This is a genomic window from Collinsella ihumii (assembly GCF_030385545.1).
GTDB lineage: Bacteria > Actinomycetota > Coriobacteriia > Coriobacteriales > Coriobacteriaceae > Collinsella > Collinsella ihumii.
On sequence record NZ_JAUEIQ010000004.1, the window covers coordinates 170,582 to 211,898 of the forward strand.

The window sequence follows — 41,317 nt, forward strand, 5'->3', positions numbered from 1 at the left end:
AGCGCGTGGGCGGCTACGTGTCCGAGCAGTTCGCCCCAGTGACGCACATGGCGCGCATGTACTCCATGGACGATGCCATGAACCTCGAGGAGCTCGACGAGTGGCTGAGGCGCACCGAGGAGGCGCTGGGCGCGGGGCATGTCGTCTACACCTGCGAGCTCAAGATCGACGGTCTGGGCGTGGCCCTCACGTATCAGAACGGCGCCTTCGCGCGCGCGGCGACGCGCGGCGACGGCACGACGGGCGAGGACGTGAGCCTGAACGTCCGCACGATCCGCGATGTGCCCATGCACCTGTCGGAGACGGCCCTCGCCCATATGGGGGCCGACCGCGGAACGCCCATCGAGGTTCGCGGCGAGGTGTACATGCCCAAGGGCAGCTTTGTGCGCCTGAACGAGGAGGCCGATGCCGAGGGCCGCGATCCCTTCGCCAACCCGCGCAACGCCGCCGCCGGCAGCCTGCGCCAGAAGGATCCGAAGGTGACCGCGCGCCGCGACCTGTCCACGTTTCTGTATGCCGTCGCCGACACCGCGCCGCTGCACGTGGGGTCCCAGCACGAGTTTCTCGCCTGGCTGCGCGATGCGGGCTTCTCGGTCAACCCCAATGTGGCGCGCTGCAATACGCCCGCCGAGGTGCACGAGTTTTGCGCCGAGGCGCTTGCGCACCGAAGCGACCTCGATTACGACATCGACGGCGTGGTCGTGAAGGTCGATTCGTTCGACCAGCAAAACGACCTCGGCTTCACGGCGCGCGCGCCGCGCTGGGCCATCGCGTTCAAGTTCCCGCCCGAGGAGAAGACGACCGTGCTGCGCGAGATCCGCATCCAGGTGGGGCGCACCGGCGTGCTCACGCCGGTTGCCGAGTTCGACCCGGTGACCGTGGCGGGCTCCACCATCGCGCGCGCGACGCTGCACAACGAGGACGAGGTGCACCGCAAAGACGTCCGCGAGGGCGACACCATCATCGTGCACAAGGCGGGCGACGTGATCCCCGAGGTCGTGGGACCGGTCCTCGACAAGCGCCCGGACGGCGCCGAGCCCTGGCACATGCCGGCAACCTGCCCCGCCTGCGGAGCCCCCGTGGTGCATGAGGACGGCGAGGTCGCCTACCGTTGCGTTTCCATCGATTGCCCCGCCCAGCTCAAGGAGCGCCTGCTCCACTGGGTGAGCCGCGGCTGCATGGATGTCGACGGCGTGGGCGAGGAGCTCGTGGACAAGATGATCGAGGCGGGCCTTCTGCACGACGTGGCGGATTTCTACACGCTGACGACCGACCAGGTCGCGGGGCTCGACACGGGCCGTACCTACCTCAAGGACGATGCGCGCCGCGGCGTGCGCGCCGGCGATCCGATTCCCGTGGGCGCCACGATCGCCGCCAAGGTGATCGACGAGCTCAACAAATCGAAGGCCCAGCCGCTCGGCCGCGTGCTGTTCGCCCTGGGTATCCGCCATGTGGGCAAGTCCGTGGGCGAGCTCATCGCGCAGCGCTTCCTGACCATCGACGCGCTGGTGGCCGCAAGCGAGGAGGATATCGCCGCGATCGACGGCATCGGACCCAAGATCGCCGAGAGCGTGAAGCAGTTCCTCGCGGTGCCGGACAACCTGGCCGTGCTCGACCGCCTGCGCGTGGCGGGGCTTTCGTTGGAAGAGGACCTGTCGGGTGCCGCCGAGCGCGCGGCCGCAGAGACCGGCGTGGATGCCGACCTGGCCGCCGGCCAGCCGCTGGCGGGTCTCATCTTCGTGCTGACCGGCACGCTAGTCAACCGCACGCGCGACGAGGCGGGCGCGGCGCTCAAGGCGCTCGGTGCCAAGGTGACCGGATCGGTGTCCAAGAAGACGAGCTTTCTCGTAGCAGGACCCAAGGCAGGCTCCAAGCTCACGAAAGCGGAGTCGCTCGGTGTACCGGTGCTCGATGAGGACGCTCTCGAGCAGATCCTGGCGACCGGGGAGGTTCCGGCGGTATAGTGCCTTTCCGCAGAAACCGTCACTTCGTCGCGGGGCACAAAGCACCGCCTCAATGTCCGCAGCCGTAATGTACCGCGACGCGTGAACGGGCTATACTTGATATATCAACTATTGGTATGTCAAAAGGTGCATGCTCATGGAAGAACAGATATCGGAATCGTTTCCACTCGGGTTTTCCCTCACTGATTTTCACATGCAGGTCAGCATGATGTTCCATCTCATGCGGTCGTGCAACCATCCGTACCTGCCGGAACTCGGACTCGGTCCGGGGCAGCCCCGTATCCTGTCGTATCTCGCCGTGCACGGCACGAGCCCTCAGCGCGACATCGCGAGCTATTTCTCCATCGACCCTGCCGCCGTCTCGCGCATGCTCGATACGCTCGGCCGCGCGGGGTTCGTGCGCCTGGTCCCCGGGGAGGACCGTCGGCGCCGTGCCGTCGAGCTCACCGAGAAGGGCGTCGAGGCGGTGTCGCGCTGGGACAAGGTGTGCGCGATGACCGACGAGGTCATGCTTGCGGGCTTTTCGCCCGATGAGCGCGCGGCGCTCGCACGGCTGCTCGATCGCGTTCAGGTCAACATGCGGGCGCATCTGTCTCGCGCCGACGCGGGTCGTGCGCCCGATGGCGCCGAGCCCGCAGGCACGCAGTCGCAGTCCGAAGAGTCAACCGAGTCCGAAAGCGCGGAGGTTCGCCATGTCTGAGATTCGCCTGCTGCTTTCCTACGTGGGGCCGTATCGCCGCGACGCGGCGCTCGGAGCGCTGTTCGTCGCGCTCGAGACCTCGCTCGAGCTTCTGATCCCCATGCTCATGGCCAGCATCATCGACGAGGGCATCGCGTCGGGCGACGTGGCGGTCATCATGCGCCAGGGCGCGATCATGCTCGCGCTCGCGCTACTCTCGCTGGTCTTGGGCCTGGGCTATGCGCGGTTCGCCTCCCGTCTCGCCACGGGGCTCGGCGCCCGCCTGCGTCAGGCGGAGTACGAAAAGATCCAAGCGTTCGCGTTCGGCAATCTCGACCGCTACCAGACTTCCAGCCTGGTGACGCGCATGACGACGGACATCACCGTGATCCAAAACGCGATCTCGAGCGGCTTTCGACCCATGGTGCGCGGCCCGGTGCTGCTGATCATGGGGCTTGCGTACGCGAGCATCATGAGCGCCGAGCTCGCCGTCGTGTTCTTCTGCACGATGCCGCTGCTCGGCGTCCTGCTCGGCCTCATCACGTGGCGCGCGGCGCCGCTCTACCGCGACCTGCAGGTGTCGATGGACCATCTCAACAACGTGGTGCAGGAGGACGTGACCGCGGTGCGCGCCGTCAAGGCGTACGTGCGCGGCCCGCACGAGTGCGACGTGTTCGCGGGCGTCAACGGCGAGCTGGCGCGCACCTCGACCAAGACGTTCTCGACGGCCGTGCTCAACCTTCCGGCATTCCAGCTGGTCATGTACACGACGACCGTGCTGGTGCTCGCGGTCGGCGGGCACATGGTGGCGACCGGGGCGCTCGGCGTGGGCACCCTCACGGGCTTCATGAGCTATGTGCTGCAGATCATGAACTCGCTCATGATGATCTCCAACGTGTTCTTGCTGCTCACGCGCGCGCTGACGAGCATCCGCCGCGTGCGCGACGTGCTCGGCGAGGTGCCTGAGCTCGCGAGCCCCGCCGACGGGGAGGCGCTCACCGACGTGCCCGACGGATCCGTCGAGTTCCGCGACGTGAGCTTCAAGTACAGCGCGGCTGCGGAAGAGGACGTGCTGGAGCACGTGTCCCTGCGCGTGCCGAGCGGCGCGACCGTGGGCGTGCTCGGCTCGACGGGTTCGGGCAAAAGCTCGCTCGTGCAGCTGATCGCGCGCCTGTATGACGCGACGGACGGTGCGGTGCTGGTGGGCGGCCACGACGTGCGCGCCTACGACCTTGCGTCCCTGCGCGATGCGGTAGGCGTCGTGCTGCAGAAAAACGTGCTGTTCACCGGCACGGTGGCCGAGAACCTGCGCTGGGGCGACGCCGACGCGACCGACGAGGAGCTGCTCGAGGCGTGTCGCCTGGCCTGTGCCGACGAGTTTTTGGACCGCATCGGCGGCCTGGCGGGTGACTTGGGCCAGGGCGGCGCCGGCGTGTCGGGCGGCCAGAAGCAGCGCCTGTGCATCGCCCGCACGCTGCTCAAGCGCCCGCGCGTCCTGATCTTCGATGACTCGACGAGCGCGGTGGACATGGCCACCGAGGCGAAGATCCGCGCCAATCTGGCGAGCATCCCGGGCGTGACGACGATCATCATCGCTCAGCGCATCACGTCGGTCATGGATGCCGACGAGATCTTCGTGCTGGACGACGGACGCGTGCATGCGCACGGCACGCACGCCGAGCTTCTTGCAAACGATAGCATCTACCAGGAGATCTACGCCTCTCAGATGGAGCATGCGGAGGATGGCGCGCACGCGGGCGCAGCTGCGTCGGCCGATGAGCGCGCCGCGTCGTCCGTCGATGTGGAGGAAGGGGGTGAGCGCCGTGGCTAGGACGACTGCGCAGGCGCGACCGAACGATCTGCGCCACACGGTGGGCCGTCTGCTCGCCTACATGGGTCATGCGAAGCTCTCGCTGCTGGTGGTGGCGGTGCTCGTATCCGTGGCGGCGCTGGCCAACCTGTTCGGCACCTACATGGTGCGCCCCGTGGTGAACGCCCTGTCCGAGGGGCGCGCCGACGAGCTGCCGGGTCTGGTGATGCTGACGGCGGGCGTGTACGCGATCGGCGTTGTGTCCGCCTTCGGCTACACGCAGACGATGGTGCGCGCGGCTCAGAAGGTCGTGTTCGACATCCGCCGCGACCTGTTCGCGCATATCCAGACGCTGCCGCTGTCGTATTTCGACCGCACGCGCACCGGCGACGTGATGAGCTACTTCACCAATGACGTCGACACGGTGGCCGAGGCCCTGAACAACAGCTTCGCCAACGTGATTCAGGCGTTCATCCAGATGGTCGGAACGCTCGCCGTGCTGTTCGTGCTCAACTGGCAGCTCACGCTCATCACGGTCGCGTGCAACGTGGTCATCGCCCTGTACGTGCGCTTTTCCGGCGGCCGCAGCAAGGCGTTCTTCGCGCGCCAGCAGGACGCGCTGGGTTCGCTCGACGGCTATATCGAGGAGATGGTCGCAGGCCAGAAGGTCGTCAAGGTGTTCAACCACGAGGCGGCGAACGTCGCGGAGTTCGCCGAGCGCAACGACGACCTGCGCCGCGCGGGCGCCTCGGCGCAGAACTACGCCTTCACGATGGTGCCCACCACGGTGTGCGTGGGCTACATCAACTACACGATCGTGGCCGTCGTGGGCGCGATCCTGGCCGTCAACGGCATGGCCGACGTGGGCGCGCTCGCGAGCTACCTGGTGTTCGTGCGCCAGGCGACGCAGCCCATCAACCAGTTCACGCAGCTGGGCAACTTCCTGCTGAACGCGCTTGCCGGTGCCGAGCGCCTGTTCGCCGCGATGGAGCTTGAGCCCGAGGTCGACGAGGGTGAGGTCAGGCTCGTGCGCACGGGCGGGGACAGCTGGGCATGGCAGCTTCCCGACGGCGTGGGCGTGGGCGCGTACGGCGCGCTCGTCCCGCTGGCCGACGGCGCCTCCGCCAACGCGGCGAGGACCGATGGCGCGAGCGAGAAGGGGGAGCTTGCGGCCGAGCAGTCGGGAGCGGTCGCGCAGCGGACCGCGCTCGGCGCGGACGGCACGGTGCTCGCGTGCGGGCGCATCCCGCTGCGCGGTGACGTGCGCTTCCACGACGTGGACTTCGGCTATGTGCCGGGTCGCCTGGTCCTGACGAAGCTCAACCTGTTCGCCAAGCCGGGGCAGAAGATCGCCTTCGTGGGCTCGACCGGCGCGGGCAAGACCACGATCACGAACCTCATCAACCGGTTCTACGAGATCAACGGGGGCGAGATCACCTTCGACGGCATCAACGTGCAGCATATCGCCAAGGACGACCTGCGGCGCTCTCTGGGCATCGTCTTGCAGGACACGCACCTGTTCACGGGGACGATCGCGGACAACATCCGCTTCGGCAAGCTCGATGCGACCGACGAGGAGGTGCGCGAGGCCGCCCGGGCCGCCTGCGCGGACTCGTTCATCCGCCGTCTGCCGCAGGGCTATGACACCATGGTGACCTCGGACGGCGCGAACCTGTCGCAAGGGCAGCGGCAGCTGCTCGCCATCGCGCGCGTCGCGGTGGCCGATCCGCCGGTGCTCATCTTGGACGAGGCGACGTCGAGCATCGACACGCGCACCGAGAAGCTGATCGAGCGCGGCATGGACCGCATCATGGAGGGTCGCACGACGTTTATGATCGCGCACCGCCTGTCGACTGTGCGCAACGCCGATGCGATCATGGTCCTCGAGCACGGCAAGATCATCGAGCGCGGCACCCATGAGCAGCTGCTCGCGCAGCACGGCGAATACTGGGAGCTGTACCAGGGCTTGAAGGAGCTCGACTAGCTGATTTTTTAGGGACAGGTGATTTTTTCTCAAAAAGCGGGGCGCCCCACGGATCAGGAAATGATTCCTCTTCCGCGAGGCGCCCCGCCCTTCGTGTTCGGAAGCCTTGTGGGCGTCCTGCCTACTCCTCGGCCGGCTCGTCCTCGCCCTCGTCGAGGCAGGCGGCCTCGATACGGCGCTTGAGCTCGTCGATGCCCTGGCCGGTTGCCGAAGAGGTCACGAAGATGTCCTCGGCGGGCACGTTGAGCTGCTTGCGGATGGTGGCAAGCTGGCGACCCTGCTGGCTGCGCGAGAGCTTGTCGGCCTTGGTCAGCGCCACGACGAACGGATAGCCGCCCTCCTGCAAAAACTCGATCATCTGGTGGTCGAGCTTGCTGGGATCGTGCCGGATGTCGACCAGCGAGACGACCAGGTTGAAGCTGCGCTCCATATCCAGGAAGTCGAAGATGAGGTCGGCCCAGCGCTCGCGCTCGGATTTGGAGCGCTGCGCAAAGCCGTAGCCGGGCAGGTCGACGAAGTGCACGCCGTCGGCGACGAAGAAGTTGACGTTGCTCGTCTTGCCCGGCGTGCTCGACACCTTCACGAGGTTCTTGCGGTTGAACAGCTTGTTCATGATGGAGGACTTGCCCACGTTCGAGCGGCCGACGAAGCACACCTCCGGGCAGGTCGAGGGCGGGATCTTGGAGGCGTTGCCGTAGCTCGCGACGAACTTGGCGGTCTGGTAGCGGATGGCGTCGGTCATAAGGGAACTCCTTGGTCGGTGGTCGCTCTCAGTCGGCGGGGTGCCTTATTCGGCGTCGTGGTCGCGCAGGCCGAGCTTGCCCGCCAGGCGGCGGATGATGGCGAGCGTCAGGCCGCTCGCGCTACGCGCGTACTCGTCCAGATCGAAGGTGCGCTCGCAGAAGGCATCGTACGCCTCGTCGCAGTTGTCCGAGATGGCGCGCAGCACCAGGCAGTCGATGCCGCATTTGGCGGCGACGTGGGCGACGGCGGCGCCTTCCATTTCGGCGCAATCGGCGCCCGTCGCCTCGATGACGGCACGGCGCAGCTCGTCTCCGGTGATGAAGCGGTTGCCGGTCGCGATGGTCCCGCGCAGGTAGCGCTGCGGCTCGGCGTCGGTGTTGTTGCGGCGGTACGGGGAGGCGTCCGCGATCTCGCGCGCGGTGCTTCCGGGCGCGGTGAGCCGCTCGTCGAGCGCGGCGTCGATGTAGCCGTGGGCGACCAGGACCTCCTCTGCCACGTCGACGAGGTAGTCGCTGGAGGTGAACTCCTCTAGCCCGGGTGCCGACTCGGCGATCAGAGAGGTGTCGGTGTCGATGTAGCGCAGGCGCTCGCCGATGACGACGTCGCCGATGTGCAGCGCGGGGTTGAGGCCGCCGGCGATGCCGGAGAAGATGAGGGCGTTGGCGCCGTAGCGGGTCACAAGGTGCTGGGATGCCGCCGCCGCGTTGACGGTGCCCATGCCCGCGGTGGTGGCGACAAGGTTGAACCCGTGGTACTCGCCGCCCACGATGGTGAGGCCTGCCTCCTCGGCGACGGTGCCGTGCTCGATCTCCTGATAGATCTGACGGACTTCCTTCTCCAGTGCGCCGATGATGGCAATCGTCGGGGTCATGCGCATCTCCTGTCCTCGCTTGCTTGCTGGCTCCCTATGGTATCAGCTGGCCGCGGACATCGCGCATTCTCCACTGCGGGGTCATTTGGGGACGGGTTCATTTCAACCCATGGCTGCGTGCTGCGCAGCCATGGGTTGAAATGAACCCGTCCCCAAATGACCCATGCCCCGGCTTTTACAGCCAGCGCTTGAGCAGCACGAAGACGAAGACCATGGCGACGGCTGCGATCGCGGCCTGGCCGACCTGGATCATGGTGCCGCTGAGCACGAGCGCGGAGAGCACGGCCATGACGGCGCCGGCGACAACCATGATGGCGCCGGCGATGCGTTGCGCATGGTACTGCTCTTCCAGCAGCATCTCTGCGTCCTCGGGCATGTTGAGGGCTCGCAGCGCAAGCAGGATGCCCGCCACCAGGAAGATCGCGGGCACGCCGAACACCTGCCAGGAAAGCGTCGCCGTCTCGATGGCGCCGCCGGCGGCTTCGGGTGCCAGGGCGCCCGTGATCCAGCAGATAAGCGAGACGAGCCCGACGAGCGAGACGCAGATGCTCGACACGACCATGACGGCGCGCTCGCCAAGCGACCCGTTCAGAAACGAGACGCGCTCGTCGCCCGTGGTGCGCCGTGCGCCAAAGAGAAGGCCGCCGCTTGCAAGGAACGTGACCGCCGGCACCGCGACCATCTCGACCTTGGACCCCCAGCGGTCGATCCCCTCGGCGTCCCAGTGCGCGGGGATGACATCGGGCAGCATGCCCCATGAGACCGCCAGCGCGATGGCGGGGGAGAAGGCGAGCAGGAGGCACACGGCGGTGACGACGGGTGAAAGCGGCTTAGCGGTGGGTTCGTCCATGATGGGCTCCTCGTGAACAGGGTCTGAATCCATCAATCATAGCCGTTCGATGCGGTCACGGCCTGTATCGAATGTGCATCCCGCCGCGCCGCCCGCTTATCACAGGTACTCGATCTGGGCGCCTTCCGTGTCGCACGTCAGGATATGCGTCGCGCAGCCAGGGAAGCTCTCCTGCAGCCTCACCTGCAGGAACTTGGCGACGATGGTGTCGTCGGTCACGGCCATGAGCGTGGAGCCCGAGCCGGAGATCCACAACGTCTTGGCGCCGCCGGCAAGGCACGTGCGGCGAATCGCGTCGTAGTCGGGAATGAGCGGCCGGCGATAGGGCTCCTGCAGGCGATCGTCGTTGGCGGCGGCGATCAGGTCGGTGTCGCCGGTCTCCAGGCCGCGCGTCATGCCGGCGATGCGGCCCATCTGCCATACGGCGCTCGACAGCGGGATCTGCTGGGGCACGACCTTGCGCGCCTCGCTCGTATGGACCTCGTAGGGCGGGATGATGGTGATGAAGCGCAGGCGGTCGGATACCTCGTAGCGCAGGCAGCGGGGAAGGTCCCCTTCGGGGGTGAACGAGCAGACGGCGCCACCGAGGATGGCGGGCGCGACGTTGTCGGGATGGCCCTCGACGGCGGTGGCGATGCGGACGAGCTCGGCGCGGTCGACCGTGTGGCCGGTGAGCGCTGCCGCGGCCATGATGCCGGCGACGACGCAGGTCGAGCTCGAGCCCAGGCCGCGGGCGACGGGCACCTCGGTCTGGATGTCGATGGATACGGGGAACGGCTCCTCGTCCCACTCACGCAGCGCGTCGACGAACGAGACGTAGACGAGGTTGTCCTCGTTTCGGAACTCCTCGGGGCACCCGGTGATGGTGAGGCGCTCGGCGCGGTCGAAGGTGAAGTGCGAGTAGAGCGACACCGCCATGCCGAGCGTGTCGTAGCCGATGCCCAGGTTCGCGCTGGTGGCCGGAACGGTGATCTTGATCATGCAAACTCCAATCAGACCGGGTCCGTCGCGTCTGCGCGGCGCCGCAGGCCGCCTTCGCGCGCGGCGCGCGGACGCGACGCGGATGCCCGGCGGTTACAGGTTCAGGGCCGCGTGCTCCACGAAGGCGCCCATGGCGTCCACGTCGACCACGTCGGTGTGGAGAGTCGGCTTCTGCTGCAGCGTCGCGAGCTGGGCGGGCGGCGTGGTGCCCGTCGCCTTGGCGAGAACGTCCATGCAGGCGAAGTCGCTCGGAGGGCAGAACAGGCCGAGCGCGCCGGCGACGGCGCGCGGGAACTTGTAGGGGCTTGCCGTGGACAGCAGCACGCGCGCGGCGGTGCCGGGGGAGGCGGGGAGCTCTTCGAGCACGTGGTAGCCGCAGGCGGTGTGCGGGTCGATGACGTAGGCGTTGGCGTCCCAGCAGTCGCGGATGGCAGCGGCGACCTGGTCCTCGTCGGCCCAGCCGCACCCGAAGACGTCCTGGATGCGGGCGAGCACCTCGGCGGGGACGGTGTAGGACCCGCCGTCGGCGAGGCCGGCCATGAGGTTCGCCACGAGCTCGCAGTCGCCGTCGGCCGCGTAGTAGAGCATGCGCTCCAGGTTGGACGAGATCAGGATGTCCATGGAGGGCGAGGTGGTGGTGAAAAACGGCCGCTTGCGGTCGTAGGTGCCGGTGGTGAGGAAGTCGAACAGGACGTTGTTCTTGTCGCTCGCCACGATGAGTCGGCTGACGGGCAGGCCCATGCGGCGCGCATAGTAGCCGGCGAGGATGTCGCCGAAATTGCCCGTGGGCACGCAGAACTCGACGGCGTCGCCCGCCTTGATCGCGCCGGCGCGCAGCAGCTGCGCGTAGGCGGCGAAGTAGTACACGACCTGGGGCACGAGGCGGCCGACGTTGATGGAGTTGGCGCTCGAGAGGACGACGCCCGCGTCGGCCAGGCGCACGGCCAGCTCCGTGTCGGCGAAGATGCGCTTCACGGCGCTCTGGGCGTCGTCGAAGTTGCCGCGGACGCCGCAGACGGAGACGTTCGCGCCCTCCTGCGTGGTCATCTGGAGCTCCTGCACGCGGCTGACCTTGCCCTCGGGGTAGAACACGGTGATGCCGCAGCCCGGCGCGTCGGCGAATCCGGCGAGCGCCGCCTTGCCGGTATCGCCGGAGGTGGCGGTCACGATCATGATCTTCTCGCCCGCGTTGTCGCCCGTGCCGGTGCGCGCCATGAGGCGGGGCAGCATCTGCAGGGCCACGTCCTTGAAGGCGCTCGTGGGGCCGCCGAACAGCTCGAGCACGTAGGTGGAGACGCCGTCGGCGTTGGGCGCCTGCTTGAGCGGGACGAGCGGGGTGACCTCCTCGCTCGCGAACGTGCCGCCGTACGCCTCCTCCACGCACGCCGCGATCTCGTCAGCGGTGTAGTCGGGAAGCAGGATGCCCAGCACCTCGCGGGCGAGCTCGAAATAGCTCTTGGATGCGAGCGTCGCGACGTCGATGGTGGTCTCGCCGAGCGCGTCCGAGACGTACAGGCCGCCATCGGGCGCGATGCCGCGGCGAATGGCTTGCTTGGCGGTGCACGTGGCTTCACGGGAGCGCGTGCTGTGGAACAGACCCATCGGGAACCACCCCTTTATCTAACAAAAGTGAATCGTGGAGATATCGTAGCAGAGCGGTCGCGGTCTGCGCGGTTCTCGCGGTGCATCCGGGTTGCGATACCAGCGGCTGAACACAGGACGTTTTCCGTTTGGAAACAAATGGACGACGTTTCGCACCGGTTTTGACCCTCGACGAAACGGCTAGTACACTTGCACCTACTAAAGTGGCTCCTGCTATCTGTCGCGTCCGCGCTGCATCGCCGCAGCGGGTCTTCGGGCGGCCGGTGGTGGCTTTTCGGGGAAGGTTAGTTGGTTCATGATCAAGGTTGCCAAGTTCGGCGGCTCCTCCGTCGCGGACGCCGAGCATTTCAGGAAGATCAAGGGGATCATCGATGCGGATCCCGCGCGCCGTTTCGTCGTCGTGTCCGCGTGCGGGCGCCGGCGCAGCGGGGACGCCAAGGTCACCGACCTGCTGTATCTCGTGAACGCGCACGTCAAGTACAGCGTGTCGTGCGACGACCTGCTCGACGACATCGTGCAGCGCTACGTCGATATCGCCGACGAGCTGGGTCTTTCCTATCCCATCCGCGAGGAGATGGCCGCGTTTTGCGACAAGGCCCGCACCGGCGGGTTCAGCACCGAGGAGCTCGTCAGCCGCGGCGAGTACTTCACGGCGCGCCTGATGGCCGAGTATCTCGACCTGCCGTTTTTGGACGCCGCCGACGTCGTGGCGTTCCATCATGACGGCACGCTCTCGATGGAGCGCACGGCCAAGCTGCTCGACGAGCGCGCCCCGCGCGGCGGCTTCGTGATGCCGGGCTTCTACGGCGCCACGCGCGAGGGCCGCATCTGCCTGCTCGACCGCGGCGGCGGGGACATCTCCGGCTCGATTCTCGCCAAGTGCCTGGGCGCCGACCTGTATGAGAACTGGACCGACGTGTCCGGCTTCTATTCGGCGGATCCGCGCATCGTGCCCGAGGCGCAGCCCATCGGCCGCATCACCTACGAGGAGCTGCGCGAGCTCTCCTACATGGGCGCGTCGGTGCTGCACGAGGAGGCCATCTTCCCGGTGCGCGAGGCGGGCATCCCGCTCGTGATCAAGAACACGAACGCGCCGTCCGACCCCGGGACGATCATCTCCGAGCACGCCAAGGAGGGCGAGAGCGAGCCCATCATCACGGGCGTGTCGGGCAAGCGCGGCTTTTTGGCCATCAACGTCGCGCGCGACCGCACGACGAGCCGCATCGGTTTCATGCGCCGCGCCCTGTCGGTGTTCGAGCGCTACAACGTGAGCGTCGAGCACATGCCCACGGGCGTGGACCAGTTTGCAGCCGTCGTTCAGGCCGATGACGTGCACGATTCGCTCTACTCGATCATCGCCGACATCCAGGAGGAGGTCCAGCCGCTTCAGATCGAGGTCGTGGAGGACTTGGCGCTGATCGCCACGGTCGGCCGCAACCTGCATGGCCGCGCCGGCGTGGCGGGCCACCTGTTCGGCATGCTCGGCCAGGCGGGCGTGAGCGTGCGCATGATCACGCAGGGCTGCGACGAGATCAACATCATCGTCGGCGTCGAGGAGAAGGACTTCGAGACGGCGATCCGCACGATCTACAAGGCGTTCTCCGATGAGAACGGCATCGTCGAGACGTCGGATCTGGAGCCGACCCCGCAGCCGTTTTAGGGAATCAATCGGCCGCTGATTCCCCAGCAAACCACCGGTCCGGTATATGGGAGGGACATCATGAAGCAGTACACCGTAGCGATTCTCGGTGCGACGGGCGCCGTGGGCACGCAGATGGTCCAGTGCCTGGAGGAGCAGAACTTCCCGGTGGGCAAGCTCAAGCTGCTCGCCAGCGCGCGCTCCGCGGGCAAGAAGGTCGCTTTCGCCGGCGGCGAGGTCGAGATCGAGGAGGCCCGCCCCGAGGCGTTCGAGGGCTGCGATATCGTGCTGGGCGCCGTCGATGACGATATCGCGCGCGATATGCTGCCGAAGGCCGTCGAGGCGGGTGCGGTCGTGGTCGACAACAGCCACGCGTTCCGCCTGGATCCGGATGTGCCCCTGGTCGTTCCCGAGATCAACGCCGAGGACATCTCCTGGCATCATGGCATCATCGCCAACCCCAACTGCGCGACGATCATCGGCCTGGTGCCCACCTGGCCGCTGCACAAGGTCGCGGGCGTGACGCGCATGATCGTGTCGACCTATCAGGCCGCCAGCGGCGCCGGTGCGCCGGGCATGGCCGAGCTCGAGGCGCAGATTGCCGCCATGGGCCGCGGCGAGGCCATCCCCGAGCCTCGTGCGTTCGCGGCCCAGCTCGTGAGCAACCTCATCCCGCAGATCGGCGGCTTCAAGGAGGAGGGCTACACCTCCGAGGAGATGAAGCTGCAAAACGAGGGCCGCAAGATCATGCACCTGCCCGAGCTGCGCGTGAACTGCACCTGCGTGCGCGTTCCGGTGCTGCGTTCGCACTCCGAGAGCGTCACGCTCGAGTTCGAGCGCGACATCACGCTCGAGGAGGCGCGCGAGGCCTTGGCTGCCGCCCCGGGCGTGAAGCTCGTCGACGACCGCGAGGCGGCGAGCGCGCACGACCGCTATCCCATGCCGATCGACACGTCCGACCAGGATCTGATCTGGGTCGGCCGCCTGCGTCGCGACATCTCCAATCCGAACACGGCGCGCGGCATCACGTTCTGGTGCTGCGGCGACCAGATCCGCAAGGGCGCTGCCACCAACGCCGTCCAGATCGCCAAGCTGCTGACCGAGTAGCCGCATCCAATAACGGGGCGAACCTTTGGGGACAGTCCCTTTTTGCTCACGACGGCGCACATGCGCCGTCGTGAGCAAAAAGGGACTGTCCCCAAAGGTTCGCCCCGTTTAGGTTCGGTTAAAGTACGGGCGCTATCATTATCGGTTACTGAGTTTTCATACTGCGTTGGGATGGGTTCGGCGTATGGCTACGAGGTTGTTGCTCGCGGAGGATGAACGCGGTCTGTCCCGCGCCCTTACAGCGATTCTCGAGCACGATGGCTATGAGGTGCAGCCGGTATTCGACGGCTAGGAGGTGCTGCAGGCGCTGGTCCAAGAATCGTTCGATGCGGCGATTCTCGACATCATGATGCCCCAGATGGACGGCATCGACGTGCTGAGTCGCGTCCGTGCGCAAGGCGTTCGAACGCCCATCATCATGCTGACGGCGAAAAGCGAGATCTCCGACAAGGTGCTCGGGCTGGACTCCGGTGCTAACGACTACCTCACCAAGCCGTTTGCCGCAAAGGAGCTGCTCGCCCGCATCCGCGTGCTCACGCGCACGTCGACGGCGCTCGACGCGCAGATGCTCGCGGTGGGCAACATCAGGCTCGACCTCGCCTCCTGCATGCTCGCGGGTCCTGCCGGCCAAGAGCATCTTCCCAACCGGGGGTTCCAGCTCATGCGCGTGCTCATGGCGCACCCCTCCCGCAGGTTTCCCACCGAGCGCCTGTGGGCGGACGTGTGGGGCGACGATGCGCCCCAGGAGCTGAGCGTGGTGTGGGTGCACATCTCCCACCTGCGGAAGCGCTTGGCTGCCGTCGGCGCCGACCAGTGCATACGCGCCGCGCGCAACCAGGGCTATTCGCTAGAGCCGGAAGACGGCACGTGCTCGTGATCGGCCGGGGGAAGCGCAGCGGATTCACCCAGCGCCTGAGGCGCCGATTCATCATGGGCGCGATGGCGGCCGTCACGCTGGTGCTTGCCGCCATCATCGCCGCCATCAACGTCGCGAGTTACCTGTCGGTGTGCCAGCAGGCTGACGGGCGCCTCGCCTACATCGCCAGCTGCGAGGGGCTCGTGCCCTATGCGTCGGGAGAAAAGCCCGGCAAGGACCGGGAGCGCGAGCTGAAAAGCGATCTCGCTAAGTACGGGCTGAGCGTCGAGATGATGTTCGAGCTCCGCTATTTCACGGTCGTCGTCAACGCGGACGGCTCGATGAGCGAGACCTATACCGACCGCATCGCCACGGTGGACGATGACGAGGCCCGTCAGCTGGTGCAGGCGCTCTCGCAGCAGGGGCGCACCAGCGGCTTTTCCGATGCGTACCGGTTCCGTGTGGTCGATGCGCCGTCGACATCCGGCGACGGCGGCGGACGCATGTACATCCTGCTGGATTGCGGGCGCGACCTGTCGAAGTTCTGGGGAACCTTCGCGATGAGCCTGGTGGTCGGCGCGGCGGGCCTGCTGCTGGTCTTGCTGCTGGTCATCATGTTCTCCCATATTGTGCTCAAGCCGGTGGTGGAAAGCTATGAGAAGCAGCGGCGGTTCGTGATCGATGCGAGCCACGAGATCAAGACACCGCTTGCGGTGGTCGATGCGGCGAATGAGGTTCTCAAGATCGAGCATGGCGAGGACGAATGGACGGAAAGCATCCACGAGCAGGTCGAGCGCCTCTCCGGTCTGTGCGAGCAGCTCGTGATGCTGAGCCGTATGGACGAGGGAGGAAGTCGTCTGAACGTGCGCCAGGTCGATATCGCAAAGGTCGTGCGCGAGGCGGCAGTGCCGTTCGAGACGCTGGCGGGCGCGCGCGGCAAGCGTCTGGAGGTGCGCGCGCCGGGGCATCTCGACTATCGCGCGGATCCTGAGGCCGTCGCGCGCGCGTTGGGCCTTCTGCTCGACAACGCGACCCGTTACGCGAGCGAGGGGTCGACCATCGAGCCCGTTGCGGAGGGCGGCGTGCGCGGCATCGTGCTGAGCGTCTCCAATCCGGTCGACGAGGCGCCCGAGGGCGACCTCAACCGCCTGCTCGAGCGCTTCTACCGCCCCGATTCGTCGCGCAGCTCGTCGACGGGCGGTTCGGGCATCGGCCTGTCCACCGTGCGGGCTATCGCCGAGGCGCACGGCGGCAGGGCGAGCGTGTCATACAGCAAGGGCGTCTTGACGTTCAGTATGCGTCTGTAGCGCAGGGGTTGATTGGGGACGGGTTCGTTCCAACCCATGGGCGGCCGCGCAGGCCGCCCATGGGTTGGAACGAACCCGTCCCCAATCAACCCCTGCGCTACCTTTTCTCAACTTAAAGTTGCGCGTTCGCGTGCATGTAGTACCGGACATTCAGAAACAATAGGACCAGAGGCTCGCGCACGCTGCATTGCAGGCTCACGCGTGACGGTCCACGACCCGCCGTGTCGATGTCATCCCAACACTCAACGCCGCATCGACCGCGAGCCCTCTTCCCCCTGATACAGAAAGAAGCTCTATGGATTTCTGGATGAATGAGAATAAGCCCGTGGAGATCGAGGTCGCGGGCAGGCGATACGCGCGCCGCGCCATCAAGACGCATTTCGTGCAGATCGGTGAGAGCTATATCGACTTGGTCAAGCGCTACGTGCTGCCCCTGTGGCAGCCGGGCGACCTGCTGAGCTCAAGCGAGAAGATCATCGCGTTGTGCCAGAAGCGCGTCGTGTACAAAAAGGACATGCCGGTCGGGAGCCTGGCGCGCTTCCTCTCCCGCTTCGCCTCGTCCTCGACGGCCGGTATCGGTGTGAACAGCCCCTACAAGATGCAGTTCGCCATCAACGAGGTCGGCGCGGCGCGCGTGATCTGGGCGGCGGTCTGCGCGGGCGTGGGCAAGCTGCTCGGGCACCGGGGCGTGTTCTACGAGATGGTCGGCCAGGAGGTGTCCGGTCTCGACGGGTTCTACGACCATGAGTTCGAGGAGTGCGGCGAATACGGCATCCGCATCCCCGCGGAGCCCGACTGCGTGTGCGACGAGGTCGAGGCCGAAACCGGCGTGCAGATGATGATCGTCGACGCCAACGACCTCAACGTCGAGATCTTGGGGCACGCATCGTCCGTCGACCTCGACGAGGATATGCTCAAGGCCCTCATTGCCGACAACCCCGCAGGCCAGTCGCGCGAGCTCACGCCGTTCATCTTGATCCGCCCGCTGCCCGAACGCTGATCGCCAGCCGCTCCGGCCCGTTCCGTCCCGTGCGCCATCTGGGGTGCGCGCGTGCGTCGGGAAGCGGGCCGCCGTGATGTCACATCGCTGGTATCACCCGGCCGGAATGCACGGAATCGCAGGCAATTCCGTGCATTCCGGCCGGGTGATACGTTGATGGTTGCATCAAGAGCCCGCACATGGCGAGGGAATCGAATCGCGGGTCGAACGCGCCTCGGTGATGACCGTGCTCCCTGCGGCGGAAGGCCTGCAAATTGTCCGCCGCCCTTCTCGGGGCACTGTGCCACAATAATCGCGTTTGTGTAGATGCGCGGGGGAGCGAAGACGATGTCGGTTGCAGCGACGATGCCTATCATGATCACGCAGGTGGTCGCCATGTTCATCATGATGCTGATCGGGGCGATTCTGTATCGCGCCAAGCTTGTCGACAACACGGGCTCGGCGCAGCTGGCGAGCATCGCCCTTTACGTCGCCACGCCCGCCGTGATCCTGCAGTCGCTCGCCACGAGCTTCGACCCCGACAAGCTTGCGGCGGGCGCCGCCTGCTTCGTACTGTCGTTCCTGTTCACGGCGCTCTCCGCTTTCGTGGCGTGGCTGTTCTTCCGCGATCGCATGCGCGCCGCGCAGATCGGCATCATGATTTCCAACATGGGCTTCATGGGCATCCCGCTCGTGCAGAACGTCCTGGGCGAGCAGTACGTGTTCTACATCTCCGCGTGCATCGCCGCTCAGGTGCCGCTCATGTGGACCTATGGCGTCTGGCTCGCCTCGCAGGATAGGGCGACCATCTCGCCCAAAAAGATCATCACGAACCCCTCGGTGATCGCGGTGGCGATCGGCGTCGTCCTGTTTTTGAGCTCGGTCGACCTCGGGGGCGTCATCAAGGTCGCCGTGGCCGACATGGGCAACCTCAACACGGGCCTCGCGATGCTCGTGATGGGCACCTACCTCGCGCAGACCGACCTGCGCAGCCTGGCGAGGAACCGAAACCTCTATGCCGCGTGCATCCTGCGCCTGCTGGTGGTGCCGGCCCTCGTCATCGCGCTTCTGCTGTTCGTGCCGCTGGATATCACGGTGAAGCTCGTGGTGGTCATCGCGCTGTCTGCGCCGTGCGGCACGGTGTCGGCGATGTTCCCGCAGATGTTCGGCGGCGACTACCGCTTCGGCGCCGGCTTGGTCTCGGTGTCCACGCTCATGTCGCTCGTCGTCATGCCCGCACTGCTCGCCGTGAGCCTTGTCGTGCTGTAGGTGCCCGCACGATGGCTGCGGGCAGCGAGGCGTACCGTAAAGGCGATGCTTCGTTGGTCTTGCATACGCACAGCCTTGATCGAGGGCCCTTTGCTTTCAGTGGGTCGACTGCTCAGGCGGCCTCAAATTGTATATTCCCATCAAGAAACTGCATAAAAATCCGTTTTGGGCAAAACCCATAGAGGAAGTAGGTTGAGTTTGGTGCGATTTTTGAGGCAGCTTTCCCCACATGCGCCACACCCCTCAGCATTTCCGCAGGAAACAACTGGGCAAATGTCGAGGGGTGCGGCGCATGTGGGCAGAAGGCACCGAAAAATCGCACCAAACTCGATATACACGTTTTTCGGGGGCGCCCCGAATCCTCATCCCGCAAACAGCCCCGCGACATCAAGGGGTGCCGCGGGGCTGTCACCCGAACGCCCTCGTCGCGCTACTCGACGCTCTTCAGCGCCTCGATCATGTCGATGCGGTTGAGGGTGCGGTTGGTGATGAGGTTCACCACGAGCGCGAACACGAGCGGCAGCACGGCGGCTATCACGTAGCTCACGGGCGTCACGACGGTCAGGAAGCTGATCGAGGGCATGCGCAGCACGTGGAGCAGCGCATCGCCCAGGACATAGCCGAGCGGCAGGCCGCATACGATGCCGATGCACGTGAGGATGATGGTCTCCTTGTTCACGTAGTGGTGCACCTCGCGCGGACGGAACCCGAGGACCTTGATGGTCGCCAGCTCGCGCTCGCGCTCGGAGATGTTCGTGGTGGACAGCGTGAACAGCACGGCGAAGGCGAGGGCTGCGGCCATGCCGAGGACGATGGCGACCACGGCGTTGATGAGCATGAACGACTGGCTGAAGTCGTCGGCGAGCTCGTCGGTGCTCGTGACCGAGAGGTAGCAGGAATCGTCGCTCATTTCGTCATAGAGGCTTGCCGCGTCATTGGCGCTGCTGCAGATCACGAGCATGCCGTTGGGGGCGAAGCTCCCGTCCGAGGCAAGGGCGGGGGCGTCGTCGCCGAACGCCGCGCGATAGGCGGTCGCGCTCATGTAGACGTAGTTGCCCAGGTAGTTGCGGGCGATGGCCGCGGTCTCGATGTCGGCTTGGTTGAGCTGGGAATCCTGCAGCAACAGCGTGTCGCCGACGGCGAACCCGAGCACCTCGGAGGCGTTTTGCGTGATGACGGCGCCCTCGTCGGGAAGGTCGATGCTCGCCGAGGTGTCGCGCGAGGTCACGCCCATGAATTCGGAGAGCTTGTCGGAGGTGGCGTAGTCGTCGGGCACGACGATGAGTTGCACGGTCTCCTCGTCCTCGCCGTATTTGAGCGTCGTCGAGTCGAGATAGATGCGGACCATGCTGTCCACGCGGGAGTCGTCGGCCACCTCGGCGGCGACGGCGTCGTGATTGCCGGATTCGGTGACCGCCATGAGGTCGTAGTGCGCGATGCGCTCGTACTGCTCGGGAACGAGCTCGGCGACCGAATCCTTGATGGCGAAGCCGCAGACGATCAGCGCCGTGCAGCCCATGATGCCGGCAACGGTCATGAGGAAGCGGCGCTTATAGCGGAAGAGGTTGCGCGCCGTGACCTTGTTCAAAAACGACAGGCGGCTCCAGATGAAGGGGATGCGCTCGAGAAGGATGCGCGAGCCGGAGCGCGGCGCCTTGGGGCGCATGAGCGCGGCGGGGGTGCGGCGCACCTCGGAGCGGCAGGCGAGGTAAGCGGTGCCGGCGATGGCGACGATGAAGATGAGCGAGCCGCCGAACCCGTAGAGCGGATCGAACAGGAACGGGTAGCTCGGCAGCAGGTACATGATGTCGAATACCCAGAAGATGAAGGCGGGCAGCGCGATGAAGCCCAAGAACAGGCCGACGATGCAGCCGGCGGCGCACGCGGCGAGCGCGTAGGTCAGGTACTTGGCGAAGATCTCGCCGTTGCGGTAGCCCAGCGCCTTGTAGGTGCCGATAAGACCGCGCTCCTCCTCGACGAGGCGCGTGATGGTGGTCAGCGACACGAGCACCGCGACGATCAGGAACACGATGGGGAACAGGGTGCCGATGGCCTCGATGGAATCGGCGTCGCTCGAGATGGAGGAATAGCTCGACAGCGATGAGCGCGGCTGGACGTACCAGGTCGCCGCGTCGATGGCGTCGATATCCGCCTGCGCGTCGGCAAGCTCGGCTTCGGCGTCGGCAAACTGCTCGTCCGCCTCGGCGCGGCCGTCCTGCCATTCGGCGAGGCCGTCTTGATACTCGGCGAGGCCGTCCTCGTAGTCCGCCCGGCCCTGATCGAGCTCGGCCTGGGCGTCGACGAGCTCGGCGCGGGCGTCAGCGAGCTGCGCGGCACCCTCCTCGAGCTCGGCACGCGCCGACGCGAGCCTCGCCTCGAGCTGCGCATATGCTGTGGCGCGCCCTTCCGCGAGCTGCTGCTCCAAGGTCTGTTGCGCAGCTGCCCGCTGGTCGGCGATGGTCTGGTCGAGCGTGGCGAGAGCGGAGGCGTACTCGGCCTCCATGCGGGCATCGAGCTCCGCCTGCGCGGCCGCGCGCTGCTCCTCGATCTGCTGCTTCAAGGTCTCGAGGGCGGAGGCGTACTCTGCATCGAGCTTGGAATCCAGCTCGGCCTGCGCGGCTTCGCGCTGCTCCTCGATCGTCTGCTTGAGCGTGTCGAGCGCGCTTCCGTACTCTTCCTCCATGCGTGCGTCGAGTTCGGCCTGCGCGGCCTCGCGCTGCGCTTCGATCGTCTGGTTCAGCTGGTCCAAGGCCGCTTGGTATTCTGGAGCGATGCGCTCTTCGATCTCCTTGATGCCCTGTTCGCGGGCGGCCTCGATGGGGGCGTATGCCTTCTGCTTGGCGGATTCGATTTCGGCGTTGACGCCATCGATGCTCGCCTGGATCGTGGCGGCCTGCTTCTGCTCGCTCGCCAGCATGCTGTTGAGGGCGTCGAGCCCTCCGACCTGCGAATCGAGGATGTTGAGCGTAAGCTGGTGCGCGGCGCGCTGCTCTTCGAGTTCCGCCTTCGTCGCCTCGTAGCCCTCATCGTTGGGGTCGAGGGCCGCAAGCTGGGCGTCGATGCTCTCGATGCCGGCGAGCGCCTCCTGGTAGGAGGCGATGTTCCCGCTGGTCTGCTCGATGGCCGCCTGGATTTGCTCGAGCTGCGTGGTAAAGGACTGCAGGATGTTGTAGGCGGGAGCGAGCTTCTCTTCCAGCTCCGCTTCGGCTTGGTCGCGGGCGGGCTGGAGCTTCTCATCGAGCTGGGTGATGGCGTCGGCGCGCGCGGCGTCGAACTTCTCGTCGATGGTGGCCTTGCCCTGCTCGTATCCCGCCTCGATCTGGGCGTCGAGCTCGGCCTGAGCCTCCTGGCGCGCTGTGTCGAATTGGCTGTCGAGTTCTTCGAGGCCCTGCTGGTACCCCGCCTCGATCTGGGCGTCGAGCTGGTCTTGGGCTTCCTGCCGCGCCGCGCCGAACTGCTCGTCGAGCTGCGCAAGCCCGGTCTGATAACCCTCCTCGATGCCTGCATCGAGCTGATCTTGGGCCTCCTGGCGCGCCTCATCGAACTGGCGGTTCAGCTCGATGAGCCCGCTCTCGCGGCCTGCCTCGATCTGCTCGTTGAGCGTCTTCTGGGCATCTTCGCGGGCCTGGGCGAGCTCTGCTTCCACCTGGGCGCGGCCCGTGGCCTCGCCGTCGGCGAGCTGGGCGCGGCCGTCTGCAAGTTCCTGCTCGCTCGAGGCGATCTGCGCCCAGCCGTCATCGAGCTGCGCCTGCCCGTCGGCCAGCTCGTCCGCGGCATCTGCGAGTTGCGCCGCCGCGTCGTCCAGCTCCGCCTTGCCGTCGGCCAGCTCCGCCTCGGCATCGGCGCGCTCCTGCTCGTACTCGGCGCGCGCGTCGTCGAGCTCTGCCTGGGCATCGCCCTTGACGCGCGCCGTGCGCGCGGCCTCGCGGTCGTCGCGGATGGTGTCCTCGATGCGGTCGGTGACGGCGCGGACCGCTGATGTGTACTCGTCCGAGAAGCACGCCATGCCCTCGGTGCCCTCGAGCGTGAGGTAGGCGACCGTGTAGGAGTCGGTGTTCTCGACGGCGCCCGGGGCCACGATGAACGTGTAGTCGGACGTGGAGCTCGAGCGGAACGACAGCTCGGGGTTGTTGACGTCGGACGCGTCGATCACGATGCCGCAGATGGTGTAGGGGTGGCGCGCGAAGATCGCCTCGTCCGCGTTCTCCGCCTCGTCGATCTCGACGGCGTCCCCGATGTCCAGCCCGCTCGCGTCGATGAACTTCTGCGTGACGGCGACCTCGTCGGCACGCTGGGGCAGCGCGCCCTCGACCACATGGGGGACGTTCAGGCCCGATTCCGACAGCGTCTTGACCTCGACCGACGCATGGGAGCCGTCCACGGTCGTGTAGGCGGTCTCGCTCCAGCCGCCCTCGACGCCGGCGACGCCCTCGACGTCCTCGAGCGCCGCGAGATCGTCATCATCGAGGCCGAGGGTCGAGAGCACCTGCACGTCGAAGAGGTTCTGCTCATCGAAGAAGCGGTCGGCCGCTTCGCGCAGATCGGAGCACGATGCGCGCAGGCCGCAGAACATGGCCACACCGAGGGCGCAGATCACCGCGATGGAGACGAAGCGCTTGAGGTTGTTGCGTATCGTTCGGGCAGTATCCTTGCGGGCGGCTGTGGCCATCATGTCACCTGCCTACCACTCGATATCGGCGATGGGGGTGGGTGCGGGATTGGTGGTCATCTCCGTCACCTGGCCGCTCTTGAACCGGATGAGGCGGTCGGCCATGGGGGCGAGCGCCGAGTTGTGCGTGATGATGACGACAGTGATGCCGTCGTGGCGACAGGTGTCCTGCAGAAGCTGGAGGATCTGCTTGCCGGTCTGGTAGTCGAGCGCGCCGGTGGGCTCGTCGCACAGCAGCAGCTTGGGGTTCTTGGCGAGTGCGCGCGCGATGGCCACGCGCTGCTGCTCGCCGCCGGAGAGCTGGGCGGGGAAGTTGTTCATGCGCTCGGCGAGCCCGACGTTGGCGAGGGTGTCGGCCGCATCGAGCGAATCGGGGCAGATCTGCGCCGCGAGCTCGACGTTCTCCAGGGCCGTGAGGTTGGGCACCAGATTGTAGAACTGGAACACGAAGCCCACGTCCGCGCGCCGGTACTCGACCAGCTCGGCGTTGCTCGCGCCGGAGATGTCGCGGCCGTCCACGCGCACGGTGCCCGACGTGGCCGTGTCCATGCCGCCCAGGATGTTCAGCGCGGTGGTCTTGCCGGCGCCGGAGGCGCCCAGGATGACCGCGAGCTCACCCTTCTCGACAATGAACGTGGCGCCGTCGAGCGCGTGGATCTCCGCCTCGCCCTGCCCGTAAACCTTGTGCACGTCGGTGAACTCGATGTATGCCATGAGCGTTTCAGCTCCTCAGATTACTCGACAGCGTGTTGTCTAAACATCACTTGCATCTAGTATAGAAGAGGAGAAAGGCGGAGGGGAGAGCTGCTCGACATTCCGGCAGGGATTGTCGAGTCGCCGAACCGTTGCCCGATAGTCAACGTGGCGAAACACTCCGTTTACAGTGATACGGTAGGGTGGTGGTAATAAGGAATGCATGGAAATAAGCGGCATTAAGGAAGATCGATGAGAAAACCGTCGCAGGCAGCGGAGCTCACGCGTGCCAACATGACCAAGGCGTTTTGGGATCTGTACATGGTGAAGCCCATCGAGAAGATCACCATTCGAGAGATAACCGACCATGCGGGCTATAACCGCGCGACGTTCTACCTGTACTATCGCGACGTCTACGACCTGTTCGAGCAGATCGAGGACGACATTCTCGATCAGGTCCGTACGTTGGTTCAGGACCGCCTGCTCGCAGGGGATACGCTCGACTTCAGCCATCATATGGGCATGATTCTGGAGCTCGCCCAGCGTTTTGACGGATACCTGCCGCGGCTCATGAACGGCGACCCGAGCTTCGGCGACCGCCTCAAGGAGATCATCGCGCCGCTGCTCGACCGCTTCATCCTGCCGGAATGCGGCCTGAGCGAGGCGGAGCAGGGCGTGCTGCGCGAGTTCTATCTGTCCGGGCTGCTGGGGGCCATCACGCAGTGGATGTCGTCTGAGCGCCGCATGCCCATCAATCGCCTGATCGAGCTGCTGGTCGCGGCCGCGATTCCGTGCGAGAGCGTCGCTCGGGCGTAGGCGCGCGGCTGCTGCGCCCGAGCGGCGCCGGTGTGGGGTGCGCAATCAGAGGGAGGGGGTCAATGACACAGAATGGGCGATTTGGCACGCTAAAAGGGGTTAATAAACGCTCTTAGCGTGACATTTTGCCCATTCTGTGTCATTGACCCCCCTCCCTCTTGTGCCTCCGAGCGTGACATTTTCGCGCAACGGCGACATTTCGGGGGTGCCGAATGGATCAATCTGCGCCATCTTGGGCATCCGGCTGCTCCTCGAGTGCCGCGCGCAGGTCGCTCAGGGCGCGCTGGAGCGCCTCCGCGTCCTTGATGAAGTTATCCGGCTGGTCGTAGCGGGCGCGGCAGACGGCGTCTGCGAGCGAGCGTGCCGCGTCGGACGCGCGCGGGGCCCTCTTCGCCACGGCGCCCGCGATGTCCTCTTCGGTGGCGTGTGCAGGCCAGGCGACATCATACGTTCGCGCCATATGGAGCATCTCGGACCAAGCGGCCTCGGCGGCGCGCGCCGGCTGCGAGGTGGCACCGGCCACGGCGCGCATGCGCCACGCGTGGCGAGCGCGCCGTATCGCACGGGGGCCGAGAAGGATCGCCGCGATGATCGCGCCCGCGCCTGCAAACGGCGCCGCCTGCCGTGCGACCGCGGCAACCTGGCTGAGCGCGTGCTGAACGGGGTCGGCCGCATCGCTGCGCCCGCCGTCGCCGCCGCTGTCGGCCTGCTGCGCCGGGGTGTCGGGCTGGACGGGCGCGTCCGGCGTGAGGGGGGATGCAGGCGTGGTCGCATCTTGCTGCGTGGAGTCGGGCTCGTCCTGTTCGATGAGCGTTCGCCCGATCGACGCCTCGGGAAGCTCCCCTTGCCCGGGCGTCACGTCGAAGGGGACCCAGCCGACCCCGTACAGATAGGCTTCGGTCCATGCGTGCAGGTCGCGGTTGGTGACCACATAGGTATCTCCCGCCTGCCCATCGGACGTGCGGTATCCGAGCGCGATACGCGTGGGCACGCCGAGGGCGCGGCCCAGCACCGCGAACGCCGAGGCGTAGTGCAGGCAGTACCCCTCTCCGGAATCCAAAAACGACGCGATAACCTGCAGGTTGTTTTGACCGTCTCCGTCCGGGGCATCGAGGGAGTACGTGAAGCGCGGGTCGTTGAAGTATTCGAGCAGAAACTCCAGCGACGTGAGCTCACCCGTGAGCTCGTCGTATTCATCGCGCGGAGCGATTTGGGACGCCAGGTCGACGACGCGTGCGATCTGGTCCGGCAGCTCGTCGGGAAGCGCGAGGTAGGCTCCATCGACTTCTGCGTGATCCTGGTCCAAAAGCTCCTGCCAGGAGTCGCGCCGAGCCTGCCAATCGCTTGTGGTGTCGCCGGGGCTCGCGGACCAGATTCTCGACTGGAGCGAGCCGATCAGCATCCCGCCGATGCCGCTCAGCGAGCTGCTGTCGGTGATCGGGGAGATGTAGGCCGCGTCGACGGCATAGACCTGGCTGCGGTTCGTGATGGCCTGCGTGCCGAATACCGACCCGTCGGGGCTCCAGCGCCAGTCGCCCTGCGACTGGTCATCTGCCGTCTGCGTGTCGTACGCGCCGATGGGAAGGGGCGCGAACCGCGAGGAGAGCGCATCGATGCTGATGTGCGCGCTGATGCTGCGGATGCTGCCGACCGAGGTCGCGTTCGTGTTGCGCACCGTCTCGATGGCGGCATCGGGGCTCGTCCACGAGCCGGGCAGCGCCTGGGGCATGTCCTCGGTGGGGTCCGCAGGGGAGAAGAGCTGCTCGAGCAGGCCGCCGGAGCCCGCGGAGGGGGCCGCGTCGATGCGCCAGACGTCGCCCGAGAAGTCTCCGAGCGTGGTCAGGCGCAGGTAGAGCGCCTGGCGCGAGGTGGTGGTGTAGGTGAGGGCGATGGTCTCCTGCGGTCGCGTAAGGTCGCGCTTGAGATCCATGATGGGACTCACCGTGTTCGAGGCGAGCACGTTCGATTGAAGGCCCGTGTCGAGGGGAAGCCGCTGCGCGTCGGCTGCGGCTTGCGGCGCGAGCAGGCATGCGACGATGGTCGCCGCCGCGCAGGAGGCGAGCGCGGTCGGCCGCAGGGACGCCAGCGCGCCGAGGGGGCCGCGCCGCTGCGCGCCCGGCTGCGCGCTGACGGGCCGGTTGTCGGCGCTTCCCGCGCACGCGAAGGCGCGCAGGGCGAGCCCGCAGAACACGGAGATGGCGATGTGGGAGAACTCGCTTGCCACGCCCATGAAGACGAAGCGCACGGCGAGTAGCGCTAGGGGCAGGCAGGCGACGGCCGGTCGCGGCCTGTGCGAGACGAGCAGCACGTGGAGGACCGCAGCGACAGGTGCCATGAGGAGCACGAGCGCGGCATCGGAGACAGGGCCGCAGCTGACCGGGACCCACTGTCCGAAGTACAGGTCGTATATGCCCCGCGCGCAGACCGGCGCGATCCAGCCGAGGCCGCCGCCGTTCCCGTCGATGCCGAGCTGCTCGAGGGACGTTTCGGGCGAGAAGACGTCGAGCGAGGCGTTCATGCCGATGAGGGATGCCGCGCCGAATACGGCGCTGCCGCATATCAGCAGCAGGACCGAGGCGTATATCCCCATGCGGACGGCAGGGCGCGTCCGCATGCGCGGCAGCCAGCGGACGCAGGTCGCCTCCAGCGCCACGATGATGCTCACGACCTGGCCGAATAGCCACCAGGCCCCGGGCTCGATGAGCGTCGCGGCAAGGGAGAAGGTCTCCAGGAGCACGACGACGCAGCAAAGCGCGGATGCCAGCGCGGAGCCTGCGGTCGGCGCCGGGGTGCTCACTGCGCCCGGGCGGCGCCTGCGGGCGCGGTGCGGACGCAAGGCGTCCTCGCGGTGCCTGCTCGCCGTATCCGGTGCCCCCGTGCCTCCCGTCGCGCGCGGGTGGACCACGGCGAGCTGGCTCGACGCGATCTCCGATCGCAAGGCGTCCTCGAGCGCGCCGACCACGCGATCGGTGATCAGGACGACGGGGCGCGCGGCGCCAGCTGCCCCGGCGCCGTGGCGCGCGTCGCGTGCGATCTGGGCGTTGCGACGGGCGGCCTCGCGGCGACGGGCCTCCCCGCCCTGCGGCGCATCGGGCTGCAGGGCGGCGAGGAGCCTGCCGACCCGGTGCATGCCGACCGCGCGTGCGCGCCCGTCGGTCACGAGCACCTCGTCGCGCGCCCCTCGCTGCGCGGCGAGGCGGACAGAGGCGGTGTACGCCTCCGCGGCGAGCGATTCGATATCGTCGACCTCGAGCGTATCGACGACAACGACGGGATAGACGTTGTGCTCCCGCTCGAGCTCGAAGGACATCAGCTGGCCGTGGTGCGCGCTCTGGCGCCATGAGATCGCGCGCAGCGGGTCGCCCTTCTCGTAGGGCCGGACCAGGGCGGATGAGCGCTCGCGGACATCTGCGGGCGCAAGCGCGGGCGCACGGCCGGCGAGCCGGTCGATCTCGGGTACGGGCAGGTCGTGGGCGCGCGGGGGAATCCACATCTCGCGGGTGGACGCGACGGCCCTCCGCGTGATCCAGAATCCGAACAGGTCGCGCGTGCGCACCACGCTTCCGCCGGTGCAGTACAGGCCGCGATTCTCGGGCTCCGCGTCGCCTGCGACCTGATCGATGACGCGTCCGCGCTGGTCGAGCCTGAGCCACGTCGTCTGGATGCTGACCGGTCGCGCCGCGATCGCGCGAAGGACGCGCGCGCCCGCGGATCCACGGGCGCCGTCCTGGTCCCCCTCGCGCCACGTGGGGCTGAGCACCCAGCCGAGGATCGCGCTGGCCAGTCCCCACGCGAGCGCGCAGGCCAGCGCGACGCATCCCGCCATCAGGGCGATCGACGCCGTCCCCGCGCTCAGGACGAGCAGGACCGCGGCGATCTCGAACGCGATGACGGCGGCGACGGTGGGCCGCAGGGGGAGGGGGCGCGCTGCGAGCCTGCGTCGCGCGCGCCGCACGTTGCCCGCAACGGTCCCGCGAGCCGGTGCATCGGGTTTCGTGGCGCGGCGCGACATGGGGCCCTCCGGTCGCTCGGGGCCTATGCGCGGTGCGGCGCGGGCACGTCGGACAGGATGAGCTCGAGGGTCTCCTGCTGCCGCTCGAGCGGGCCGGACGCCACCGAGGGGTCGCTGAACACGACGCGGTGCGTCAGCACATGCGGCGCCATCGCGCGCACGTCGCCCGCGTAGACGGCGGCCTGCCCGTTGACGAGCGCGCGCATGCGGCTCATGGCCAGCAGGGCGAGGCCGGCGCGCGGAGAGGCGCCGAGCCTGGTGCGGGTGCTCGTCCTCGTCGCGTTGAGCAGCGCGACCGCGTACGACGCGACGGCCGGCGCCACATGGATGCGGGCCGCGGTGGCGGTGATGGCGGCGAGGTCGCGCGCGCTGCAGACGGGCTTGAGGGAGGCGAGGGGATCGCGTCCGCTCGGCGCCATGAGCATGCGCGTCTCCGTCTGCTGATCCGGATAGCCGAGGGAGAGCCGGCACATGAAGCGGTCGAGCTGGGCCTCGGGCAGCGGATAGGTGCCCTCCATCTCGACGGGGTTCTGCGTGGCGATGACGATGAAGGGCCGCGGCAGCTCGTAGGTCGTGCCGTCGACGGTGACCCGGCGCTCCTCCATGGCCTCGAGCATGGCTGCCTGCGTCTTGGGGTTCGCGCGGTTGATCTCGTCGGCGAGCACGATCTGGGCGAACAGCGGTCCTCGGTGGAACGTGAATTCCTGCAGCTGCTGGTTGAAGATGGAGACGCCCGTGACATCGGAGGGAAGCATGTCGGGCGTGAACTGGATGCGCGCCACGCTGCCGCGGATGGCGCGGGCGAGCGCGCGGGCAAGCGTGGTCTTGCCGATGCCCGGAACGTCTTCGAGAAGCAGGTGCCCGCCGGAGGCGAGCGTCAGGACGGACAGCTCGAGCGCCGATCTCCTGCAGGAAAGCGTCGCGTCGAGGGCGTCGATCAGCGCGCCGACGATGCGCGCCGCGGTGGCGCGCCGCTCAGCGTCGTCTGGTTTCGGCGTTGCGGGTGACCCGGTGCGCCTATGCGTCGATTCGCTCATGGCCGCCTCCGATCATGGGTGAGATGGCGTTGATGAGGTTGGAACGCTCGTCTTATTGTTGCATGTTTCGCTCGGCCGCGACGATCAGATCGTCGTAATGGGCGATTTTGTAATCGAGGAGCTTGAGCCCCTCCTCCATTTCGGCGATGCGGTCGCGCAGGACGTCGCGCTGGTTCTCGAGCAGCTGCTTGCGAAGCGTCAACGTCTCGTCGCCCCGCTCGAAGAGCTGCATGTATTCGGTGAGCGCTTCGATGGAGACGTTTGCCGAGCGCATGCATTTGATGAACTCCACGCGCGCGAGGTCGGCCTGCCCGTAGTCGCGCACGCCGCTCGAGGTGCGGCGGATGTGCGGCAGCAGCCCGATGCGTTCGTAGTACCTCAGCGTATCGGCGGAGATATCGTATTTCTGGGAAACCTCGGCGATCCTCATGGTCTTCCTTCTTTCACGTCTCTGGACGCTCGTTCCTGCGTGCCGGCAGGACGCGAAAAGCGCAGCTTTCATTCTCCCATCTTGAGTGAGGTTCAAGTCAAGCGCGCATCTGCGCTTGTTCCGTAGATGCGCAAGAAATGCTTTAGACTGAGTGCCAAAACGATGCCAAGCGAAAGGATATATGGCATGACAAACGATACGGCTGCATACCGGGATGCGGCAGAGGGACTCGTTCGATTCATCGAATCTTGTCCCAGCATGTTCCACACGGCGGCGACCATCCGGGCGCGCCTGGACGCCGCGGGCTTCACCTATCTGCCCGAGGGGGCGCCGTGGTTCATGGAACCGGGCGGAAGCTACTACACGATACGCAACGGCTCGAGCATCATCGCCTGGCATGTCGGTCGCGACCTGCCGCAGGACGGGTTCCACTTCCAGATCGCCGCATCGCACGCGGACTCGCCCACCTTCAAGCTCAAGGCGGTGTCCGAGCTCGAAGGCCCGGCGAACTACCTGCGTCTCGATATCGAGCCGTACGGAGGCACGATCGACTACACCTGGTTCGATCGGCCGCTGTCGCTCGCCGGTCGCGTGCTCGTGCGCGACGGGGCGCGCGTGGTGAGCCGCCTGTTTTCGCTCGATCGCGACGTGGCGCTCATCCCGAGCCTCGCCATCCACCTGGACCGCAGCGTCAACAGCAGCTTCTCGCCCAACCGGGCCGTCGACCTGTATCCGCTGTTCTCCGCCGGCGAGCTGACGAGCGGGGCGGTCGATGCGCTGGTGGCCGAGGAGCTCGGCATCACGCCCGATCGGATCTTGGCGCGCGATTTGTTCCTGGTGAACCGTCAGGCGCCGCGCGTATGGGGAGCTGTCGACGAGTTCGTCTCGGCGCCCAAGCTCGACGACCTCATGTGCGCCTATACCGCGCTCGAGGCGTTTTTGGCCTCCAAGAACGAGCGCGACGTGTCGGTGTACGTGTGCTTCGATAACGAGGAGGTCGGCTCGCACACCAAGCAGGGCGCGGCGTCGACGCTTCTGCGCGACACGCTCGAGCGCGTGAACGCCCGTATCGGCCGCACGCCGGAGAGCCTCGTGCGCGCGCTGGCCGGCTCCATGCTGGTGAGCTGCGACAACGCGCATGCCGTCCACCCCAATCATCCCGAGAAGGCCGACGAGGCGAACGATCCGCGCCTGAACCGCGGCATCGTGATCAAGGAGGCGGCGAACCAGCACTACTGCACCGATGCCTTCTCGCGCGCCGTGTTCTCCGCGATCATGGACGATGCGGGAATTCCGTACCAGACGTTCGCGAACCGCAGCGACATGGCCGGCGGTTCCACGCTCGGTAACATCTCGAACGCGCACGTGAGCATGCACGCCATCGATGTGGGATGTCCGCAGCTCGCCATGCACTCGAGCTACGAGACGGCGGGTGCGCGCGACGTGGCGCATGTCATCGACGCGCTGACGGCGTTCTATGATGCCGACATCCGCATCGAGGGAGCGGACGCGGCAACCATCGCCTGAGCGACCCCATCCCTGTGCAAATAGGGGGACGTACCTTGTTCGTGCATTTTTGCACGGAACAGGTACGTCCCCCTATTTGCATTCAATGGTGCTGCCGTGCTAGTGGATGAAGTTGGTCCAGGTGCCGGCTTCTTGGGCGGGCGGCTCGATGCCCACAGCGCGGCCCGCCTCGATGCATTTGAGCATCCAGGCCATGTTGCGGCCGAGCTGGCGCATGGTCCACAGGCCCTCTTTGTCCTGCTCGACCTCCTCGACGGAGTTGCCGTGCACGTTGTTCCAGTACCGCGAGCTCACGATGGGCATCTGTGAGATGGTGAAGAACTTCTGGATGTCGTCGAGCGCCGCCGTGGTGCCCGCGCGGCGCGCGCTCGCCACGGCTGCCGCCGGCTTGTGGGCGAAGACGTTCGGCTGCCCGGCGCGCCCGTTGGCGTAGAAGAGCCTGTCCATGAATCCGAGCAGAGAGCCCGCCGCATGCGCGTAGTGCACGGGCGCGCCGAACACGAAGCCGTCTGCCTCGGCGGCCTTGGCGCGGAACTCGTTCACCGTGTCGTTGAAAACGCAGGCGCCGCGCGTGTTGCAGCCGCCGCAGGAGACGCACCCGCCCACGGGCTTCGCCCCGATCCAGAAGATCTCGGCCTCGACGCCGGCGTCTTCGAGCGTGCGCGCGATCTCCTCGAGGGCGCGATTGGTGCAGCCCGTCTTGTGCGGACTGCCGTTGACCAACATGACCTTCATGCCAACTCCTCCTGATGCAAATTGGGGGACGTACCTTTCTCATGCATTTTTGCATATCGGGGACGTACCTGTTGCGTGCATGCATGCACGCAACAGGTACGTCCCCGATTTTGCACGGTATGGAATGACCGGCGGTCTTTAGTGCTCGACTTCGTTGCGCAGCGGCTCGCCCGCCGCGAGATGCTGCAGGTTCTCCGCGGCGATGTGCGCGATGTTGTCAAGCACGGTGTACAGGTGGAACTGCCCCGCGACGTGCGGGGTGATGAACAGGTTGGGCGCATCCCAGAGCGGATCGTCGGCAGGCAGGGGCTCAGGCGTGGTCACGTCGAGTGCCGCGCCGGCAAGCTGCCCCGATTCGAGCGCCGCGATCAGGTCGGGCTGCACCACGAGGTCGCCGCGGCCTCCGTTGGCAAAGTAGGCGCCGCGCTTGCACTGCGACAGGAACCGCGCGTCCACCAGCCCGCGCGTCTTGTCGGAGCTCGGCAAGAACGAGACGATGACGTCGGCGTCGGGCAGGACGGTCTCGATATCGTCCATAGCGCACACGGCGTCGAAGCCCTCCGGCACCACGCCCACGCGCCGGCGCACGCCGGTCACGCGCGCGCCCATGGCACGGCAGAGCTGGGCGAAATGCGTGCCGATGTCGCCGGCGCCCAGCACGAGCACCTGCGCCCCGGCGAGCGTGGTGACCGCGCCCCGGTCGGTCCACGCATGGGAGCGTTGGTCGTCGCGGTAGGTGTCGAGGTGCTTCATGAGGGCGAGCACCATGGCGAACATGTGCTCGGACACCGCCTGCCCGTAGGCGCCGACCGCGCAGGCGAGCTTGACCGATGCGGGCACGGTGCCCGCGGGGTTTACGTAGTTGTCGTAGCCCGCCGAGTTGAGCTGCAGCATCCGCAGGTTGCGCGCGGCCTGCAGGCGGTCGACGGCGAGGCTGCCGATGATGGCGTCGGCAGCCGCGATCTCCTCATCGGTGACCGCGGCCTTGGTGGTGTATCGGAAGTCGGCGTCGGGGGCGCCCGCCTCGAGGACGGCGCGCTGCACATCGTTGAAGGGGAGCAGGACGAGGACGTTCATGGGCACTCCTTTTGGTTCGGGGAGGTGGTGTCGATTCACGTGCCCCCAGTATATCGCCATGGGTTGTCCCGGCGCATGGGCTGCGTACCAAAGCGCCCGTCGCGCCCGTGCGTCCGCGTGTCCGCGTGCCCGCCCTCGCCTCGCTCCGTTCCCGCGCTATCGCGTGCGCTGGATGCGCGGCGTCTTCAGCCGGAACAGGCCGTGCTGGTTGCAGAACACGTACAGCAGGCCGCTGCCGCGCATGGGGAAGCGCACCTCGGGGCTCTGTTCGGGATAGAGCTTTTTCAGGCTGACCGTATCGCTGGTCACATAGGTGGCAAAGCTCAGGTAGTGCTGCTTGGTCATGGGGTGGTCGAGCGTGAGGTACCAGTCGTTCTCGATGCGCTCGACGTGCACGCGGTGGGCGTCGTCCTCGTCGGCGTCCTCGGCCTCCTGCGACATCAGCTGCACGCCGCAGCACGAGAACGACCCCTCGCCCATGGCGTGCACCACGTTGCCGCAGATGGGGCAGACGTAGAACTTCGAGCGCATCATGTTGCCGGCGCGGTTGGCGTTCTCGCGCACATCGCCGGTCAAGAGCTCCGCCACCGACACGCCCAGCGCCTGGGCCAACGCATCGATGAGCGAGATGTCGGGCAGGCCGCGTCCGGACTCCCATTTGGATACGGCCTTGTCCGTCACGCCGACGGCCGAGGCGAGCTCGCGCTGCGTGAGGCGCTTGCCCTCACGCAGGCTCTTGATGATTTCTGCGGTCACATATCTTCCCATGGAGAAAACTCCTTCTCGTTCGGTGGATTCTTCTGCGCGCCCACCCATTATGGAAAAGCGGGCGCGCACAGACCACCTACGCACCGTAGAGTGCGCGCGGAAGCGGGACTGCAGTGGGTTGGTTGGGGACGGGTTCGGTTCAACCCATCCCGCCGGCACGGGCCGCCGTGGCGCCTTCCCGCAGAAAACGAAGTGACGGTTTCTGCGGGAACAGCAGGGATGTTTTGCATAACGGCCAAAACGATATGCCTGTTTACCTTGTGGTCCTATATCAAGCTCGAATCGATATGCATATTTCGTTCGAACTTCCCGCAGAAACCGTCACTTCGCCAAGCATGGGTTGGAACGAACCTGTCCCCAAACAACCCCTGCTACGAAGCGCTGCCCTCGCACAGGCGGAGCGCTTCGGTCGCCATGGCGTCGACGGTCATACCGTCGTGCGCCAGCAGCTCTTGAGGGTCATAGCGGTCGGGGAAGCCGGCGTGCACGCCGAAGCAGCGCACGCGGGTGCCGAGCGGACCCAGATAGCGCGCGACCTTCTCGCCCCAGCCGCCCTCGAGCACGCCGTCCTCGATGGTCACGATCAGGTCGTGCGTGCGCGACAGGCGCTGCAGGCAGGCATGGTCGAGCCCGGTGATGAAGCGCGGGTTCACGAGCGTCGCGCGCTTGCCGCTGCGGCGCTCGATCTCGTCGGCGACCTGCGCGCCGAGGTCGAAGAAATCGCCCAGCGCAAGCACGGCGATCTTCGAGCCCGAGCGCACGACCTGGTAGGCAGGGGTGTCGAAGGCTGCATCATCGCACGCCGGGCCGTCTGCCGGCGCCGGCGCGCTGACGACGGGTACCCGGATGGCTACGGGCATCTCGCGCTGCTCGAGCGACCAGGACAGCATGGCGGTGTATTCCTCGGGATTGGTCGGGGCGAGGTAGCGCAGGCCGGGCATATCGCCCAGCATGGCGATATCGAAGTAGCCGAGATGGGTCTGGTCGGTCGTTCCGAACACCGACGAGCCGTAGACCAAGATGGTCGCAGGGGCGGCGTTCAGGCACAGGTCGTGCCACAGCTCGTCGTAGGCGCGTTGCAGGAAGGTGCCGTAGATGCCGAGCACCGGCTTCGCCCCGCCTGCGGCGAGCGCGGTGACGAGCGTCACGGCATGCTCTTCGGCGATGCCGACGTCGAGGAACTGCCGTCCCGCCTGCGCGCGGCGCTCGGGCGTGAAGCCCATGATGTAGGGGGTCGCGGCGGAGACGGCGACCACGCGCGGATCGCGCTCCATGGCGGAGACGAGGCATGATGCCGTGAGCTCGGCGTAATTCGCATGGGGAGCCACCGGTTTGCGCGGCTCGCGCGCGCCGGTCGCAAGGTCGAACGGGCCGACATGGTGCCAGCCTTCTGGATCGGCCTCGGCGGGGGCATAGCCCATGCCCTTGACCGTGCGGACGTGCAGCACGACGGGGTGGTCGATGCCGTGAAGCTCCTCCAGCGCGTCGACGAGCGCCAGCACGTCGTTTCCGTCGTCGAGGTAGCGGTAGTCCAGGCCGAGCGTGCGGAAATAGTTGTCCTGCGCCCGCCCCTTGCTCTCGCGAAGCAGCGCCAGGTTGCGGTAGAGTCCGCCGTGGTTCTCCGCGATGGAATGATCGTTGTCGTTCACGATGATGATCAGGCCGCTCGCGAGGTCGGCCGCGTTGTCGAGGCCCTCGAACGCAAGGCCGCCAGAAAGCGAGCCGTCCCCGATGACCGCGATGACGTCGTGGGTCTCGTGCGCCAAATCGCGCGCATAGGCCATGCCGAGCGCCAGCCCGACAGAGGTCGAGGTGTGACCCATGGCGAACAGGTCGTGCTCCGACTCGAGCGGGTTCGAGAACCCGGACACCTCGAGGTAGTGCGCGGGGTCGCAAAATGCATCGGCGCGCCCCGTGAGCATCTTGTGCGCATAGGTCTGATGCGAGACGTCGAAGATGATCTTGTCGTGCGGGGATGAGAACACGCGGTGCAGTGCGCATTCGAGCTCGATGGCGCCGAGGTTGGGGGCCACATGGCCGCCCACCGCCGCAGAGCTTGCGAGTATCGCCTGGCGAATCTCCTGGCAAAGGGTCGGAAGCTCGCTGCGATCGAGTGCCTTCACGTCAGCAGGCGACGCGATATGCGAAATGATCATGCCGCGCGACCCTCCCTCCGCATGCATCGAGCGGCGCGCCCCCTCAGGCACCGCAGTAACTTATCCACTATCTCACAAATCCCCGCGCAATGTGTGGCGGGAGTGCGAGCGTTGTTCGAGCGCGGGGTTGAATAGCAACAAAACAGCAGGTGAACGGTGCAATCTCTGTCTTGAAAAGACATGGTGCGCCGAAGTGGAAATGCATGAGCGGCGCGAATCGCGGCCTGGGCGGCGGGGGGGGGCGTCGCGAGGGGCGCTGGAGTCGCGGGCGTCCTCCTGTCCGTACGTTTCGGAACGGTTTCAGGCGTGTCTCGATTTCGAAACGAACGGTGTTCCTCAGGTGTTTCCCGTGATGTAACGTTTTATCCTGAACGTGCGAACAGTTCGCAGACGATTGTGAGGAAAACGCCGACCAATCCACTCCGCGCCGGTCGGCCCCATGCCTGGCCCCACGAAAGCAATCGGTCGACGCTCCCCAAGATGTCCCGTCGGAAGAATCGAGTGAACGATGAAGTCTGCAGCACCACACGCGCCCTACGTCCAGCGTCCCGCAACGTCGACGGGCACATCGACGACCGCCAACACGCGTCGCGCCCAGAAGGACTCAAGGGAACCGGAGGCCATGACGGCCTATCTTTGGTCCATGTTGCTCCGCGCCCCGGGAAGCCTTGAGCAGATGGAGAACGCTTAAGGAAACGCCGATCAATTCATTCCGCGCCCGGCGCCTCTGTGGCGGGTGCCGCGAAAGCGCCCAATCACGAGCTCCCCAGAATCTGGCCGCCGCGGAAGATGGCCACAGCCGAGCGCTCGAAGGCGCGGTAGGCGTCGGTCTTTTGCGACTTGAGCGAGATGAGGCAGAGCGGCACGCGCACCTGATCGCACTGGTCGACGGGAAGGAACGTCAGCAGGTTCCCACTCGTCTGGTTGAACGGCAGCACGGCGCCGAACGCCATGCCGTTCTGCTCGCTGAAAAACGCGCTGACCTGCTCATCGGTCGCGTTGGAGGGGAAACGGACCGCTTCCGAGGCGAGCCCGCGCTCGCGATACATGGCGTGGATCGAGTGGTTGAAGTCGTCGAACGTTTCGGACCAGACGACAGGGTAGGGCGCCATCTCGCTCAGCGTGATGGTTCGGTTGTGCGCGAGCGGATGGGTGCGCGCGAGCGCCACGCCGGTCGGGAGGCTGCCGACCGAGACGCAGTCGGTACCGGGGCTCGCGTACTCGCCGAGCGTGCAGGCCGCGTCGATGATGCCGGCGTGCAGCGCCTCGATGGATTCCCTGCCGGGGGCGATGAAGATCTCGAGGTCGAGCCCGAGGCGCTTGCCGATGAATTTCGAGAGGCTCGCCATGACCCCTTCCGCGTTGGCGAACGAGGGCGAGCACAGCGCGATCGACATGTGCTCGTTGTCCCGCGAGGTGGGGAAGTGCTTGGTGAAGTCGTCGAGCTCGTCGAAGTTCGCCAGCGTCTTGCGCGCGCGTTCGTAGAACGCGACGCCCACGGCGGTGGGCTTGACGCCGTGGTTGCCACGGGTGAGCAGCTGGATGCCGAGCTCATGCTCCAGCTCCGAGATGGCTTTGGATACAGCCTGAACGGTGACAAACTGGCGCTTCGCTGCAGCGGAAAGAGACTTGCCTTCCACGGCGTGAACGAAATACCTGATTTGCCTGATGTCCATAGCCCTTGTTTCATGTAACGGGTCAAAGTCGCCTTTGACAATGCTCTCGTACGGGCTAACAATATGCTGAAATGTGGGTGGACGGCTAGCCATTCAGGCCTCCCTAAACTAATTGTAGAGGGACGTTGAGGGTGTTTTCGCACGTGCGCTGCCGGCAAAAAGCGGGTATGATGCGGGGACACGTTGGTTAGCCACGGTTAACCACCGTGTCCCCGCCCCTGTTCCGAACAGGTTGCGGGCACGTAACGGGCGAGACGGAATGCGGAAAGGTGGCCTCATGATTCCGGCGAATTTGGTGCAGGCGCTCACGTGGGCGGCTTTGGGATGCGGATTCACCTGGTTGATGACGACGGCGGGCTCGGCGGTCGTCTTCTTCTTTCGCGGCGAGCGCAAGCTCATGCACCACATCTTCCTGGGTTTCGCGGCGGGGGTGATGATCGCGGCGAGCGTCTGGTCGCTGCTCAACCCCGCCATCGAGCAGGCGGAGGAGCTCGGGCAGATCGGCTGGATTCCCGCGGCGGGCGGCTTCTTGCTCGGCGTGGCGTTTCTGGTCGCGCTGGACTCCCTGCTGCCCCACCTGCACATGGATGCAGACGAGCCCGAGGGCATTAAGAGCAGCTGGAAGCGCACGACCCTGCTCGTGTCGGCGGTGACCTTGCACAACATTCCCGAGGGCATGAGCGTCGGCCTGCTGTTCGCCATGGCGGCCCAGCAGGCGGGTGCCGCCGGCGAGGCGTATCTGGGCATGGCGCTTGCGCTGGCCGCGGGTATCGGCCTGCAGAACTTCCCCGAGGGCGCGGCGATCTCGCTGCCCCTGGTGCGCGAGGGGTTCTCGCGGCGGCGCGCCTTTGCCATGGGCAGCCTGTCGGGCATCGTCGAGCCCATCTTCGGCATCCTCGTGGTGCTGGTGTCCGGGTGGATCCAGCCGTTCATGCCCTGGCTGCTCTCGTTTGCCGCGGGCGCGATGGTGTACGTCGTGGTCGAGGAGCTCATCCCCGAGGCCCATCTGGGGGAGCACTCCAACGTGGGAACCTTCGGCGTCATCGCGGGCTTCGTGGTGATGATGGTGCTCGACGTGGCGCTGGGCTAGAGGGTGCCGGTCGATGGCCGATACCGGCCCGGTCCCGGGCGCTTTTCACGTGCTCTGCGGAGCCGTTCGAATCGAGAGTACGCTATAGGCACGTCGTCCGGGCGAGAGTACGCTATAAGCACGTTTTTCGCCCGAAAGCGTGCCCATAGCGTACTGCCGATGGGAGAGCGTGCCTATAGCGTACGTTCGAACGCTTGCGCCGGGGCTCGAAGCCCAGTGATCGGCGGTTCCTCAGGGGAAGCGCTGATCGATTCACGCCGCGCCGGGCGTCTCGCGCAACATGAATTTGCCCGTGCTTTCCGGACAGTGGGGTACCATTACGTGCGGGCACCGAGAGATGTGAGGACGAGCGTATGATCAAGCTGTTTGCGACTGACCTGGACGGGACGCTGCTGAATGCGTTCCATAACGTCGACCGGACCATTGCCGACGCGATCCGCACGGTGACCGATGCCGGCGCGCACGTCGTCATCGCCACCGGCCGCACCATGCTGTCCAACCGCGACCACGGCTTCGACGGCCTTCCCGTCGAGATGTGCGGCGCCAACGGCTCGATCGTCGTGGGCCGCGAGGGCGTGCTCAAGACGTTCCCGGTCAATCCCGAGCTGCTCGAGCTGCTCATCCCCGCGTTTCCCGACATCTGCTTCGACTGCATCTCGCTTGACGGCACGTTCGCGACCGCATCCGCCGAGGTGCGCGATGCGGGGTTCGCGGCCGACCCGTGGTGGCGCCGCATCGCCATGCGCGGCATGCGCCAAGCGATGCAGAGAAGCATCCATTTCATGACCCCGCTCTCGGAGATCCTCAAGCATGAGATTTGCAAGGTCAACTGCCGCGTCGGCGACCCTGCGCGCTCCGATGAGCTCAAGGCGTTCATTGCCGAGCATTCCGACCTGGTGGTCAACGCGCCGTTTTCGCCCGTGATGTTCGAGTTGACCGACCCCGCGGTCAACAAGGGGGCTGCGGTCGCGTGGCTCGCGAACCACTTCGGCTACACGGAGGACGAGGTCGCGGTGTACGGCGACGGCGGCAACGACATCGCCATGCTCTCGCGCTTCGAGCACGCATACGCGACCGCCAACGGCAGCGATGCCGCCAAGCGCGCTGCGGGCAACGTGATCGGTCGCTGTGCCTTCCACGCGGTGCCGCGCCACATGGTCGACACGGTGCGGGCGCAACAGCTCCGCGGCGGCTACACGCGTATCGAATAGGCCCGGTGCCTTCTCCCGCCATGGGGGACGGGTACATGCGGCGGGGCGTGCCGGCCATCGCCTCCATTTTGCTATACTTGACGTTGACATACTTGTACGAACAAGATGGAGGCAGCATGATCCGCACAGACCGCGAGATCACCGACCGCGCCGAGCAGCTCGCCATCATCGACGCCTGCGACGTGTGTCGTGTTGCGCTCAACGGGGACGACGGCTATCCGTACATCGTTCCGCTCAATTTCGGCGTCGATGTCGAGGACGGTCAGGTATATCTCTATTTCCATAGTGCGAAACGAGGCCATAAGCTCGACCTTATGGCTCGCGATGCGCGCGCGGCGCTCGAGATGGATTGCGACCACAATTTCATCTTCTACGATGAGCGCATGAGCTGCGCCATGGGGTACCGCAGCGTCATTGGACGGGGCACCGTGGAGATCCTGCCCGACGAGCGCAAGGTCGACGGCCTCAAGATCCTCATGCGCCATTACCATGCGGAGGATTTCCCGTGGAGCACGAAGCTCGTGCCGGCTACGACCGTGTGGCGCCTCAAGGTCGAGTCCATGGTGGGCAAGTTCCGCGACAACGTGCATCCGGGCGAGAGCCGCTGGACGCCGCCGGCGGGTTGGAACGGTTTCGGCAGACTGTAGCCGGTCGCGGGGGGATGCTGGCTGGGGAGGTCCCCGTCAATCCGCTCCACATTTCCGCCCGTGAGGGATAGACGGGGGCCGATGACACAGAGCGGACCGTTTGGCACGCTAAATGCTCTTATAGACCCCCT

At 66.4% G+C, this 41,317-nt stretch carries 31 protein-coding genes (1 of these 31 only partly in view); 16 read left to right on the forward strand and 15 right to left on the reverse strand.

Translation table 11 applies throughout. The features are described from left to right. The 4 genes from ligA to QVN30_RS05665 form a co-directional block, all read left to right on the forward strand. Nucleotides 1–1,964: the 3' portion of an NAD-dependent DNA ligase LigA gene (gene ligA / locus QVN30_RS05650; RefSeq protein WP_289835763.1), read on the forward strand. The gene continues 214 nt to the left of window position 1, outside the view; the window shows 1,964 of its 2,178 coding nt (coding positions 215–2,178); the start codon falls outside the window, past its left edge; its stop codon occupies nucleotides 1,962–1,964. A 136-nt stretch (nucleotides 1,965–2,100) separates the two neighbouring features. After that, complete coding sequence (locus QVN30_RS05655; RefSeq protein ID WP_289835740.1) at nucleotides 2,101–2,664, forward strand: MarR family winged helix-turn-helix transcriptional regulator; 564 nt, start codon at nucleotides 2,101–2,103, stop codon at nucleotides 2,662–2,664. Further along, nucleotides 2,657–4,474 (forward strand): ABC transporter ATP-binding protein, encoded by a 1,818-nt coding sequence (locus tag QVN30_RS05660; RefSeq protein WP_289835741.1) that lies wholly within the window; start codon nucleotides 2,657–2,659, stop codon nucleotides 4,472–4,474. Before QVN30_RS05655 ends, QVN30_RS05660 begins: the two co-directional genes overlap by 8 nt. After that, on the forward strand, nucleotides 4,467–6,437 hold the full coding sequence (locus QVN30_RS05665; RefSeq protein ID WP_289835742.1) for an ABC transporter ATP-binding protein: 1,971 nt from the start codon (nucleotides 4,467–4,469) through the stop codon (nucleotides 6,435–6,437). The genes QVN30_RS05660 and QVN30_RS05665 overlap by 8 nt, the downstream gene beginning before the upstream one ends. Nucleotides 6,438–6,558: 121 nt before the next feature. On the opposite strand, the gene yihA is transcribed toward QVN30_RS05665, so the two are convergent. The 5 genes from yihA to thrC form a co-directional block, all read right to left on the reverse strand. Then, a complete protein-coding gene (yihA, locus tag QVN30_RS05670) occupies nucleotides 6,559–7,179 on the reverse strand; it encodes a ribosome biogenesis GTP-binding protein YihA/YsxC (RefSeq protein ID WP_204538534.1) in 621 nt (206 codons plus the stop codon). 45 nt (nucleotides 7,180–7,224) lie between these two features. Then, entirely contained in the window at nucleotides 7,225–8,052 is an 828-nt protein-coding gene (locus QVN30_RS05675; RefSeq protein ID WP_273341669.1) for a 5'-methylthioadenosine/S-adenosylhomocysteine nucleosidase, read from the reverse strand. 175 nt (nucleotides 8,053–8,227) lie between these two features. Continuing rightward, nucleotides 8,228–8,902, reverse strand: a complete 675-nt coding sequence (locus QVN30_RS05680; protein ID WP_289835743.1) for a DUF1648 domain-containing protein — start codon at nucleotides 8,900–8,902, stop codon at nucleotides 8,228–8,230. A gap of 99 nt (nucleotides 8,903–9,001) precedes the next feature. Then, nucleotides 9,002–9,883: a homoserine kinase gene (gene thrB, locus QVN30_RS05685; RefSeq protein WP_087201102.1), complete on the reverse strand. Its 882-nt coding sequence runs from the start codon at nucleotides 9,881–9,883 to the stop codon at nucleotides 9,002–9,004. 93 nt (nucleotides 9,884–9,976) lie between these two features. Beyond that, entirely contained in the window at nucleotides 9,977–11,485 is a 1,509-nt protein-coding gene (thrC, locus tag QVN30_RS05690) for a threonine synthase (RefSeq protein WP_289835744.1), read from the reverse strand. Nucleotides 11,486–11,780: 295 nt separating this feature from the next. Between thrC and QVN30_RS05695 the strand changes: the two genes are divergently transcribed. From QVN30_RS05695 to QVN30_RS05720, 6 genes are all read left to right on the forward strand, one after another. After that, nucleotides 11,781–13,145 (forward strand): aspartate kinase, encoded by a 1,365-nt coding sequence (locus tag QVN30_RS05695; protein ID WP_087201105.1) that lies wholly within the window; start codon nucleotides 11,781–11,783, stop codon nucleotides 13,143–13,145. A gap of 60 nt (nucleotides 13,146–13,205) precedes the next feature. Continuing rightward, a complete protein-coding gene (locus QVN30_RS05700; RefSeq protein ID WP_087201107.1) occupies nucleotides 13,206–14,231 on the forward strand; it encodes an aspartate-semialdehyde dehydrogenase in 1,026 nt (341 codons plus the stop codon). A 295-nt stretch (nucleotides 14,232–14,526) separates the two neighbouring features. After that, complete coding sequence (locus QVN30_RS05705) at nucleotides 14,527–15,108, forward strand: response regulator transcription factor (protein ID WP_289835745.1); 582 nt, start codon at nucleotides 14,527–14,529, stop codon at nucleotides 15,106–15,108. Next, the gene (locus QVN30_RS05710) at nucleotides 15,099–16,394 is read left to right on the forward strand and encodes a sensor histidine kinase (RefSeq protein ID WP_289835746.1); all 1,296 of its coding nucleotides are present in this window, start codon (nucleotides 15,099–15,101) and stop codon (nucleotides 16,392–16,394) included. Before QVN30_RS05705 ends, QVN30_RS05710 begins: the two co-directional genes overlap by 10 nt. Before the next feature lie 307 nt (nucleotides 16,395–16,701). Further along, a complete protein-coding gene (locus tag QVN30_RS05715; RefSeq protein ID WP_289835747.1) occupies nucleotides 16,702–17,394 on the forward strand; it encodes a hypothetical protein in 693 nt (230 codons plus the stop codon). A 345-nt stretch (nucleotides 17,395–17,739) separates the two neighbouring features. Next, a complete protein-coding gene (locus tag QVN30_RS05720; RefSeq protein ID WP_289835748.1) occupies nucleotides 17,740–18,642 on the forward strand; it encodes an AEC family transporter in 903 nt (300 codons plus the stop codon). 430 nt (nucleotides 18,643–19,072) lie between these two features. Here the strand turns inward: QVN30_RS05720 and QVN30_RS05725 are convergent, their stop codons facing one another. Beyond that, nucleotides 19,073–23,314, reverse strand: a complete 4,242-nt coding sequence (locus QVN30_RS05725) for an FtsX-like permease family protein (protein WP_289835749.1) — start codon at nucleotides 23,312–23,314, stop codon at nucleotides 19,073–19,075. Between the two features lie 9 nt (nucleotides 23,315–23,323). Continuing rightward, nucleotides 23,324–24,025, reverse strand: a complete 702-nt coding sequence (locus QVN30_RS05730; protein WP_289835750.1) for an ABC transporter ATP-binding protein — start codon at nucleotides 24,023–24,025, stop codon at nucleotides 23,324–23,326. A gap of 231 nt (nucleotides 24,026–24,256) precedes the next feature. On the opposite strand from QVN30_RS05730, the gene QVN30_RS05735 reads away from it, so the two are divergent. Then, nucleotides 24,257–24,820, forward strand: coding sequence for a TetR/AcrR family transcriptional regulator (locus tag QVN30_RS05735; protein WP_087201113.1), 564 nt, complete (start codon nucleotides 24,257–24,259; stop codon nucleotides 24,818–24,820). A gap of 217 nt (nucleotides 24,821–25,037) precedes the next feature. Here QVN30_RS05735 and QVN30_RS05740 read toward each other — a convergent pair whose 3' ends face one another. The 3 genes from QVN30_RS05740 to QVN30_RS05750 are packed head-to-tail and all read right to left on the reverse strand — an operon-like array spanning nucleotide 25,038 to nucleotide 30,299. Then, entirely contained in the window at nucleotides 25,038–28,832 is a 3,795-nt protein-coding gene (locus QVN30_RS05740) for a transglutaminaseTgpA domain-containing protein (protein WP_289835751.1), read from the reverse strand. 23 nt (nucleotides 28,833–28,855) lie between these two features. Then, nucleotides 28,856–29,869 carry an AAA family ATPase gene (locus tag QVN30_RS05745; RefSeq protein ID WP_289835752.1) on the reverse strand — a complete coding sequence of 338 codons (1,014 nt, stop codon included), beginning with the start codon at nucleotides 29,867–29,869 and terminating at the stop codon, nucleotides 28,856–28,858. Between the two features lie 52 nt (nucleotides 29,870–29,921). Beyond that, on the reverse strand, nucleotides 29,922–30,299 hold the full coding sequence (locus tag QVN30_RS05750) for a MerR family transcriptional regulator (RefSeq protein WP_087201119.1): 378 nt from the start codon (nucleotides 30,297–30,299) through the stop codon (nucleotides 29,922–29,924). Between the two features lie 186 nt (nucleotides 30,300–30,485). Between QVN30_RS05750 and QVN30_RS05755 the strand changes: the two genes are divergently transcribed. Further along, nucleotides 30,486–31,826: a M18 family aminopeptidase gene (locus QVN30_RS05755; RefSeq protein WP_289835753.1), complete on the forward strand. Its 1,341-nt coding sequence runs from the start codon at nucleotides 30,486–30,488 to the stop codon at nucleotides 31,824–31,826. A gap of 99 nt (nucleotides 31,827–31,925) precedes the next feature. On the opposite strand, the gene QVN30_RS05760 is transcribed toward QVN30_RS05755, so the two are convergent. The 4 genes from QVN30_RS05760 to QVN30_RS05775 form a co-directional block, all read right to left on the reverse strand. Continuing rightward, a complete protein-coding gene (locus tag QVN30_RS05760; protein WP_289820491.1) occupies nucleotides 31,926–32,561 on the reverse strand; it encodes a flavodoxin family protein in 636 nt (211 codons plus the stop codon). Nucleotides 32,562–32,699: 138 nt separating this feature from the next. Further along, nucleotides 32,700–33,638 carry a D-2-hydroxyacid dehydrogenase gene (locus tag QVN30_RS05765; protein ID WP_289835754.1) on the reverse strand — a complete coding sequence of 313 codons (939 nt, stop codon included), beginning with the start codon at nucleotides 33,636–33,638 and terminating at the stop codon, nucleotides 32,700–32,702. Nucleotides 33,639–33,794: 156 nt separating this feature from the next. Further along, a complete protein-coding gene (locus QVN30_RS05770) occupies nucleotides 33,795–34,406 on the reverse strand; it encodes a helix-turn-helix domain-containing protein (RefSeq protein WP_289835755.1) in 612 nt (203 codons plus the stop codon). A 371-nt stretch (nucleotides 34,407–34,777) separates the two neighbouring features. Continuing rightward, a complete protein-coding gene (locus QVN30_RS05775; RefSeq protein ID WP_289835756.1) occupies nucleotides 34,778–36,562 on the reverse strand; it encodes a 1-deoxy-D-xylulose-5-phosphate synthase in 1,785 nt (594 codons plus the stop codon). A gap of 508 nt (nucleotides 36,563–37,070) precedes the next feature. On the opposite strand from QVN30_RS05775, the gene QVN30_RS05780 reads away from it, so the two are divergent. Beyond that, nucleotides 37,071–37,253: a hypothetical protein gene (locus QVN30_RS05780; RefSeq protein WP_204538615.1), complete on the forward strand. Its 183-nt coding sequence runs from the start codon at nucleotides 37,071–37,073 to the stop codon at nucleotides 37,251–37,253. Between the two features lie 64 nt (nucleotides 37,254–37,317). On the opposite strand, the gene QVN30_RS05785 is transcribed toward QVN30_RS05780, so the two are convergent. Next, nucleotides 37,318–38,238, reverse strand: a complete 921-nt coding sequence (locus tag QVN30_RS05785) for a LysR family transcriptional regulator (RefSeq protein ID WP_289835757.1) — start codon at nucleotides 38,236–38,238, stop codon at nucleotides 37,318–37,320. A 277-nt stretch (nucleotides 38,239–38,515) separates the two neighbouring features. Between QVN30_RS05785 and QVN30_RS05790 the strand changes: the two genes are divergently transcribed. The 3 genes from QVN30_RS05790 to QVN30_RS05800 all read left to right on the forward strand — a co-directional run bounded on the left by QVN30_RS05790 (nucleotide 38,516) and on the right by QVN30_RS05800 (nucleotide 41,186). Continuing rightward, nucleotides 38,516–39,328 carry a ZIP family metal transporter gene (locus QVN30_RS05790; protein WP_087201131.1) on the forward strand — a complete coding sequence of 271 codons (813 nt, stop codon included), beginning with the start codon at nucleotides 38,516–38,518 and terminating at the stop codon, nucleotides 39,326–39,328. 353 nt (nucleotides 39,329–39,681) lie between these two features. Continuing rightward, nucleotides 39,682–40,539 carry an HAD-IIB family hydrolase gene (locus QVN30_RS05795; protein WP_289827735.1) on the forward strand — a complete coding sequence of 286 codons (858 nt, stop codon included), beginning with the start codon at nucleotides 39,682–39,684 and terminating at the stop codon, nucleotides 40,537–40,539. Between the two features lie 116 nt (nucleotides 40,540–40,655). Continuing rightward, on the forward strand, nucleotides 40,656–41,186 hold the full coding sequence (locus QVN30_RS05800) for a pyridoxamine 5'-phosphate oxidase family protein (RefSeq protein ID WP_289835758.1): 531 nt from the start codon (nucleotides 40,656–40,658) through the stop codon (nucleotides 41,184–41,186). The last annotated feature ends 131 nt before the right edge of the window (nucleotides 41,187–41,317 follow it).

Excerpts from the sequence above, each read along its gene's own strand:
- QVN30_RS05655 (WP_289835740.1), top strand. The coding sequence starts at position 2,101 with ATGGAAGAACAGATATCGGAATCGTTTCCACTCGGGTTTTCCCTCACT.
- QVN30_RS05660 (WP_289835741.1), top strand. The coding sequence starts at position 2,657 with ATGTCTGAGATTCGCCTGCTGCTTTCCTACGTGGGGCCGTATCGCCGC.
- yihA (WP_204538534.1), bottom strand. The coding sequence starts at position 7,179 with ATGACCGACGCCATCCGCTACCAGACCGCCAAGTTCGTCGCGAGCTAC.
- QVN30_RS05675 (WP_273341669.1), bottom strand. The coding sequence starts at position 8,052 with ATGACCCCGACGATTGCCATCATCGGCGCACTGGAGAAGGAAGTCCGT.
- QVN30_RS05680 (WP_289835743.1), bottom strand. The coding sequence starts at position 8,902 with ATGGACGAACCCACCGCTAAGCCGCTTTCACCCGTCGTCACCGCCGTG.
- thrB (WP_087201102.1), bottom strand. The coding sequence starts at position 9,883 with ATGATCAAGATCACCGTTCCGGCCACCAGCGCGAACCTGGGCATCGGC.
- thrC (WP_289835744.1), bottom strand. The coding sequence starts at position 11,485 with ATGGGTCTGTTCCACAGCACGCGCTCCCGTGAAGCCACGTGCACCGCC.
- QVN30_RS05695 (WP_087201105.1), top strand. The coding sequence starts at position 11,781 with ATGATCAAGGTTGCCAAGTTCGGCGGCTCCTCCGTCGCGGACGCCGAG.
- QVN30_RS05700 (WP_087201107.1), top strand. The coding sequence starts at position 13,206 with ATGAAGCAGTACACCGTAGCGATTCTCGGTGCGACGGGCGCCGTGGGC.
- QVN30_RS05715 (WP_289835747.1), top strand. The coding sequence starts at position 16,702 with ATGAATGAGAATAAGCCCGTGGAGATCGAGGTCGCGGGCAGGCGATAC.
- QVN30_RS05720 (WP_289835748.1), top strand. The coding sequence starts at position 17,740 with ATGCCTATCATGATCACGCAGGTGGTCGCCATGTTCATCATGATGCTG.
- QVN30_RS05725 (WP_289835749.1), bottom strand. The coding sequence starts at position 23,314 with ATGATGGCCACAGCCGCCCGCAAGGATACTGCCCGAACGATACGCAAC.
- QVN30_RS05730 (WP_289835750.1), bottom strand. The coding sequence starts at position 24,025 with ATGGCATACATCGAGTTCACCGACGTGCACAAGGTTTACGGGCAGGGC.
- QVN30_RS05735 (WP_087201113.1), top strand. The coding sequence starts at position 24,257 with ATGAGAAAACCGTCGCAGGCAGCGGAGCTCACGCGTGCCAACATGACC.
- QVN30_RS05740 (WP_289835751.1), bottom strand. The coding sequence starts at position 28,832 with ATGTCGCGCCGCGCCACGAAACCCGATGCACCGGCTCGCGGGACCGTT.
- QVN30_RS05745 (WP_289835752.1), bottom strand. The coding sequence starts at position 29,869 with ATGAGCGAATCGACGCATAGGCGCACCGGGTCACCCGCAACGCCGAAA.
- QVN30_RS05750 (WP_087201119.1), bottom strand. The coding sequence starts at position 30,299 with ATGAGGATCGCCGAGGTTTCCCAGAAATACGATATCTCCGCCGATACG.
- QVN30_RS05755 (WP_289835753.1), top strand. The coding sequence starts at position 30,486 with ATGACAAACGATACGGCTGCATACCGGGATGCGGCAGAGGGACTCGTT.
- QVN30_RS05760 (WP_289820491.1), bottom strand. The coding sequence starts at position 32,561 with ATGAAGGTCATGTTGGTCAACGGCAGTCCGCACAAGACGGGCTGCACC.
- QVN30_RS05765 (WP_289835754.1), bottom strand. The coding sequence starts at position 33,638 with ATGAACGTCCTCGTCCTGCTCCCCTTCAACGATGTGCAGCGCGCCGTC.
- QVN30_RS05770 (WP_289835755.1), bottom strand. The coding sequence starts at position 34,406 with ATGGGAAGATATGTGACCGCAGAAATCATCAAGAGCCTGCGTGAGGGC.
- QVN30_RS05775 (WP_289835756.1), bottom strand. The coding sequence starts at position 36,562 with ATGATCATTTCGCATATCGCGTCGCCTGCTGACGTGAAGGCACTCGAT.
- QVN30_RS05780 (WP_204538615.1), top strand. The coding sequence starts at position 37,071 with ATGAAGTCTGCAGCACCACACGCGCCCTACGTCCAGCGTCCCGCAACG.
- QVN30_RS05785 (WP_289835757.1), bottom strand. The coding sequence starts at position 38,238 with ATGGACATCAGGCAAATCAGGTATTTCGTTCACGCCGTGGAAGGCAAG.
- QVN30_RS05790 (WP_087201131.1), top strand. The coding sequence starts at position 38,516 with ATGATTCCGGCGAATTTGGTGCAGGCGCTCACGTGGGCGGCTTTGGGA.
- QVN30_RS05795 (WP_289827735.1), top strand. The coding sequence starts at position 39,682 with ATGATCAAGCTGTTTGCGACTGACCTGGACGGGACGCTGCTGAATGCG.
- QVN30_RS05800 (WP_289835758.1), top strand. The coding sequence starts at position 40,656 with ATGATCCGCACAGACCGCGAGATCACCGACCGCGCCGAGCAGCTCGCC.